52 protein-coding genes (1 of these 52 running past the window's edge) are annotated in these 57,671 nt (G+C 61.5%); 20 read left to right on the forward strand and 32 right to left on the reverse strand.

All coding sequences use genetic code 11. The annotated features are described in order from the left end of the window. Nucleotides 1-555: 555 nt before the first annotated feature. The gene (locus IVA79_RS00005) at nt 556-1,692 is read left to right on the forward strand and encodes an alpha/beta hydrolase (RefSeq protein ID WP_247549297.1); all 1,137 of its coding nucleotides are present in this window, start codon (nt 556-558) and stop codon (nt 1,690-1,692) included. Between the two features lie 52 nt (nt 1,693-1,744). Then, entirely contained in the window at nt 1,745-2,545 is an 801-nt protein-coding gene (locus IVA79_RS00010) for a transglycosylase SLT domain-containing protein (RefSeq protein WP_247549389.1), read from the forward strand. Between the two features lie 10 nt (nt 2,546-2,555). Here IVA79_RS00010 and IVA79_RS00015 read toward each other — a convergent pair whose 3' ends face one another. Further along, nucleotides 2,556-3,410 carry a response regulator transcription factor gene (locus tag IVA79_RS00015; protein WP_247549299.1) on the reverse strand — a complete coding sequence of 285 codons (855 nt, stop codon included), beginning with the start codon at nt 3,408-3,410 and terminating at the stop codon, nt 2,556-2,558. Nucleotides 3,411-3,696: 286 nt separating this feature from the next. Here IVA79_RS00015 and IVA79_RS00020 point away from each other — a divergent pair, with 286 nt between their 5' ends. Next, entirely contained in the window at nt 3,697-4,857 is a 1,161-nt protein-coding gene (locus IVA79_RS00020; protein ID WP_247549301.1) for an acyltransferase, read from the forward strand. Nucleotides 4,858-4,950: 93 nt separating this feature from the next. After that, nucleotides 4,951-5,799 carry an MBL fold metallo-hydrolase gene (locus IVA79_RS00025; protein WP_247549303.1) on the forward strand — a complete coding sequence of 283 codons (849 nt, stop codon included), beginning with the start codon at nt 4,951-4,953 and terminating at the stop codon, nt 5,797-5,799. 27 nt (nt 5,800-5,826) lie between these two features. Here IVA79_RS00025 and IVA79_RS00030 read toward each other — a convergent pair whose 3' ends face one another. Next, nucleotides 5,827-6,702, reverse strand: a complete 876-nt coding sequence (locus IVA79_RS00030) for an aldose 1-epimerase family protein (protein ID WP_247549305.1) — start codon at nt 6,700-6,702, stop codon at nt 5,827-5,829. A 182-nt stretch (nt 6,703-6,884) separates the two neighbouring features. On the opposite strand from IVA79_RS00030, the gene IVA79_RS00035 reads away from it, so the two are divergent. The 7 genes from IVA79_RS00035 to IVA79_RS00065 all read left to right on the forward strand — a co-directional run bounded on the left by IVA79_RS00035 (nt 6,885) and on the right by IVA79_RS00065 (nt 19,198). Beyond that, nucleotides 6,885-7,988 carry a glycosyltransferase family 1 protein gene (locus IVA79_RS00035; RefSeq protein ID WP_247549307.1) on the forward strand — a complete coding sequence of 368 codons (1,104 nt, stop codon included), beginning with the start codon at nt 6,885-6,887 and terminating at the stop codon, nt 7,986-7,988. A gap of 251 nt (nt 7,989-8,239) precedes the next feature. After that, nucleotides 8,240-9,379 carry a glycosyltransferase gene (locus IVA79_RS00040; protein ID WP_247549308.1) on the forward strand — a complete coding sequence of 380 codons (1,140 nt, stop codon included), beginning with the start codon at nt 8,240-8,242 and terminating at the stop codon, nt 9,377-9,379. Then, on the forward strand, nt 9,379-10,716 hold the full coding sequence (locus IVA79_RS00045) for a hypothetical protein (protein WP_247549310.1): 1,338 nt from the start codon (nt 9,379-9,381) through the stop codon (nt 10,714-10,716). The genes IVA79_RS00040 and IVA79_RS00045 overlap by 1 nt, the downstream gene beginning before the upstream one ends. A gap of 33 nt (nt 10,717-10,749) precedes the next feature. After that, nucleotides 10,750-12,024, forward strand: a complete 1,275-nt coding sequence (locus IVA79_RS00050; RefSeq protein WP_247549312.1) for a glycosyltransferase family 4 protein — start codon at nt 10,750-10,752, stop codon at nt 12,022-12,024. Further along, nucleotides 12,021-13,412 (forward strand): hypothetical protein, encoded by a 1,392-nt coding sequence (locus IVA79_RS00055; protein ID WP_247549314.1) that lies wholly within the window; start codon nt 12,021-12,023, stop codon nt 13,410-13,412. Before IVA79_RS00050 ends, IVA79_RS00055 begins: the two co-directional genes overlap by 4 nt. Nucleotides 13,413-13,908: 496 nt before the next feature. Continuing rightward, complete coding sequence (locus IVA79_RS00060) at nt 13,909-17,817, forward strand: RHS repeat protein (protein ID WP_247549315.1); 3,909 nt, start codon at nt 13,909-13,911, stop codon at nt 17,815-17,817. 262 nt (nt 17,818-18,079) lie between these two features. Further along, nucleotides 18,080-19,198 (forward strand): acyltransferase, encoded by a 1,119-nt coding sequence (locus IVA79_RS00065; protein WP_247549317.1) that lies wholly within the window; start codon nt 18,080-18,082, stop codon nt 19,196-19,198. A 25-nt stretch (nt 19,199-19,223) separates the two neighbouring features. Here the strand turns inward: IVA79_RS00065 and IVA79_RS00070 are convergent, their stop codons facing one another. Together IVA79_RS00070 and IVA79_RS00075 are read right to left on the reverse strand one after the other, a co-directional pair. Beyond that, complete coding sequence (locus IVA79_RS00070; protein ID WP_247549319.1) at nt 19,224-20,585, reverse strand: polysaccharide pyruvyl transferase family protein; 1,362 nt, start codon at nt 20,583-20,585, stop codon at nt 19,224-19,226. A gap of 19 nt (nt 20,586-20,604) precedes the next feature. After that, nucleotides 20,605-22,062 (reverse strand): lipopolysaccharide biosynthesis protein, encoded by a 1,458-nt coding sequence (locus tag IVA79_RS00075; RefSeq protein WP_247549321.1) that lies wholly within the window; start codon nt 22,060-22,062, stop codon nt 20,605-20,607. Nucleotides 22,063-22,302: 240 nt separating this feature from the next. Between IVA79_RS00075 and IVA79_RS00080 the strand changes: the two genes are divergently transcribed. Beyond that, the gene (locus IVA79_RS00080) at nt 22,303-23,448 is read left to right on the forward strand and encodes a glycosyltransferase (RefSeq protein WP_247549323.1); all 1,146 of its coding nucleotides are present in this window, start codon (nt 22,303-22,305) and stop codon (nt 23,446-23,448) included. A gap of 16 nt (nt 23,449-23,464) precedes the next feature. Here the strand turns inward: IVA79_RS00080 and IVA79_RS00085 are convergent, their stop codons facing one another. From IVA79_RS00085 to IVA79_RS00100, 4 genes are read right to left on the reverse strand one after another with little or no spacing between them, the layout of a single operon-like run. Further along, entirely contained in the window at nt 23,465-24,553 is a 1,089-nt protein-coding gene (locus IVA79_RS00085; RefSeq protein WP_247549325.1) for an acyltransferase, read from the reverse strand. Further along, nucleotides 24,550-25,656 carry an acyltransferase gene (locus IVA79_RS00090; protein WP_247549326.1) on the reverse strand — a complete coding sequence of 369 codons (1,107 nt, stop codon included), beginning with the start codon at nt 25,654-25,656 and terminating at the stop codon, nt 24,550-24,552. The genes IVA79_RS00085 and IVA79_RS00090 overlap by 4 nt, the downstream gene beginning before the upstream one ends. 9 nt (nt 25,657-25,665) lie before the next feature. Then, nucleotides 25,666-27,003, reverse strand: coding sequence for a hypothetical protein (locus IVA79_RS00095; RefSeq protein WP_247549328.1), 1,338 nt, complete (start codon nt 27,001-27,003; stop codon nt 25,666-25,668). A 7-nt stretch (nt 27,004-27,010) separates the two neighbouring features. Continuing rightward, nucleotides 27,011-28,213 (reverse strand): acyltransferase, encoded by a 1,203-nt coding sequence (locus IVA79_RS00100; protein ID WP_247549330.1) that lies wholly within the window; start codon nt 28,211-28,213, stop codon nt 27,011-27,013. A gap of 691 nt (nt 28,214-28,904) precedes the next feature. On the opposite strand from IVA79_RS00100, the gene IVA79_RS00105 reads away from it, so the two are divergent. From IVA79_RS00105 to IVA79_RS00115, 3 genes are all read left to right on the forward strand, one after another. Continuing rightward, nucleotides 28,905-29,363, forward strand: coding sequence for a hypothetical protein (locus tag IVA79_RS00105; RefSeq protein ID WP_247549332.1), 459 nt, complete (start codon nt 28,905-28,907; stop codon nt 29,361-29,363). 31 nt (nt 29,364-29,394) lie between these two features. Further along, nucleotides 29,395-31,626, forward strand: a complete 2,232-nt coding sequence (locus IVA79_RS00110; RefSeq protein ID WP_247549334.1) for a Wzz/FepE/Etk N-terminal domain-containing protein — start codon at nt 29,395-29,397, stop codon at nt 31,624-31,626. Between the two features lie 391 nt (nt 31,627-32,017). Further along, on the forward strand, nt 32,018-32,305 hold the full coding sequence (locus tag IVA79_RS00115) for a hypothetical protein (RefSeq protein ID WP_247549335.1): 288 nt from the start codon (nt 32,018-32,020) through the stop codon (nt 32,303-32,305). Between the two features lie 42 nt (nt 32,306-32,347). Here the strand turns inward: IVA79_RS00115 and IVA79_RS00120 are convergent, their stop codons facing one another. Next, the gene (locus IVA79_RS00120; protein ID WP_249815826.1) at nt 32,348-33,778 is read right to left on the reverse strand and encodes an undecaprenyl-phosphate glucose phosphotransferase; all 1,431 of its coding nucleotides are present in this window, start codon (nt 33,776-33,778) and stop codon (nt 32,348-32,350) included. A 260-nt stretch (nt 33,779-34,038) separates the two neighbouring features. On the opposite strand from IVA79_RS00120, the gene IVA79_RS00125 reads away from it, so the two are divergent. Then, the gene (locus IVA79_RS00125; protein WP_247549339.1) at nt 34,039-34,218 is read left to right on the forward strand and encodes a hypothetical protein; all 180 of its coding nucleotides are present in this window, start codon (nt 34,039-34,041) and stop codon (nt 34,216-34,218) included. 171 nt (nt 34,219-34,389) lie between these two features. Beyond that, complete coding sequence (locus IVA79_RS00130) at nt 34,390-35,127, forward strand: metallophosphoesterase family protein (protein WP_247549341.1); 738 nt, start codon at nt 34,390-34,392, stop codon at nt 35,125-35,127. Between the two features lie 77 nt (nt 35,128-35,204). On the opposite strand, the gene IVA79_RS00135 is transcribed toward IVA79_RS00130, so the two are convergent. Beyond that, entirely contained in the window at nt 35,205-35,471 is a 267-nt protein-coding gene (locus IVA79_RS00135; protein ID WP_247549343.1) for a hypothetical protein, read from the reverse strand. A 602-nt stretch (nt 35,472-36,073) separates the two neighbouring features. Between IVA79_RS00135 and IVA79_RS00140 the strand changes: the two genes are divergently transcribed. Further along, nucleotides 36,074-36,337, forward strand: coding sequence for a hypothetical protein (locus IVA79_RS00140; protein ID WP_247549345.1), 264 nt, complete (start codon nt 36,074-36,076; stop codon nt 36,335-36,337). A gap of 331 nt (nt 36,338-36,668) precedes the next feature. Here the strand turns inward: IVA79_RS00140 and IVA79_RS00145 are convergent, their stop codons facing one another. The 11 genes from IVA79_RS00145 to IVA79_RS00195 all read right to left on the reverse strand — a co-directional run bounded on the left by IVA79_RS00145 (nt 36,669) and on the right by IVA79_RS00195 (nt 47,827). Further along, nucleotides 36,669-38,573 carry a diguanylate cyclase gene (locus tag IVA79_RS00145; RefSeq protein WP_247549347.1) on the reverse strand — a complete coding sequence of 635 codons (1,905 nt, stop codon included), beginning with the start codon at nt 38,571-38,573 and terminating at the stop codon, nt 36,669-36,671. A gap of 203 nt (nt 38,574-38,776) precedes the next feature. Next, nucleotides 38,777-40,918, reverse strand: coding sequence for a glycosyltransferase (locus IVA79_RS00150; protein ID WP_247549390.1), 2,142 nt, complete (start codon nt 40,916-40,918; stop codon nt 38,777-38,779). 21 nt (nt 40,919-40,939) lie between these two features. After that, nucleotides 40,940-42,220, reverse strand: coding sequence for an HlyD family secretion protein (locus tag IVA79_RS00155; RefSeq protein WP_247549349.1), 1,281 nt, complete (start codon nt 42,218-42,220; stop codon nt 40,940-40,942). Nucleotides 42,221-42,911: 691 nt separating this feature from the next. Continuing rightward, a complete protein-coding gene (locus IVA79_RS00160; RefSeq protein WP_247549351.1) occupies nt 42,912-43,307 on the reverse strand; it encodes a hypothetical protein in 396 nt (131 codons plus the stop codon). Between the two features lie 106 nt (nt 43,308-43,413). Beyond that, entirely contained in the window at nt 43,414-43,605 is a 192-nt protein-coding gene (locus IVA79_RS00165; RefSeq protein ID WP_247549353.1) for a hypothetical protein, read from the reverse strand. Between the two features lie 134 nt (nt 43,606-43,739). Beyond that, on the reverse strand, nt 43,740-44,135 hold the full coding sequence (locus tag IVA79_RS00170; RefSeq protein ID WP_247549355.1) for a type II toxin-antitoxin system VapC family toxin: 396 nt from the start codon (nt 44,133-44,135) through the stop codon (nt 43,740-43,742). Then, entirely contained in the window at nt 44,132-44,386 is a 255-nt protein-coding gene (locus IVA79_RS00175) for a type II toxin-antitoxin system VapB family antitoxin (RefSeq protein WP_247549356.1), read from the reverse strand. The genes IVA79_RS00170 and IVA79_RS00175 overlap by 4 nt, the downstream gene beginning before the upstream one ends. A gap of 10 nt (nt 44,387-44,396) precedes the next feature. Further along, nucleotides 44,397-44,870, reverse strand: a complete 474-nt coding sequence (locus tag IVA79_RS00180; RefSeq protein WP_346658136.1) for a site-specific DNA-methyltransferase — start codon at nt 44,868-44,870, stop codon at nt 44,397-44,399. 167 nt (nt 44,871-45,037) lie between these two features. Next, a complete protein-coding gene (locus tag IVA79_RS00185; RefSeq protein WP_247549358.1) occupies nt 45,038-45,211 on the reverse strand; it encodes a hypothetical protein in 174 nt (57 codons plus the stop codon). 1,184 nt (nt 45,212-46,395) lie between these two features. Then, on the reverse strand, nt 46,396-47,301 hold the full coding sequence (locus IVA79_RS00190) for a ferritin-like domain-containing protein (protein WP_256465536.1): 906 nt from the start codon (nt 47,299-47,301) through the stop codon (nt 46,396-46,398). Nucleotides 47,302-47,644: 343 nt separating this feature from the next. Beyond that, nucleotides 47,645-47,827 carry a hypothetical protein gene (locus IVA79_RS00195; RefSeq protein WP_247549360.1) on the reverse strand — a complete coding sequence of 61 codons (183 nt, stop codon included), beginning with the start codon at nt 47,825-47,827 and terminating at the stop codon, nt 47,645-47,647. 1,057 nt (nt 47,828-48,884) lie between these two features. Between IVA79_RS00195 and IVA79_RS00200 the strand changes: the two genes are divergently transcribed. Beyond that, nucleotides 48,885-49,082, forward strand: a complete 198-nt coding sequence (locus IVA79_RS00200; RefSeq protein ID WP_247549362.1) for a hypothetical protein — start codon at nt 48,885-48,887, stop codon at nt 49,080-49,082. Between the two features lie 335 nt (nt 49,083-49,417). On the opposite strand, the gene IVA79_RS00205 is transcribed toward IVA79_RS00200, so the two are convergent. From IVA79_RS00205 to IVA79_RS00250, 10 genes are all read right to left on the reverse strand, one after another. Further along, nucleotides 49,418-49,837 carry a DUF5681 domain-containing protein gene (locus tag IVA79_RS00205; RefSeq protein ID WP_247549365.1) on the reverse strand — a complete coding sequence of 140 codons (420 nt, stop codon included), beginning with the start codon at nt 49,835-49,837 and terminating at the stop codon, nt 49,418-49,420. A gap of 299 nt (nt 49,838-50,136) precedes the next feature. Then, nucleotides 50,137-50,355: a type II toxin-antitoxin system VapB family antitoxin gene (locus IVA79_RS00210; RefSeq protein ID WP_247549366.1), complete on the reverse strand. Its 219-nt coding sequence runs from the start codon at nt 50,353-50,355 to the stop codon at nt 50,137-50,139. 228 nt (nt 50,356-50,583) lie between these two features. Continuing rightward, complete coding sequence (locus IVA79_RS00215; RefSeq protein ID WP_247549369.1) at nt 50,584-51,156, reverse strand: hypothetical protein; 573 nt, start codon at nt 51,154-51,156, stop codon at nt 50,584-50,586. Beyond that, entirely contained in the window at nt 51,146-51,442 is a 297-nt protein-coding gene (locus IVA79_RS00220; RefSeq protein WP_247549371.1) for a hypothetical protein, read from the reverse strand. The genes IVA79_RS00215 and IVA79_RS00220 overlap by 11 nt, the downstream gene beginning before the upstream one ends. A gap of 431 nt (nt 51,443-51,873) precedes the next feature. Further along, on the reverse strand, nt 51,874-52,302 hold the full coding sequence (locus IVA79_RS00225) for a type II toxin-antitoxin system VapC family toxin (RefSeq protein WP_247549373.1): 429 nt from the start codon (nt 52,300-52,302) through the stop codon (nt 51,874-51,876). Then, on the reverse strand, nt 52,299-52,547 hold the full coding sequence (locus IVA79_RS00230) for a plasmid stabilization protein (protein WP_247549393.1): 249 nt from the start codon (nt 52,545-52,547) through the stop codon (nt 52,299-52,301). The genes IVA79_RS00225 and IVA79_RS00230 overlap by 4 nt, the downstream gene beginning before the upstream one ends. Before the next feature lie 241 nt (nt 52,548-52,788). After that, nucleotides 52,789-54,099: a DNA methyltransferase gene (locus IVA79_RS00235; RefSeq protein ID WP_247549375.1), complete on the reverse strand. Its 1,311-nt coding sequence runs from the start codon at nt 54,097-54,099 to the stop codon at nt 52,789-52,791. A 105-nt stretch (nt 54,100-54,204) separates the two neighbouring features. Further along, nucleotides 54,205-54,717 carry a hypothetical protein gene (locus IVA79_RS00240; RefSeq protein ID WP_247549377.1) on the reverse strand — a complete coding sequence of 171 codons (513 nt, stop codon included), beginning with the start codon at nt 54,715-54,717 and terminating at the stop codon, nt 54,205-54,207. 8 nt (nt 54,718-54,725) lie between these two features. Next, nucleotides 54,726-55,373: a hypothetical protein gene (locus IVA79_RS00245; protein ID WP_247549379.1), complete on the reverse strand. Its 648-nt coding sequence runs from the start codon at nt 55,371-55,373 to the stop codon at nt 54,726-54,728. A gap of 437 nt (nt 55,374-55,810) precedes the next feature. Further along, complete coding sequence (locus IVA79_RS00250) at nt 55,811-56,326, reverse strand: hypothetical protein (RefSeq protein WP_247549380.1); 516 nt, start codon at nt 56,324-56,326, stop codon at nt 55,811-55,813. Between the two features lie 179 nt (nt 56,327-56,505). On the opposite strand from IVA79_RS00250, the gene IVA79_RS00255 reads away from it, so the two are divergent. Next, nucleotides 56,506-56,751: a helix-turn-helix transcriptional regulator gene (locus IVA79_RS00255; protein WP_247549382.1), complete on the forward strand. Its 246-nt coding sequence runs from the start codon at nt 56,506-56,508 to the stop codon at nt 56,749-56,751. 190 nt (nt 56,752-56,941) lie between these two features. On the opposite strand, the gene mdoH is transcribed toward IVA79_RS00255, so the two are convergent. Then, a protein-coding gene (gene mdoH / locus IVA79_RS00260) for a glucans biosynthesis glucosyltransferase MdoH (protein ID WP_247549384.1) crosses the window boundary here: on the reverse strand, nt 56,942-57,671 show its final stretch. Its footprint extends 1,394 nt past the window's final position; 730 of the gene's 2,124 nt are visible here — the last part of the coding sequence; the start codon falls outside the window, past its right edge — the gene reads right to left on this strand; it ends in the stop codon at nt 56,942-56,944.

A 57,671-nucleotide genomic window follows, 5' to 3' on the forward strand; every position in this document is an offset into this window, starting at 1 on the left:
GCCGTGATCTCCCGGGAGCCGAACTTTCCTTCTGGCCTCCCTCGCCCCGCGAATTGGATGATGCAGTCTGCCCGGTTGGGCTCGCTCGCATCTTCGCTGAGACTTGACCGTGGCAACGACGGTCAGGACCACACGGTTTTGCCGTACGCACGGCCCGCCATGTCGCCCGCAGTCTTTCCAGCCCTGTCGACGAAGCCGGAAACTTACAGGCGAGACGAACCTGACAGCGCCGTTCGTCTGCACGAAGCCTCGGGCTCACAGGGACTACCCGCCCTGCCCGCACCTCTCATGCCGACGCTGCCGCGTCCACCGCAAGCCCGGCTCGCGATCAAGACGACACAAGATCGCCCCTCTTGGATGAGCCGGGATGAGCGACACATACGACAAAACCGAATTTCGGTAAAGTGGAATATTTTTGGCAAGAGGGATTGACAGAGGGCGACACAGGCCGGCCCGTCCCGTCATCCTGAGCACGACGGCGATAGCTGCGAGGTCACGGTTCAAGTCAGGAGATCATGCTATGCTTCCCGCCATCGAGGCCCTTCGAATCGTCCCATGGCTCTCCTGCGCAAGCTGCTGCTGCTGATCGCCGGCCTCCTCGTGGCCGGTACGCCGGCGCGCGCCGCGGAATTCTACACCGAGGATCTCCGCATCCCCATGGCTGAGGCCGGACCGCAGGGGCTGGAGGCCTTTCTGGTCCGCCCGGCCGGGACGAAGCGCTATCCGTTGGCGCTGCTCAGCCACGGCTCGCCGCGCAGCTTCGACGACCGCGCGACCATGTCGGCGCATAAGTATTACGGCATCGCGCTCGAATACGCCCGGCGCGGCTTTGCAGCGCTGATCGTGATGCGGCGCGGCTACGGCACCTCGCCCGGCGGACGCGTCGACAGCGTCGGCGGTTGCGCCAAGGCCGCCTACCTGCCCGCGGCCGCGGTCGCGGTTGCCGATTTGCGCGCCGCGATCGATGCGATGGCCCGCCGGGCTGACGTCACGACGTCGGGCATGATCGCGGCCGGCCATTCCGCCGGCGGGCTCGCAACGATCGCGCTCACTGCGCAGGCCCCGCCCGGGCTCGTCGCGGCGATCAACTTCGCCGGCGGCCGCGGCTCGCGCGACGATGACGACGTCTGCAATCCGGATGGGTTGGTGCAGGCCTTCACCGCCTTCGGCAAGACCTCGCGCGTACCGATGCTCTGGGTCTATGCGACCAACGATTCGTATTTCGGCCCCGACCTCGCGCGCCGCCTTCATGACGGATTTCGCATCGGCGGCGGCAACGCGACATTCATCGCGGCACCTTCCTTCGGCGACGATGGCCATTACCTTTATTCGGTAGCAAGCCGACCGCAATGGACGCCCTATCTCGACAGCTTCCTGCGCGAGCGCGCGCTCGTCGGTCGTGACATCCTGAGCCCGCCCGATCCCTTGCCACCACCGCGCCAGCTCAACGAGGCCGCGCGGACCGAGTTCGCGCGCTATCTCGCCAGCATGCTGCCGCACAAGGCTTTCGCAGTGTCGCCGAACGGCGGCTATGGCTGGCGCGCGGGACGCGTCACGACCAACGAGGCCCAGCGTGACTCGCTGGCCGCCTGCATGAAATGGTCGCCGACCTGCACGCTCTATGCGATCGACGACCGGCTGGCTGAACCTGCACTAGCGCCGGCCACCGATCAGAGCGCCCGCGCGCGCTAGTCCCCGCGCGCCGGAGGCCGTTTGTTAACTCCGAAGAACTATGACAGACCCCATGCTGTGGGACCGGGCACGCTTCAATCTCGGCGCCACGTGGAGACACGTGGCGGTCGTCCTGCTGTTGTCGGCCCCGCTTGGCGCGCACGCCGCAGACGGCGACACGGACGGCCCGCGCACGACGTCGGCAGTCTCCAGGGCAGAGCTCGGCGCCGGCGAGACACCATCATCCCGGGCCATGATCCGGAAGATCATCGAGAGGGAAACCGCCAAGACCGATCTACCGGCCGACATCGCCGAAGCCGTCGTCTTCGTCGAAAGCGGCTACAATTCGGCCGTGATCGGCAACGTCGGCGAGATCGGCCTGATGCAGGTGCGGCCCGAGACCGCGGCGGTGCTGGGCTTCCGGGGCACCGAGGCGGAGCTCGCCGAACCCGACATCAACATCCATTATGGGGTGCTTTATCTCAGCCGGGCCTGGCGCCTGGCGGATAGGGATCTCTGCCGCGCCCTCATGAAATACCGGGCGGGCCATGGCGAGGAAGAGATGACGCCGCGGTCGCAGGTCTATTGCAACCGGGCCCGTAATCGTCTTGCCGCCATGAATTCGAGGGCTCTGGACGCCGAGGTCGCGGCCGTTCCGGATCCGGCGCCCCGGCCAACCTCCGCAGCTCAAGCGACGGCTCCGGCAAAACCGGCGAGCCGCCCGAAGATGCCGGTGCAGCCCAAAACGGTCTATGCCCGCTATCGTCAAGGCACCGCGGCCGCCAGCCGCGCCTATTGGGCTGCCCACGAGGCCAGGGTCAGCCAGATCAAGGCGCGCATCGAAGCGCGATGGAAGCGCGTCGCAACGCGTTGAAGAGGATGCGCTACGGCCGCTCGCTAAGCGCGAGCTTGTAGCCGACGCCGGTGACGGTCGCGATCACCGGCGTGCCGCTGCCGACGAGCTTGCGGCGCAGCCGCGCCACCAGCGCATCGACCGTGCGGATGTCGACCTCGGCCTGGCGATTGCTCACGACCTCGATCAGATAGTCGCGGCTGAGCGGCCGTCCGTCGGCGCCGACCAGCGCCGCCAGCAGATCGAATTCGGCGCGGGTCAAGGCTACCGGCTTGCCGTCGCTGCCGAGCAATTCGCGCCGGGTCAGGTCGATGATCCAGTCGCCGAACGCGATCGAATTGTGGTTGCGCGCTGCCTTGCGGTCGAGCGAGCGCCGCCGCAGCACGCTGCGCGCGCGCGCGAGCAGGTCGCGCAGATTGATCGGCTTGGTGACGTAGTGGTCGCCTGCGATCTCGAGGCCGAGGATGCGATCGACGTCGGTGTCGCGGCGCGTCACGAAGATGATGCCCGCATTGCTGGTGGCCTGAATCTCCTTGGCGAGATCGAAGCCGTCGCCGTCGGGCAGCTGCAGGTCGAGAAAGACGAGATCGGTGCGCGCGCGCAGCGCCTGGCGGCATTCCGCGCAGGAGCCGGCGCCGACCACGTCGAAATTGTTCTCGCTGAAATAGCCGACCAGCATGGTCCGCGTCACCGGATCGTCCTCGACGACGATCAGCCGCTCGCGGCCGGCGGGACGCAATTCCTGACGTGCGGAATCAACCACGGTCTTGGATATCCTGTGTGCCTGTGACCCTTGGATGGCCTGCGGCCCGCCTTGGATGGCCTGCGGCCCCCCTTGGAAATTCAAGCCACCGCGCAACGCGCTGTCATGTGAACGGACATTCACGACTTGTTCGAGCCCCCGAAATGCCTGCCGGAATACTAGGCGCGTTGTGATGCGCAAACAATATTGGTCATGGTCTTCAACTATTAAGTATGAATTGGCCCACAATTCTCACTCCGCGCATCAGCGCAGCATGCCCCCCGGGGGCCTTTGCGCCTGCGGAGGCCAGTCCCGAACATTCGGCCTCGGACTCAACCGCCGGTTAACGTAAAAAAAGCCTTCGGCTTCGGAAAGCCCGGTCGCGTCTCTATTGTCCCGCCTGCACAATGAGAACCACGGAGCAGGCGTGATGCAGGGGCAGGCCCGGTTGGCTGCCGGTCGAATCGAGCAAGGCACGGCGCCGTTCGGCCGTGCACACACGCTCGATGTCCTGCGCGGCCTTGCCATTGCAGGGGTGATGGCAATCCACGTCTCGCAGGCATTTCCGTCGAACATCCACGCCGTCGATTTCGCCTTCATGTGCGGCTGGACCGGCGTCAACGTGTTCTATTTCGTCAGCGCCATGACGATGTGCCTGATGTGGACACAGCGCAGCGGGGAAACGAATCCGACCGGCAAATTCTACATCCGCCGTGCCTTGCGCATCGCGCCGCTGTTCTGGCTCGCGATCCCGGTCTACCTCGCCATCAACGGCACCGGGCCGAGCGACAATGCGCCGGGTGGCATCGGGCCGGTTCAGGTGATCCTGACCGCGACCTTCCTGCACGGCTTCTGGCCGGACAGCGTCAACAGCGTGGTGCCGGGCGACTGGTCGATCGCGGCGGAGATGACCTTCTATCTCGTCTTCCCGCTTCTGATCACCGCGTTCGGATCGCGCCGCCATCTCTATCTCGCATTGGCGATCGCGCTGCATCTCGTCAATGTCTGCCTGTTCAAGCCGTGGGCCTTCGCGCTGTTCTCGGCCTATTACGGCCCCGGTCACGAGGCATTCGTCTGGACTACGCTGCACATCAGCTTCCTGAACCAGCTTCCGGTCTTCCTGATCGGGTGCGCGCTGTTCTTCTCGCTACGCGACGGTTTTGCCAGGTCCGACGCCGCGATCTACGCCGTCTTCATCGCGATGTCCTTTGCCGCCGACCGCGCAACCGGCTCGCATGAATTCAACTATCTGATGATCAATCTCGTGCTCGGCGCGCTGGTGGTCGGCTGCATCAAGCTTGCCGTCCGCTTGCAGCCGCTCGAGGCGCTCGGCCGCAACTCCTATTCGATGTATCTGTCGCACTTCGCGGTGATCTACGGCCTGCGCCAGCTCTGGCCGCTGGCGGACGCGCTGGTCTCGCTGCTGATCGCCTATGTCGTCACCGCCGCGCTGAGCTATCTCGTCGCGCGCGCGACATGGCACCTGGTCGAACGGCACGCGCAGAACCTGGCGCATCGCCTGACGTCAGCGGCACCGGACCGATCAAGCCTCCGGCCGACCATTGCCGCTACTGTGGCCGGCATACGCTGAACGCGCCAGCTCCGTGCCTGCCGGCCCGATGCGGCTTGCTTCATTGCCGCTTTCATATCTACTGTGAAGACTCCTCACGCTGGAGTGGACACGATGGAGGTCATACTGCTCGGCACCGGCGGCCCGCGCCCGGATCCGCGCCGCATGGCGACGACCACGCTGATCAGGCTCGGCGACGAGAATATCCTGTTCGATGCCGGCCGCGGCGTCGTGGTGCAGCTCAGCAAGGCCGGCGTTCCGCTCGGCGCCATCAACACGGTCTTTCTCACGCACCATCACTTCGACCACATCGGCGACCTCTACGACGTGATGCTGAATTCATGGATGTCCGGGCGCAAGGACGAGCTGCGCATCTACGGACCGCCGGATACCGAGCGACTCGTTCACACGTTGGTCACGCAGGTCTACGACAAGGACATCGCCTGGCGGGATCAGGGCGAGCCGAGCTTCGGCGGCTGGAAACCCGTCGCCGCAACGGACATCGTACCGGGTCCCATTCTCGACACCGGGCGCTGGAAGATCAGCGCCGAGCTGGTCTCGCATGGCGATGGCCTCGACATGCCGCCGGCTTTCCTCGCGCGATGGATGTGTCTCGGCTACCGCTTCGAAGCGGAGGGCAAGGTCATTGCAATTTCGGGCGACACCGTCCCCTGCCCCGGGCTCGAGCGGCTGGCACAGGGAGCCGACCTGCTGGTTCAGTGCTGCTTCCTCGCGACGCCGGAGATCAACAACGAGCACCTACGCCGCCTTGCGAAATTCACCATCGCCTGCGGCGATACCGTCGGCAAGGTCGCGGCCAAGGCCGGCGTCAAGAAGCTCGCGCTGACCCATCACCGGCCGCGCACCGACGATGCCATGCTGAACGCGCTGCTCGCGGATGTCAGGCAGGACTATGCGGGTCCCGTCGTGCTCGGCGAGGATCTCACGCGGATCGAGGTTTGAGGGCCATCGATCAGCTCGCTTTCGGTCTCAGGACGATCCGACCTCGATCCGGAACGACAGTTGCTCTTCCGCGCCTGCTGCGATGTGCATCAGGCCCGGCTTGTCGCTGAACTCGCCATCGAATCCGGCGGGACTGGCATAACCGCGCCAGGGCTCGATGCAGAGGAACGGCGCGCCGGATGGTTTCGACCAGACGCCGAGTTCGCGAAAGCCGCGCCAGGACATTTTGAGCCAGGGACCGGTGGACGCGGCATAGCGGACCGCGTTGCTCTCGATCCGGTCGAAAATGACGGCGTCGTCGGTGAACAGGGATTCGGACAAGGGGAGCACGGCACCTTTGACCGGGCTGGGCTCCATTGCCGGGCGCAGCAACCCGCCATCAAGACGGCGGACAGGAGACGACTCCGCCCCGGCGAAGGTCAGCGCGTAGCTCTCCTTGGCAAGTTCCGACTGAAGCGGCCAGTTGAACGCGGGATGACCACCGATCGAAGCCGGCAATGTCTCCTTGCCGGTGTTGGCGATTACGAGCGTCAGATCGAGGCCAGCATCGTCGAGCATATAGATTGCGGTCAGCCGAAACGCGAACGCATAGAGCTCACGCGTCGTCTCGCTGTCTTCGAGCACCAGCGCGCAGCGGCGCTCGCCGCGTTCTGTCCACGCAAAGCGGCTGTCGCGCGCAAAGCCGTGCTGGGTCATCCGATATGTCCTGCCCCGGTGCCGCAATTCGTCCCTGGGCAGGCGCCCGACGATCGGAAACAGCAACGGCGCATGGCGCGGCCATTCCGGCCCCGCCTGCCAGACGAATTCGGTGACGCCATCCTTCAGCGAGCACAGCTCGGCGCCCTGCGCCTTGATGGTCGCGGTGAGGGAGCCGCTGCGGAGGGAGTGGGTGTCATCGCTCATGCGCGAGATCTATACCGCGACCTCATATGCAGCAAGGCGGCGCCAGCCATGCAGCCGGCGCCTCAGCGCCCTGCAGAGCTGCGTCATATTTCTGTACCTAACGGTTGCTCCTGTGCGGGTCGTCCGCCGCCCGCTTGTTCGGAAACGCGGCCCGGATCCTCACGAACAATTCTGGTAGCCAATTGAAATTCTTCATCAACGGCCGCTTTCTGTCGCAAAAGCTCACCGGCGTGCAGCGTTATGCCGCCGAAATCGTCAAGGCGATCGACGCGCAGCTGGCGTCGGAGCAAGCGCCCGCCTCGCTGCGGAACGCAGACTGGCAGTTGCTGACGCCCGTGAATGCAAGTGAAGAGCTTCAGCTCGAGCGAATCAAGATTCGCACCGTCGGCCGCTTGCGCGGGCACGCCTGGGATCAAGTCGAGCTGGCGCGCGCCGCTGCGGGCGGCCGCTTGATCAGTCTCGCCAATGCCGGCCCCGTGTTCCATCGCGACCACATTGTCGTGATCCACGACGCACAGGTGTTTCGCAGGCCTGACTTCTTCAACTGGCGCTATCTGGCAGTTCACCGCACGATGGGCCGGCTGCTCGCCCGACATGCAAGCATCGCAACCGTATCGGGCTTTTCGCGCAAAGAGCTTGCCGAGGTGCTGAATCTGTCGGCAACGGAGATCCCGGTCTTCCCCAACAGCGCAGAACATTTCGCCAGGACGAAGCCGGATCCCGACATCATTGCCAGACTTGGGGTTCAGCCGCAGAAATTCTTCCTCTATGTTGGCTCGCGCACCAAGAACAAGAATCTCTCCGTCGCGATCCGTGCCGTCCAGCTGCTCGACCGGGCCGATGTTCCGCTGGTCATCGTCGGCGGCGACAACAGCAAGGTCTTTCAGGACAATTCTGGCGACGGGGCTTCCGGCCTGCTGCTGGCCGGACGTCTGACGGACGGCGAGATCGCAGCGCTCTATGCGCAGGCATCGGCTTTCGTGTTTCCTTCGCTCTATGAAGGGTTCGGCGTGCCGCCGCTCGAAGCCATGCTGTTCGGTTGTCCGGTTATCGCTTCGACGGCCGATGCCGTCGTGGAGACATGCGGCAACGCCGCTGCGTATTTTGACGCCAATGATGCCGAAGCGTTGAAGCAGCTCATGCTCGAAAGATTGGCAACCGGCGCCATCTCTGATCAGGAACGCATGCGGCAGCAGGATCGCGTTGCATTCTATTCGTGGAAGAAATCGGCGAAGGCTCTGCTCGATCATCTCGCAGGGCCGGCCAACGTCGCCAGCGCTGCTTGAAATTCGACGCAATTCGCCTTTCGCGCGCAATGGTTCTTGCACAAACCTTTTGCAACTCGCTGCGCGTTTTGTGGTTCCATGAAACTTTTTGTTTTTTCTAAACAGCACAAGCGCAAAGAGCTTGGCGCAACATCACCACATCGTTGCCCCATTATCGCTACGTATTCGAGGAACTGTATCTCGCACTAGCGAACACAGAACAGGGATGCACGATGTCCGGCTCTCCGACGCAGCCTTATGCGAGGCAAACGATGAAAGTGCTGCACATCGCCGAGACGATTCGGGGCGGGATTGCGAGCTACCTGAATGAGTTGCATCCGCAGCAGCAGGCAAGTTTCGGCGCGGAGAACGTGCACTATGTCGTGCCCTCGGATCATCGCCGCGATCTTCCCGCAGTCGATGACGGCCAGATTACGACGTTCGAACGATCCGGCCGCGGCGTCGCGGGACTGTTCCAGATGTTTCGCGCGAGCATGCAGGCACTGGACGCCTTCAAGCCGGACGTGGTGCATCTGCATTCCTCGTTTGCAGGCCTCGTGCTCCGCCCCGCGCTTGCGGCCCGCTCCGGCGGTCCGCGCGTGGTTTATTGCCCGCACGGCTGGGCATTTACGCGCGAGACCGGCCGCCTCAGTCACGTGGTGACAAAGGCGGCAGAAAACCTTCTGGCTCGGACGTCGGACCGAATCATCTGCATCTCCGGCGACGAGTTCAACGAAGCGGTCCGCGCGGGAATTCCGGCCGACCGCCTTACCCTCGTTCATAACGGCATCTCGAAGACGCGCTCGCCGCAGCCGGTCGCGGCGGACTGGACCTCCAAGAAGGTCAAAGTCCTGTTCATCGGACGCCTGGACCGTCAGAAGGGATTCGATCTCCTGATCGAAGCGGCGCGCACGCTGGAAGATGTGCTGGATGTCCGCATGATCGGCGCCTCCGTCGTCAACAAGTACGAAGGCCCAAGCGTCCCGTCCAACGTGTCGCTGCTGGGCTGGCTCGATCGCCCGACCATCGAGACCCAGCTCGAGGCCGCCGACCTCGTCGTGATCCCGTCACGCTGGGAGGCCTTTGGCCTCGTTGCCCTGGAAGCGATGCGTGCGGCCAAACCCATCCTGGCATTCCGCAGTGGCGCGTTGCCCGAGATCGTCGTCGACGGCGTGACCGGCGTGCTTTGCGAGCCGGTGGCCGTTCAGCCGCTCGTCGATGGTTTCCGGCGGGCGCTCGATTTCGATCTCAAGGTGCTGGGGCAGCGCGGCTACGCCCGGTTCAAGCAGCTTTATGACGTTCAGAAGACGCATGGACAGCTGCAACAGGTCTATGCCGAGCTGCTGCATGACGAGCGGACGCCGGTCGAGGCGAAGGCGGCCCTGCAATCGGATCTCTCCAAGAATTTCTGATGGCTGCACCGCTCCCACGCACCTTGGTTCGCGACAGCCTTCGCCTCGCGAGCTTCATCGCATCCATTTTCCTGCCGATTTCCGTCTGCGCACAGCAGGCTCACCCGCTCGATGCCCGATTCCTGCTGGGTGTCGGCACCCATCAGGGGCTGGGCGGCCCGGTCAGCACGCGCGGTTACGTGCCTTCGGAGAACGTTGCCCAGATCAAGCAACTCGGCCTCAACGCTTTCCGCGACGATTTTCCCTGGTCCGATTTCGAGGTCGGAGGACGCCGGATGGGGTTCACGCCCAGGCTCGGCAGGCTCGAGGCACAAGTCAGATCCGGCGTCGCGCGCCCTCTCCTCATCCTTGCGTTCGGCCATCATCTGGTTCCGAACTCCTCGCCACCGACGACCGATGAAGCGCGACAGCGGTTTGCCGACTATGCCGCTGCGGCCGCGCAATCTGTCGTGGCGCAGCATCCGCTCTTCGAGCTCTGGAACGAATGGAATCTGGCGGCAAAGAAGGATGCCGCGTTCTCGCCGGAAAACTATCTGGCGCTCGCGCAAGTCACGCGGCCGGCGGTCAAGCGAGTTGCGCCCAATGCGCCTTTCCTGGTCGGAGCTCTCGGCGACGATCCGGGCTGGACATGGACCGAGAAGATGCTGCGGACCGGCATCCTTCAATATGCGGACGGCGCTTCGATCCATCTCTACAATTTCTGCATGGGCCCGAGCAAACGCACCGCGGCCGAAATCATCGACCGAGTCACCGCGTTTCACCGTCTCGTCGGCCAGGCGAGCGGCAATCCCGATTTTCCCGTCTACGTCACCGAGACCGGCTGGACCACGGCGACCAACAAATGCGGCGTCAGCGAGCAGGCCCAGGCCGACAATACGGCGCAGCTCATCCTGTGGGCATCGACCGCGACGCGCTGGCTCAAGGGCATGTGGCTCTACGAGCTCAAGGACAGTGGAAAGAATCCATCGGAGCTGGAGGACAATTTCGGACTCTATCGTTTCGACAATTCGCCAAAGCCGGTCGCCTGTGCCGCCCAGGGCGCCTGGGCCTTCGTTCGCGCCAGCCTGAGCGCCGAACGACGCGAGCTCGCCAGCGGCGTCGTGTCGATCAATGCATCGACGGCTTCCGGCGGCAGAGTTGCGGTCTGGTCCGAGGTTCCGGACCGACGCTACGAAATCCGGCTCAAGGGCGATCAACCAGGCGCAAGCTTTGCGACGCCGTGCGACCGGACGGCAAAGCCTGCGTCCGGGGTCTGGATCCCCGTCTCGAGCACACCGGTCCTGATTGCAGCCAATGACAGTGCCGTTCCCGCCCTGGAGATAAGGCCGGCGCGGTAGACGCGAATTTTTTGCAGACATGAGGTTGACGCGATGAAAGTTCTTTTGACGTCCACGCTTTATCCGACGCCTCAGGCCCCAAAGATCGTCGGCGGCGCAGAGATCTTCGCGCGGCGTTTCGCCGAAGGCCTGGTGCAGCGCGGTGACGAGGTGGAAGTGATCCGGGCCGCGTCCTCGCCCGCGCAGGCGCGCGAAAGCTGCAACGGCATCAACGTCTATTCCGCGCCGGTGCAGAACATCTATATGCCCTTCACCGAGCAGAAGAACGTCGCGCTGCGCAGCATCTGGCATGCCGTCGACGACTGGCAGATGCAGGCCCCCCTGATCGCGGAGCGCATCCGGGCTTTCAAACCGGACGTGTTGCACTCCAACAATTTGTCGGGCCTCACCACCGCGATCTGGCGCGTTGCCGCCCAGCTCGGCGTTCCCGTGCTCCATACGCTTCACGATTATTATCTGACCTGCCCGCGCTGCTCGCGCTTCGAGAACGGACGGTCTTGCGAGCACACCTGCACGAGCTGCGGAATTCTGACCTTTCATCGCAAGCGTGCCACGCACTGGCTCAGCGCCGTGGTCGGCGTGAGCGAGCGCGTCCTGTCCATTCACACCGACATGGGCATGTTCGCGGAGACGCCGATCCGTACCGTGATCCGCAACGCCTCCACCGAGCCGCCGCGTGCGCCCTATCCCCGCCCGGTCTGCACCACGGAAGTGACGTTCGGTTTCATCGGTCGCCTCACGGAGGAGAAAGGCATCGACAATCTGATGCGGGCGCTGGCCCTGGTGCCCCCGGATCGCATCCGCATGATGATCGCCGGCCGTGTCAGCGACGAGGAGCAACGGCGCCTCAGGGCGCTCGCGCCGGATGCGCGGATCGAGTTCATGGGCTTCGTGGTGCCGGACGATTTCTACAAGCAAGTCGATGTGGTGATCGCCCCGTCGATCTGGCACGACCCTGGCCCGCTCGTCGTCGCCGACGCCAAAGCGGCGGGCAGGCCGCTGCTCGGAACGCGCTTTGGCGGAATGCCCGAGGTCATCGAGCACGGCGTCACGGGCTGGCTGACCGAAGCCGATCCGCAATCCCTGGCCAAGAGCATGCTTGCGGTCGCGGCCGATCCGCACAAGATCGACGAGATCAGCCGGCGCCTCATCGCCGATACCAACAAGTGGATATTTGCCGACGTGCTGTCTTCATACAAGAACCTGTATGAACAATTGCGCGAGCAGCGGATGTCGCACTTGCGCGCAGCCACGACCGAAGCGCCCCAGGGACCGGTCGTCGGCAAGGAGCGCCTCATTCCGCGATGACACGCCTCCTCGCCATGGCGGGCTACGTCTACCAGAGCGCCGCGGCGATCATCCTGATCTTCGCGGTCAGTCATCTGTTGCCCGCAGCCGACTACACCAGCTTTTCCCTCGCGCTGGCCTCGAGCCAATTGCTCTGCGTCCTGATGTTCGAGTGGCTGCAGCTCGCCGGACTGCGCTTTCTGGCCGCAGCCGGGGAGAACGAGGCGGCCCGGCTGAGGTGGTCGCTGTTTGCAGCAGGCCTCTCGAGTGCGGGCGCGCTGGTCGTGGTCGGGAGCTGCGCATCCATGGCCAGCGCGCTTCCGGCAGGAATCATCGCGTTGGGTCTCGGCATCTCCGTGCTTCAGGGCTTGACCGATCTCTACTTCCTGTCGGTCCGGCTGTCCGACCGGCTGGGCATCGCGTCCTCGCTTCTTGCGCTGCGTGCCACCGCGCTCCTGACAGGCGCCGCCGCGGGAGGAGCGATGTCAGGGACAGCCGAAGCTGCGCTGCTCGGGATTGCGTCGGGTCACGTGCTGGGCCTCGTCGCCGGCCTTCTCTCGTATCGCACGCCGCTGGAACGCGCCTCGTTGCAGACGATGCTGACCGACTGGAAGACGTTCGCCCGCTACGGCATGCTCGCGGCGGGCGCATCCGTCATCCATTTGTCGGTGCCGGTGCTGCTCCGTGTCATCATCATCGGCCGGCTGGGCGCAACGGGGGCAGGCGCAGGATTTTCGATCGCGCTCGACCTGCTGCAGCGTCCGTTCTGGGTCCTCAACGCCGCAATCCACACCGTGAGCTATCCCGAATTGATCAAGGACTTCGAGCGCGGGACCGTCATGAAGTCGGTTCAATCGGCGCGGCGGATGTTCGAATTCATGATCTGCACGACCCTCGTGCTGCTCGGCGGCCTGGTCGGCTTCATTCCGGATGCAGCCCGTATCCTGGTGCCGCAAGAGAGCCTCGATGGCTTCCTGGCGACGGCGCCGACGGTCGCCGCCTTCTATTTCCTGCATACGCATCTGCAGGCGACCATCGCGGTGGTTCCGCACCTGGAAAAGCTCGCGACCAGGCTCGTGGTCGTCGCGGCCGGCCAGCTCGCGATCGTCGCAGCCGCCGCGCTGATCGCGGTATGGGCCGGACTGTCGCCGCGACAGGCAGTCGGCTGCGCTTCGCTCGCCACCCTCGCAACGATCCTGGTCGCGCTCGGTCCGACCCTGCGGTTCGAGGCATTCCCGCGCTGGTCGTTGGTCGTGCAGGCCTTGGTGGCCGCAATCCTGATCGGATCGCTGGGCTCGATGCCGACGGAGCCCGCGACCTGGCTCGCCGGCAAGATCGTGATCGCCGCGATTGCAACGGCCGTCATCGGATGGCGCGGCGACTTTCTGATGCTGGCCCGCCGCAGCTAATTGGTCGCCGGGTTCCGATGCGGAACCAGCTGGCCGGGTTCAACCTCAGCAGCGGGCGCCTGCATCATCCCTGGGCATCTACAACCCTCGCACGCAAATCCAGGACCTTAACCGCCAATCGAAGCGGCATCTGCGAACTTGCCGTGCAAAAAGCGAATGTGCCGCAAGACGGGACGAGACAAAAGGACGCTCCGAATGACGGTCAAGTGCCGCGGCTGCCGTTTCGAACAGCCGTTGTATGAATTCAGTTCGCGCAGTGTGCGCGCACATTCAGCAGTGCAAATCGAGAAAATCTTGAAAGCGCCTTCCTCACGCCATCCTGCACCGGCATCGCATCAATATTCTGCTACGACGCGAGTCGAGCTGTTCCCGCACAAGGAACCTCATTTCACTCGCGATTTGTAGCTTCCATTTTTATCTGAAATTCACACTCGACAGAGAAGCTTGAACGCAAATCCTGCGAGCAATTTTGCTCGCGCTGAAACTCGAGTGTGCAATGTCAGACCAGACCATCCTCTCCGCCAGCGGCTTCATCAACTCCATTGGCGTCAACACGCACGCCGGCTTCGGGTGGACCGGCTACAACAATCTCGCACTGATGGCCGATGACCTCGAGTATCTCGGCGTCACCCATCTCCGCGACGCGATGGGGACCAGCCCGGCTGCGCAACCCGTCGTCGACGGTCTGGCTGCTGCCGGCTACAAGTTCGACTTCCTGGTGTCGTCCGCCCTGCCCCAGACGGGCACGACCGGGCTGCAGAACTACATCGCCTCGCTCCAGAAATTCGCGGCGAGCCACCCGGGCAGCATCAGCGCCATCGAGGGTCTCAACGAGGCCAATCATCAGCCCTTCAGCTACAACGGCAGTTCGAGTCTCACTGCCGCGGCTCAGTTCCAGAGTGCGCTCTATCAGGCCGTCAACGCCAACGCCACGCTCGGCAGCATCCCCGTCTACAATCTGTCATTGGCCTACAACGATCCGCAGGGCTACAGCCAGCTCGGCGACATGTCGGGCTCGGTCGACTACGCCAACGCCCATGCCTATGTCAGCACCGGCCTGACAACCGGCAGCTCGATTGCGGCGACGCTGAGCGCCGTCATGACCGCAGCGCCCGGCAAGCCGGTCGTCATCACGGAAACCGGCTACACCACGCAAGCCAACACCCAATATCTCGGCGTCAACGAGACGGTGCAGGCCAAATCAATCCTGAACACGCTGGTCGACGCCTACAAGGCCGGCGTCAGCGCGACTTATCTCTACGAGCTGTTCGACCGCGACTCGTCCGCCGGCAATACCAATCCCGAAGCCAATTTCGGACTGTTCAATTCCGACGGGACACCGAAGCTCGCCGCCACCGCCATTCACAACCTGACGACCATTCTGGCCGACGACGGCAAGGGCAGCCTGCAGCCGACTGATCCATTGAACTATACCCTGAGCAACATGCCAGCATCGGGCAACAGCATGGTGCTCGGCAAGAGCAACGGCGCTTACGAGCTCGTCGTGTGGGCGGAGCCGAAGCTCTGGAACGATTCCACCGATACCGAGGTGTCCAATAGTGCCCAGACAGTCACGGTGAATCTCGGCGCGGTCCATCATTCGGTGAAAGTGTATGACACGCTGACGGGAACCACCGCGATCGCCAGCTACACCGACGTCAGCACGATCACCATCCCGGTCAGCGATCACCCGCTGATCATCGAGATCGACGCGCCTCCGACCACCTCGACTCCGCCGGACTCCCGGACCAGCATCACGGGCACCGCTGCCGCGATCGTGCCGCAGCTGTCCGACCTGAGCGAGTCGACGGCGCTGCAGACCATCACGCTGACCGACTCCCACGTGCTGCCGGTGGCCTCGAAGGCGACCATGGACTACATCATCGCCCATTACGGCAGCGCTCTCTCCAAGATCCAGGGCGGCTACTCGTTCTCGGTGACGAACTCGGCCGCGACCTGGAGCAGCACGAAGACCTATAACGCCAGCGGCACGCTTCTGTCGAAGTCGGATACCGGCCTCAATTCGAGCGGGCAGCCGACCTCGACCACCGTCGCCTACACCGACGGCTCCAAGGACCTGATCAGCTACACCGGCGGCGTGCAGACAAAATTCGTGCACATCGGCACCGACGCAACCAGGACCACCGACACCTACAACACGGCCGGCACCCTTCTGAGCGAAGTCGTCCAGAAGTCCGACGGCTATTACTCCACCACCCTCTATACCAACGGCGTGAAGACGGCCGCCTACGTCAAGAATGCCGACGGTTCACAGGACAACTATACCTACGGCATCACGGGCAAGAGCTTCACCACCCAGGTTCAGCATCTCGATGCCTCCGGGAAGGTCACCTCGGTGACCCGCAGCCATGCCGACGGCTCGCTGGATTCGACGCAAGTCTACAACAGCGACGGCAGCAGCGTGATCACCACCTATAGCGCCACCGGCGTCAAGCTGGTCGAGACGGCCTATCATGCCGATCACAGCAAGGATGTCTGGACCTACAACATCACGGGCCAGAACTACACGAGCGAGCACGACGTCTACAACGCAAACGGCTTCCTCACCAGCCTGACGCGCCTGCACAGCGACGGCAGTCTCGCCTTCAAGCTGATCCAGACGACCGACGGCACCAAGACGACCGATTGGTACAATGCCGCCGGCAGCCTCACCAGCGAGGTCGTGCAGAAGGCGGACGGCACCACTTCGACCACGACCTACAGCAATGGCGTCAAGACCAATACCTATGTGAAGAATGCCGACGGCAGCCAGGACAATTACGCCTTTGGCATCACCGGCAAGAGCTACACCACACAGATCCAGCACGTCGATCCCTCAGGCAAGATCACGGCCGTGACCCGCAAGCATGCCGACGGCACGCTCGACTATACGCAGGTCATCAACGCCGACGGCAGCAGCGTCATCACCAATTACGATGCCACAGGAACGCGGATCAAGGAAGCCGACTTCCACGCTGACGGCAGCAAGGACGTCTTCCTCTTCAACATCACCGGCCAGAACTACACGACCGAGCACGACATCTACGATGCGACCGGCTTCCTCACCACGCTGATTCGCAAGCACGCCGACGGCAGCATGGCGTTCAAACTGGTGCAGAGCGCCGATGGGACCAAGACCACAGACTGGTACGACGCCAACGGCGTCCTCACCAGCGAGGTGCTCCAGAAGTCGAGCGGCTACAGCGCGACCACGGTGTACACCAACGGCGTGAAGACCGCGGCCTACATCACCAATGCCGACATGAGTCACGACAACTACAGCTACAACATCACCGGCCAGAGCTACACCACGCAGTACCAGCACCTCGATCCATCCGGCCAGACCACCGAGGTCACCCGCTGGCATGCGGACAACACGCTCGACTATACCCAGGTCGTCAACAGCGACGGCAGCAGCGTGGTCACCAACTACGATGCGGCCGGCGTCAAGAAGACGCAAACCGACTACCACGCCGACGGGTCGAAGGACGTCTTCCAGTTCAACATCGTCGGCCAGACCTATACGAACGAGCACGACAGCTACGATTCGACCGGCTTCCTCACCGACATCGTTCGCACCCACGCCGACAACAGCCTGGCCTTCACGCTGGAGCAGAGCGCCGACGGCACCAAGACCTCTGACTGGTACGACGCCAACGGCGTCATCACCAGCGAAGTGACGACCAAGAGCGATGGTTACAGCTCCACGACCGTCTATACCGGCGGTGTGAAGTCCGCTGCCTATATCAAGAATGCAGATGGCACGTCGGACAACTGGAACTACAACATCACCGGGCAGTCCTACACCACCCAGCATCAACACCTCGATGCCTCGGGCAAGATGGTGGAGCTCACCCGGACCCACGCCGACGGCACTTTGGACTATACCCAGGTCATCCACGACGACGGCAGCAAGCTGACCGACATCTACAGCAGTGCCGGCACCAAGACCCAGGAGATCGCCAACAACGTCGACGGCTCGAAGGACGTCTTCCTGTTCAACTTCAACGGACAGACCGGCACCACGCAGCACGAGAACTACAATTCCGCCAGCGCCCTTCAGTTCGTCGACCAGACCAAGACCGACGGCACCCACAACGTCACGGCCGTCGCCGGCGGCATCACGATCCAGGGCGGGGCCGGAAACGACGTGTTCTCGGCGGCACCCAACTCAACGACGGTGGCTTATGATCACGGCCAGGACCAGATCCTCAATTTCCAGTCCGGCGACGGCACAACTCACGACGTGGTCCAGATCTCGAAGCTGCTCGCCGCGGACTACAGTCACCTCCAGATCACGCAATCCGGCACGAACGCGCTCATCACGTTCTCGGCCAATGATTCGATCCTGCTGAAGAACGTCTATGTCTCCAGCCTGACGAGCCACGACTTCACGTTCGTCTGAGCACGAAATACTGCCCAGACGCGCGCCACGTTGCCGGGGCCGGGACCATGCAGAGGTCCCGGCCCCATTCTCTTGTCGGGCGCCTGCCTCATCGATGAGCAGAGGGCTGACTGCCATCCGCTATTGGATGGGCCCCATGAATTCTGACGGAGAATTCTGACGGACTGCCGCGATTGCGCCGCGTCGGCCAACGCGCTCAGCGAACTTGCGTCACAATTCGCCTCTAGAAGAAAGATGAACCGCGCAAGGACTCCGAGGCCCGATGGAAGCCAGTGAAGCAAGACGTTTTGTCGTTCTCGACTTCTACCGCTTCGTCGCCGCGCTCGGGGTCTTCATTTTCCACCTGAAGCTGATCGACCCGGGCATCTCGCCGGCCTGGAACGGGTCCTATGGCCTGTTCGTGGACATGTTCTTCATCCTGTCCGGCTTCGTGATCTCCTACTCCTATCCGTCCGACGCGCGTGGCATGCGCGCCTATTCCCGCTTCATGATCCGCCGCATCGCGCGGATCTATCCGTTGCACCTTTTGAGCCTTCTCATCTTCGTGGTGCTCATCGGCGTCGGCCTGGAGCGTACGGCGCGGTCGACCGCGCTGGACTTCCTGTATAACCTCCTGCTGCTGCAGGCCTGGGGCGTCACCGATCACCTCAGCTTCAACTCGCCGTCCTGGTCGATCAGCGCGGAATTCTTCTGCTATCTGATCTTCCCGCTCCTGATGCTGTTCGCGCGCAAGCTGAATCCCCTGGCGCTGGCTGCAATCGTCGCGGCGCTCTATCTGGTCCTGGCGCACGGCCATTTGCCGATCTGGCAGGAACGCTCGCAGATGTACGGGGCCAATTACGATTACGGCATGCTCCGCGCGCTGCCGAGCTTCCTGAACGGCATCCTGCTCGCGATCCTGTTCCGGATGTCGCAGCCCTACCGGCAGAAGCGGGTGGTGTTCGCGGGCATCGCCATGTTCGGCATCTCCGTGCTCGTCCTCAACGTCTTCGCCAAGCCGGACCTTGCCATTCTGCTGTTCTCCTGCGCCATTCTGCTCACCGCAGTCGGCGAAAGCGCCTTCACCGAGTTCCCCGGCGCCCGCCTGCTCGGACGGCTCGGCAACACCTCATATGCGATCTACATGCTGCACGACGCCGTTCTGATTGCCGCGTTCAAACCGTTGTGGGGCTGGCTTGGACTGCGCCCGGAGCAGTTCGGCCTGTTCGCCCTCGCCTGCTGCGTGGTGCTGACGATCATCGCAGACCGCACCTACGCCTATTTCGAGAATCCGGCGCGCCGCCTCGTCAACGGCCTGGCCGACACTGCCTCCCGCAAGGTCCGGCCGGTGACGGCCGAGACGCCCATGAGTTTCGAGAACACGGAGCGGGCGGTCAACTGACGCCCTCCGGAAAACCTCCGAGGGCTCAGGCGACTTTGCCGCCAGCTTCCGGCACGATCCGCATCGCGCCATCGTCCAGCAACGGAGCGACGTTGGCGCGCGATAATTCCATGACATCAGGCAGCACCTGACGGACCTGCTCGCCGGCGGCCTCGTATGCCCCGAGAAAGTGCAGCAGAAACGCCTCGAAGCTGTCCCCGACAAGGAACTGGGCCGGCGAGAGCAACAGCGTCTCGCTGATGCCGAAATGCGCGAACAGGCCCTGGAACTTGTCCTGGTAGGTGATCGCCGCCACCGGCGTGCCCTGCCCGAGCGCGGCGATCGCCAGGTGCATGCGGCCGGTGATCACGCCGTCGACCAGCCCGACGACGGCCTTGATCTCGCCCGCCGACAGAACTTGATCGACATGATGCACGTGCTCCCCAAGCGCGGGCTGAAGCCGGGCGGCCAGCGGCCGCAGGCAATTGTCGTCGGCAATTCCAGGGCGGTAATCATGCGCCAGCAGCAACCAGCTTGCATTGTGCTGCCGCGACAGGCGCGCCATGGCATGCGCCGCAAGCTCTATCATCCGCTCCAGCTTGCCCGGCTCCGGCTTCTTGAACAGCATCGGATGGATGTTGAAGACGAAAACCTTGCGGCCCTGCGCGCGCTGCCGTGCGACCGAGGCCGCGATCTGTTTCACTGCCGCAGTGTCGGGGCGCGGCGTCAGCATGAACGCAGAGTCGGCGACGAGACGCGCGCGTTTGCGGGCGAAATCGTCGAAACGCTTGAGCGATATCGCATCGCGCAGGTTCAGGACCACGCCCGGATCGAGCAGCCGGAATACTTCGCGCAGCGCCTTCGCCGGACGGGAGTTGAAACTGAAGCCGAGCACGCTGACCTTGGCGCCAAATCCCGCCATCAGGTCGGCAACGAGCAGCATGCGCGCCGCATCCACCGGCGAATAGTAGCCGTCCAGCACGTCGGCCCCCAGCACGACGCCGAAATCCGGACGAGTGATCGAAAGCTCCTGCGCGACCGTCTCGTAGGAAAACGGCTGTCTCCAGATCTCGAGCGGCTTGAAGCCCATCGCGCGAACGTCCGCGCTCGCCGCGCTGGTGGCGGTGACGATGTAGGTTTCGAGGTCGGGATAGACCCGTTTCAGCTCGCCGACGGTGGCTTCGATCATCGCCTCGTCGCCACGTGACTGATGAATGCTCCAGGGGTCCGACGGCAACAGGACGAGGCGGCGCGGATCGTTGCGCGGCGGCGCATTGACGCCGACATCCTTCCGCGCGATCTGCCACCTGCGCAGCTCGAGAAGATCGACCGCGAAGGGCGTGTTCTTCGCGCTGTTGAGCCAGCCTCGGAGATGCCTGCGAACGGGCACCGGGATCAATTGCTTCAAATCGTCCTCCTCGTCTTCATCAGGCGGTCGCACCGCGCTTCACGACGAAATCGATCAGCGAGAACAACTGCTTCCGCCAGAACAGCAGAATACTCATCAGATAGGTCGCGCCGAAACAGGACGATAGCAGCCCCATCCGCAAATACGGGTTGATGTCCTGCGTCGCCTCGCGGCACAACACGACCGCGCCGTAGGCCAGCACGATGGCGCAAAGGCAGCCCGCAATCGGACGCAGGAACTGGCTCCAGCTCAGGCCCAGCAGCCGAAGTGCCAGCGCGAATGTCACGGGAGTCACCACGAGCTGCGCGAATGCGAAGATCGTCGCCAGCTGACCAATATCGCGCGAGGGCAGCAGGAACATTGCGGGCACGACCGCGCAGAATTTGAGGATGTTCAGCGCGAATACGTAGTTCGGCTTGCCCAGCGCGCCGAAATAGGCGCTGTTGACGAATTGCACCGTCTGAATAGCGCCAATCAGCATCAGCGGCCTCATCACCGCCTCGCTTCCGCTCCACTTGGCACCGAACAGCAGCAGGGAAAACTCCGGCGCGATCGCCGCAAGCAGCACGAAGATGGGAGAGCCGACCAGCGCGCCGAGACTGACGCTGCGCAAGTAAGCGCCGGCAATACGGTCGCGCTCGTGCGCGATCTTGGACAGCGCGCTTAACGCGACGTCCATGACCGCCTGGGTGAGCAGTTGCATCAGGATGATGTAGACCCGCGCCCCGACCGTGTAGATGCCGAGCGCGGCGACGCCATAGAGCGTCAGGATAATCATGTCGATCGTGCGAACGATGGCGAAATCCAGCAGCCTGTTCAGCACGACATGGACGCTATAGCCGGAGAGCTCGCGAAAGCTTGCCGAATCGTAAGCCCGCATCGGCAGCCATCGCGGCTGGCTCCAGAGCCACAAGCCGCTGATCGCGCTCTGGACGACCACCTGGATCACGAGGCTGAGAGCACCGAATCCGGCATAGGCGCAGGCAATCCCCACGATGCCAGAGATGGCCGTGGCCACCATGGTCCTGACCGCGAGCACGCGGAAATCCATCTGGCGCTTGTAGAGCGCCTCCTGGAACAGGGTCGCGGTGCCGATCGGAAGCGAGAGACTGGCGGCCGTCAACAGCGGCGCCAGCCCTTTCACGTCGAGCCAGCGCTCGATATCCGGCGCAAGGAAGGCGATCAGAACCGCCAGAATCGTCGAGGCTGCAAAGGAGCAGACGAAGGGCAACGTCACATCGGCAGGCTCGAGCGTGCGCCGCTGGATCAACGCGTCGCCGAAGCCGAATTCGGCGATCGAGCTGAGGAGCAGCAGGATGAAGGCGACGAGCGCTGCGAGACCGAAATCCGCAGGATTGAGCAGCCGGGCAAGAACCAGGAACAGGACGAACGACAGCGCCCGGCCGCCCCAATTTTGGGCAAGCGACCAGAACAAGGCAACCACGACCTGATGTTGTTTGCCCTGCGTGGCGTTCATCAACAATTCGACCCAATTCCGACAGATCCAACCACAATCGCAGACTAGACGACATGGCACGATGCTGCCGCGACGTCACCATCTCCGATCACGGCGGAGTACTGATTGCTCGCTACATTACGACGGAGTGATGGCAATCAGATGAGTGCCGTCACGTTTCCCATTTAGAGTGGAAGTGAGTTCAAATCGTGGACTACACTCCAATCAACCTTTGCGAAGTGATGCAAAATGGATGCCTTGATGAATTCGCCTGCTCAGCGTTCTCTCCGCAACTCCAGGCGCTTGCGTGTGGCGATCTACGCACCGCATTTTGCTGAATATTCCTACCGGCTCGCATCGGGTCTGGCACATCATTGCGATGTCCGCCTCGTGCTAAACGCCAAGGACGCGAACCAGCAATGGGAACTGGCCGATATCGCCGTGGCGGCACCGTTCGAGACACGGATCCGCGACCTGAGCCTGCGGCGCGGCGGCGCGATCGGCATTCCCGCGTCCTTCTTCGACATAATATCGTTTCGTCCGGACGTGATTCATTGTCACGAAGTTCCGGAGATCTACACGTCCAAGCTGATCCAGCTGCTCCGCCCGCTCGGCATTCCCCTGGTGCTGACGGTTCACGATGCGATTCCGCATTCGGAAGGCGGCTCCGGCACCTCGCCGCGTGAAGATGCCTGGCGCGGGCGCATGCGCGCAGCCGCATCAGTCGTCACGACGCACGGCGAAAGCTGCATTGCCGATTTCCGGCGCGCCTCGCCCGACTTCAAAGGTGAGACGATCTCTAGCATGCACGGCGTGCTCATGGTTCCGCCAGCCAAGGGCGCGTTCACCGAGCCGGAAGCCGCGCGAATCCTGTTTTTTGGACGGATGTGGGCTTACAAGGGCCTGGACGTCTTCATCGATGCGATCGACATGTTGGCTCAACGCGGCGTGGCGCATGAAGCGATCGTCGCCGGCCGCGGGCCAGAGATGACGCGTCTCGGCGCACGGATGGAGGCAATGCCGACGGTCAAGACGATCAACGCCTATATCTCGCCTGCGGAGACCGGACGGCTGTTTCAATCCGCCACGGTGGTTGCCCTGCCCTATAAGGATGCAACACAGAGCGGCGTGCTTGCCTCCGCTTACGGCAACGCTCGCCCCGTCGTTGCCAGCGCCACCGGCGGTATTCCTGACGTCGTAACGGACGGCGTCAACGGGCTGCTGGTTCCTCCGGGCGACGCCACGGCACTCGCCGACGCACTCGAACGCGTGCTGACCTCGAAACCTCTCGCCGCGACATTGACCGAAGGCGCACGGCAAACCGCGGCTGGCCTTCTGAACTGGGACCGCATCGCCGAGCAGCTCCTCGGGTCCTATCACAGGCTCGCCGGCCGGACCGTGAGCTGACCCAATAGGCGGTCCCTCAAACCGATTGCTCGATCTGCCGCCGAAAGAACATGCCGCGGATCGCGCCGTCCAACAGGCGCCTCAGCCTGACCTCGATCAGCTCATAGCTGATCGCGCTCGCGACCAATGACATCACCAACCCGAGCGCGATGAAGGCGCCCCATAGCAGCCAGCGGTCGACGCCGGCAGCGACCAGCTTCAGGCCGATCACCTGCAGGGGGAACAGCACGAAGGGATGCACGAGATAGAGACTGTAGCTGATCTTGCCGACATATTGCAGGGCCGGCGCGCTCAGAGCCTTGCCGAGGCCCGAGTCCGGAGCGAGCACCATGCCGAACAACAGGAAGCCCGGAATGAGCCCCACGAACGGATGAAACAGCACCAGGCTCGCATACAGGGCGACCCCGCAAGCGAGGCCCGCGAGCAGCCCCACGCGTCCGGGAATGGAGATGCGAAATCCGGTCGCGCTGAACAGCATCCCGATGCAGAAGAACGCGGTGATCGGCCAGTGCATCAGGCAGGCCAGACCCAGCAGGATCAGGGGCGCCGCCAGCAGACGGCCCCCGCCGCGCCACATCGAGAATGTCAGTGCAAACCAGATGTAGAACGCCCACTCATAGGTCAATGTCCAGGCATTCTGCTGGGCAATCGGCAAGCCGAGCGCGTCCTGCAGGAAGAACAGGTTGGCCGCAAAGATTGCGAGATAGCTGGTCAGATCGATGCCGCGGAAGAACTTATAGGCCACGATCGGCCCGATCGCGAACAGCGCAAGATGCAGGGCGACGAACACCGGCATGATGCGCAGGACGCGGTCGAAAAAGAACCGCGACAGCGAACCGTGGCGCACGAGGCTCGCCGGGATCAGGAAGCCGCTGATCATGAAGAACAGCTCGACGCCGTGGCCGCCGACATTGATCACCGACTGCAGCCAGAGCCAAAGCGGCGGCAGGAAGCCGGGATTCGGGATGTCGTACATGCCTGCCTTCGGCATGTCGTAGAAATGGTCCATCAGCACGCTCAGCGCCGCGATGGCACGAAGGCCCTGGACGGAAGGAACGAACGATCCGTCGTAGGCGGCGCCCGGCTGGTGCGGTGCCTTGATCACTCCGCGGCACCCTGGGTGCTGAGGGCAGGCTCGAGAACAACCTTCTTTCGTCGCGCCGAGCGGAACCGCTGTCCAAAGGCAATGCTGGGCATCTCGACGAACGCAAATGTCATCCAGCTGACGAGGACCGACAACGCCAGGATCAAGACCAGGAAGAGCGACCATCCCAGCGGCCCATCGCCGAACCAGACCAGGCGATGGATGAAGACGATCACGAACGGCGACATCAGGTAGACCGAATAGCTGATCACGCCGACGAAGGCCATCGGGCGCCACGCCATTCGCTCGCCGAACACGGCAAAGCCGATGAAGACCAGTGCCGCGCAGACATAAGCCGATCCGATCGAATAGCTGTAGAAGAAATTCTCGTGATACACGCCGCCGAACCGCCGGTCGGACAGGGTGATGGCGAAGATCGCATACAGGAGCGTGCAGACGGCCACATGGGTCCATCGCAGCTTTCCGCCGATGACGGTGTCGCGGATGATCTTGCCCAGGAACATGGCCGACAGGTTGAGCCCGACCTCCATCACCGAGGAGACCGCCCTGTTCTCAACGAAGAGTGCAGCGGTGGTTCCGACCAGCGCGGCCGCAACGACGATCGTCACCGCGGTGAAGCGTCGGTTCAGCAGCCCCATCGCAAAGAGAATGGTGCATCCGACATAGAACAGCAGCTCGATCGCAAGCGTCCAGTAGAAGACCCAGAGGTTCGGGACGTTCACGAAAGTCTGCAACATCGTCACGTTCGCCGCGACCTGGCCCAGCGGATAGACCTTCGACTCCATCAGCTGCATCGTCACGAGCCCGACCACGAGCGAGGTCCAATAGGCCGGATAGAGCCGAAAGAAGCGGCTGATCGTAAAATCGCGCACAGGGGTGGCGCTGTCCGGGAAGCTGAACGGAATGACGAAGCCGCTGACGAAGAAGAACAGCACCACCCCGAACCGGCCGAAGTTCATGTAATAGCCGAACACATCATGGATCGGCCAGTAATAGGCGCCGGTCGGGTGCTTTTCGACGATCACCTCGAAGACATGCTGGACCAGGACCGATAACACGGCAATGCCGCGCAACGTGTCGATGAATGCGAGCCGTTTATGCATTGTTCGTTCTCACCTGCTCCCGCTGGCCGCCGGTATATCCGGGCGGAAGCCTTCCAATGACGGCATCGGCGGCCGCATGACGATTGGCACGGTGTCGCCCGCCCGTGCGGAGGCCGTACGTCGCGAGAACACTTCGCTGAAGCTCAATGCGATGATCAGGAGACCGGACGCCGGGCCATAGTTCAGCACAGTGATCGTGAACAAATTGACGACGAAGAGCAGCGTCAGTTTGTAGACGTCGGTCGCACCGAAAGTCGCCCGAAACACCATCACCATGAATGCCGCGAACGGAAGTCCGAACATCAGGTAGGTGCCGATGTAGAAATTGTCGACCGGCACCCAGAAGTGGGCGAGCGGCGAGAACAGCTTTTGCGGATAGTTGAAGCAGCCCGCCCCGCAGCCGGTCACCAGACCGATCGGCATGAGCTGATTCATGTAGACGAACGGCAACTGCCAGCTGTTGTTGATGCGGTCGACGATGCTGAACAGGGTCGAGTGCGGCACGGCGGCGGTTCCGGAAGCGACCACGATCATGAAGAACGGCACCAGGATCGCCGCAAACGACCACAGCGCGATGGTCCGGATCGCGGGGAAGCGCGACCTCTCCGGCAGCATTCGCACGAACACCAGCAGGAGCAGGTAGAGCACGAGGACGATCATCGTCGTCTTGCTCGTGGTCAGCTTGATGGCATAGATCGCGATGGAACCGAACAGCAGGCACCACGTGGTGCTCATGCGAATGGACGTGATCGCGAACGACACGAGGATGAAGAAGGCCGCCATGGTGTTGTCGGCGGCAAAGCCCATGAGGCGCTGGTCGTCGCCGCCATAGGCCCACCACAACCGGCCGGCCTCGCGTACCGCGCCGAAGGATTCGTATTTGTAGCCCACCCAGGGCATCAGGTAGAATTTCGTTAGGAAAACGCCGATCACCGACAGATAGAAGGTCACCGCGATGACCGACAACAGCTTTCGGTACGAGCCGAGGCTGGAATCGCAGAAGCAGAATCCGACAAATACCGGGAGCATCATCTTGAACGACGAGATCGCAGCGTTCATCGTTCCCATAAAGAAGTAGCCGAGCACAAGCGACAGCATGATCTGGGCCAGCACCAACAGCGCCAGGGTGCTGCGATTGCGCAGGACGCAGTGCACGAAGAACTGGACCAGGCACAGAAGCGCGACACCATCGGGCAGATACCAGAGCGGATCCACGTGATAGATGCTGGTGTAATAGCGGATCACGCCGCCGAAGGCGTCGCGGACCAGATAGACCCCGAGCGCGATCGCCTCGATATTGAGGCTGATCAGCGTGATTCGGGGGCGATGCAGCGCGAGGATCGTCATGTCCGGCTCAGTTCGTCTGCCGCGCAGGCGACGCGGAGAAATCGGGCCGGCTTCCAAGGACGTTCCGCATGAACCTGCCGCCGGGGATTTCGACGTAGCGATAGGTGAAGTGGGACACTGCCAGCACGGCGGCCAACGAGACCACGAGATTCAGCGTGGCCGGCAGACCGGCAAAGACCGAATCGAGAGTGGCGATCCGCCCTGCCCCAACGGCTCGCACAAAATATTCGGCGAGCAGCACGACGAGCGCGTGCACCATATAAATCGAGTAGGAACGTTTCCCGAGCCAGACCAGTGGCTTGGCCACCAGCATCCGCGGCACCAACAGCGCATCCGGAAAGGCCAATAGGCTGCCGAGGAAGATCGCAAACGTCACGGGCGCGAGGAAGGTTGACGCAGGACTGGTCTCCGCCAGGGACACCAGGACGATGCTGGCGATCATGGCGACGAATTGCAGCGCGCCCTGCGTGGTCGGGCTCGGCTTGGCCGGAAGGCGATCGACGATCCTGACCGTGAGCACGCCCAGAAAGAAACTCACGAAGCAGCGCAGGATGCCGAAATCGGTCTGAAGCCCGAGGCTCCTCTTGTCGAGCACGAAGATGATGAAGACAAGACTTCCGACCGCAAGCGCGCCGCAGAGGACGTAGAACCACAACAGGGAGCGCATGCGCTGGGCAAAGAGGACGATCAGGCCGAACACGAGATAGGTATAGAACTCGACACTGATGCTCCAGCTCGGCGCATTCCAGCTGAGATAGTCGATGAACCCCATCGAATGCAGCAGCAGGACGTTGAGAACGAAGGAATAGGCATTGTTCACTTCGAACGCCGCCGGCGCGGCCACAACGACACCCGCCATGACCAGGCTGATGCGCAGGAGGCGAAACAACAGATTTGCCATCAGCATGACGATGTGCAGCGGATAGACCCGCGCCAGCCGCCGCACCATGAACTCGCGCAGCGAGAAGCGCCCGAAGTCGCTCTCGACGTAGCTGAGCGACATCACGATCCCGCTGAGAACAAAGAACAGATCGACCAGCAGCCAGGAGCTTCTGAAGAACGAGCAGTTGATCCACGCATTGTGCGGGAACGCCGCGAGGAACGTCGGCATCAGCAGGAGATGGTGAATCACCACCGATGTCGCGGCGATACCCCGGATGCTGTCGAGCGGCAGGACATGCGCCTTCTCACGATGAACCAACTCCGTCACATCAACATTCCGTAGCTATTGCACCGCAGCAGTGTGTATCAGGACTTGCGCGTGTTCAATCTCTGCGATCGCGGACTCGCATTCGGCGCATGACGATCGACGATAATTTCAACGCTCGCAGTTCATTCGGACATGCGAGCGTCAAGTTCACGCCACTTTTGCCTGGGACCGCCGTGCGCCGGCGCGCAAATCAATTCAGGCGTGATGATTGCGAGTATTTGCGTGCAAAGTGTGCGCGAAATTCGGCGCTGTTGCGATCAAGGCGACCGCAAATCTTTGCATGCTGATGTCGCACTGATATTTTTCGCAGGCGGGAACCAATGACTCGCTGACGACTTGTGTCGGTTTTGCGACGCCTGAGCGCGCAAGCGCCTCATATGTTTTCAAGATGCAACATTCATAGGCGTGAGCGTGCCGATCTCGCAGGCATTGCATATCCTCATTTTGCAACCGATCGAAAATCAGGCAAGACGCCCGTTCTCGCGGCCCACCCTCTCAACTTTTGCGTCGCACAAAAATTGACACAGTTACCTGCCAGGTTTCGCCTGTTCTCCTATTGCAACAGGAGGAGGAAGGGACACGGATGGGCCGCGGACTAACAATTCGTCATGCAAGGCTACGATGGCTGACGATCGTCTTGGCAGCTTCTGCCTTGATGGTGTCGAGCATCGATACCTGCCGGGCTCAGTGCGTGGAATTTTCGGATCGTGCCTCGCAGCTCGAACTCGACACGTTCGTGAAATCGCCCTCCTCGCTTCTCGAGCGCCTGCGCAATGACAAGGAGAAGCTGAGATATCGGCTCGCCACCTATATCGCCACGAACCCATCCGTGTTGCCCTCCGTTCAGACACTGATCTCCGCTTCGACTTCGACCGATCGCTCGTCCATCGGCGCCGCGCTGAGGATCGCGGAAGGGCGGTGCACGTCGACGAAGCCGGAAGCCGCGCGCAAGATCAGGGATTTCTCGCAACGGATCGGTGATCTCAACGTGCAAGCGGGCTATTCCGCCGCGGGAGAGGACGCCTCCGGCGTCCAGGCTCAATCGCAAGACAAGGGCCGGACGCAACCGCCCCGAGGCGGGGCCCTGCTCGACGGTGAATGGAAGACCAAGCTGGCCAACCCGTTCAAGCCCGTCCCCCTTCCGAACTGATCAGCGATCGTCAAAGGACGCGAATTCAAAAATGTACCAGCCCAGAGAACATTTCCAGTCGGGACACAGATTCGGCATCGAATTCGGCGGGGCCGTCCTCAGCTTCGAGCGCGTGGCCGACGTCCTGCGCCGGCAATGGCCGATCATCGCGGCGTGCACCGGAGCTTCGCTGGCCCTGGTGATGGTCTACCTGGTCACGGCGCAGCCGATGTACACGGCGAATGCCCGAATCATGATGGATACCCGCCAGACGCAGGTGCTGGACAAGGACAGCAACGCCAACAGTGCCCTCATCGATACCGGCTACGTCGACAGCCAGGTCGAGGTCATCAATTCGGACGACCTGATTCTCTCGGTCGTCCGTCGCCTGAAGCTGACGGACGATCCGGAATTCAATGGCTCCAATCCAGGCCTGCTGTCCATCGTCCTCGGCAAGGTCATGTCGCTGTTTAGCTCCGGCGAAGCGGCGTCCCAGGAGCGTCTCGAACACGCCGTGGTCGAGCAGGTTCAGAAGAACCTGAGAACAGAACGCGTCCTGACGACGTATGTCTTGTCGATGAACTATCGCTCGCGAAGCCCCGACAAGGCGGCCAAGATCGTCAACGCCATCGCCAATGCCTACCTCGTCGGCGCCCTGGAAGCCAAATATCAGTCCACCAAGCGGGCAACCGAATGGCTCCAGCAGCGCAGCATCGAGCTGAGCGAGCAGGCAACGGCCAGCGATCGCGCCGTGCAAACCTTCAAGGCCGAGCACAACATCGTCGGAACCAGCCGCGGCCTGATGTCCGAGCAGCAATTGTCGGACCTGAACACGCAGCTGGTTCAGGCGCGGGCTGCGACGGCCGAGGCCAAGGCCCGGCTCGATCGGATCACCGCGATTTCGGACCAGGACGTCGCACAATCGACGGTGACCGATGCGCTCAACAACTCGGTCATCACACGCCTGCGCGCCCAATATCTCGACCTCCAGGCCCAATATGCCGACTGGTCGAGGCGCTATGGCAAGCAACATCTTGCGGCGGTCAATCTGGCCAACAAGATGGAAGAGCTGCGCAAGAACATCGCCGACGAGCTGCATCGGATCGGCGACGCCTATCGCAGCGACTATGAAATCGCAAAGAGCCGGGAAGCCTCGCTCGAGAAGAACGTGAAGGAGCTCGTCGCCCAGGCCGGCGATACCGGCCAGGCCGCAGTCAAGCTGCGCGACCTCGAAAGCGCCGCCGACACCTATCGCAACCTCTACAACAACTTCCTCGAGAAGCTGCAAAGCGCGACGCAGAATCAGAGCTTCCCGCTCAGCGAAGCGCGCCTGATCAGCACCGCCACCAAGCCCGATCGCAAGAGCTCGCCGCGTACGGTCTTGGCCATTGTCGGCGGCCTGGTGGGCGGCCTCTGCCTCGGCTTCGGCGTCGCATTTGGACGCGAACTGCTCAGCGACGTCTTGCGGACCCCCGCCGAGGTCGAGGAGGAGCTCGGCGTCAAGTGTCTCGGCGTCCTGCCCGACATTCGTCCGCCAACGACGACCGGCGCGTTGCTTTCGACGTCGGCCAAAACAGGCTCAGCCGATCTGTCCCGCTACGTCGTCGATCATCCATTCTCCCGGTTCGCCGAGACGCTGCGCAACATCAAGGTGTCGATCGATGTTGCGCGACTGACCCGCGAGATCAAGGTGATCGGCATCGTGTCTTCCCTTCCCAAGGAAGGTAAAACCACGGTGGCGGCCAATTTCGCGCAGTTGATCGCCCTCACCGGACATCGCACGGTCCTGATCGACGGCGATCTGCACACGCGCTCGCTGACCCGAGAGCTCGCACCCAACGCCAAGAGCGGGCTGGTGGAGGCCCTCAACGACCCCGCGAGCCTCGGCTATCATGTGCAGCGAAGCAAGGAGACGGGACTGGATTTCCTGCCGTCCGTCGTGGCTTCCCGCATGGTCAATTCGGCCGACGTCATTGGATCGAAGGCGATGGCCGAGCTGCTCAAGGTGCTGAGAGAGCACTACGAGTACATCGTGATCGATCTTGCCCCGGTGATGCCGGTGGCGGACTCCAAGGCCGTCAGCCTCCTGATCGACGCCATGGTCTATGTGATTGAATGGGGACAGACGACACGAAGCGCTCTTCAGGAGTCGGTTTCCGGGTCGGAAGTCCTTCAGAAGAAGTTGCTCGGCGCCGTGCTCAACCGCGCCAACCCGAAGATGCTCAAGCGCATCGAAGCGTACAAGGGCAAGCACCACAACAGCTACTATGTCGAGCATGCCTAGGCGGCTCGGCCTGCGCCCAGCCGAACTGTAACGACCTAAGGCCCGCTGCCATATTGGCAGCGGGCCTTTTCGCGTCTTGCGGAGCTGTCGCTGGAGGCAATCGAATGTGGCTTCGCGCACGAAGCCGGGTATTGCGCTAGGCCCACCGGACTGCCCAGGCCCCCGTATTCGTCCGGAATCCACAACTTGCAGTTATTGCTCTAGCCAAAAGCAAAGATTGACGAAGACGGTGATGGCTAGGACAGTGCGCGGATTGGCCGCCATCCATCGATAAGACGAGACAATCCGATCCTCGACGCCTCAAAATGCTGAAACTTTGGGCATCTTTCTTTTTGGGTTCCCTGAGGCTAACCTCAGCTCATATTTGTAGCTCTTTTCCGGCGGGCTCGGAATGCTGATCGTCCTGACGATTTTGACTATTTGGGTTCTGCTCAACATTCTGTTCGTGTTGATCGTGGTTCCCCCACGCAAGGCGCGTCGTCAGCCGATGGCGACGACGCTTTCACCGGCGCCCATCGCCCCCAGCCAACGAGAAATCGAGCAGGACGAACCCTTCTCGATCCGCCATGTCATCGTCTCGGTCGCGATGGGGGCATTCTTCGTGCTGGTGCCGCCGTTGCTCGCGTTGCGCGATGCGATCATGCGGCTCTTCGGCAGGTCGTCGCGAGATGGAACCTGATCGCTCGAGCCGGCGGTTCCAGATCATCGGGACATCGAGCGGCTAGTAGGCTTCCTGGAACATCACTGCGGATGCGGTGCGGGCCATGATCTTCAGATCGAGCCAGATACTCCAGTTGCTGACGTACCAGACGTCGTACTCGACCCGCTTCTCCATCAGATCGATCGTCGGCGTTTCGCCTCTGAACCCGTTCACCTGCGCCCAGCCGGTCAGGCCCGGCTTCATATGATGCCGGTAGACGTATTTGCTGATGAGCTCGTCATAGTAATTGTCATGGGCCAGCGCGTGCGGACGCGGTCCAACCAGTGACATGTCCCCGCGCAGCACGTTCCAGAGCTGCGGCAGTTCGTCGATGCTGGTCATGCGAAGGAACCGTCCGATTTTTGTGACCCGGGCATCCTTCTTGGTCGCCTGCGTCACCGTCTCGCCATTCTCGCTGACGGTCATGGTTCGGAACTTCCAGATCTCGAACGGCCTGCCGTTAAAGCCGCGGCGCGACTGCCGGAATATGACGTTTCCCGGGGAATCCAGCTTGATCAGCATGGCAACGGTCAGCAGCAGCGGCGTCAGCATCACAAGCGCGAACACGGCCACGCCAACGTCGAGACAGCGCTTTTGCAATCGCTCGAGAATGGTCAGAGGCGGCCGCTGGATTTCAACCGCTACGGTTCCGCTGACCGGCAGGAAGGGACGGGCTACCAGATCGGCGACCGGGTCGTCCGGCAGCAGGCGTATGGGCTGTGGGACGGCACGCAAATATGGCCCCAGCTTGCGGAGCATCGGCAGTTCGTTCCAGTCGATCGCAAGCAGATATTCGTCGACATCAGCCGAGCGCGATTGACGGATCACGTCGCGAATCTGCCGCTCCCATTGGCCGTCATCCCGATCGGCGCCGAGCACGAAATGGCGCATGACATCGAAGCCATTCCTCCGCAAGTCTTTGAAGCGGCTCGAGGTGAAATCGAGCGGCTTGAGGCTGAGCAGGATCACCTTGCGATCGACCAGCCGGCTTCTCGCAAAGCTCGTGCCGAACACCGCCTGCCAGACGAAGCGGAGGCTGATCAAGCCGAGTCCGCCGATCACGGCGAACACGATGACAGTGCCGCGGGACAGATTGTCCGTCGACTTCAGCAGGAAGGCCGCGACGGCGAGGATCGTCAGCGACGTCAGCCAGATAAACACCGCCTTTCGAAGCTGCCACACGACATTGAGCAGGCGGTGCGTGGCGTAGACGTCCCGGAAATAAGCGACCGCGACGAACACAACGCCGACAAACAACCCCGCTCCCACCGAAGCGCCATCCGGGGGCGAAGCAACGGCGGCGCCGTACAGCGACGCTCCGGCGGCATAGCTCAACAAGATCAGCAGAAAGTCGGCAGCCATGACGACGATCTGAAATGGTCTCTGAAGAGAACTGCCGCGCGTCGACGACAGCGCGTGAACGTTTTCAGAACCATAAGTTGCAACAGCCATTCGAACCTCTGTCAATCGAGAGAGTGCCTGACGCTCATCGTGATGCTGAAGACTCGTCACTTCCCCGCACGGAAAGTGTTGGTTGATCGCAGCGAGATTGTGGCGCTGCACGCAAAACTTTTGCGGCGCACGGATGATGCGCGATGTTGAAATACGCAGCGAAATTCGGCGCGCTGAAAATGTCGTCACAGTGATGACATATGAGCGAACGTGTTGCCCTATTTTGAATCAAGTTCCACGTCCTGCGCGATGCCTGGTCGTTGCGTGAGCGCCTCGTCGCTCATCTTTCAGGCGATGCAATCTCCGGTGAAGCGCAGTTGATCACTTGCGAGAATTTCAAGGGATTTCTATCTGCGCGTGCGCCGCAAGAATTCGCCAAGGCATGCATCTTTGCCGCGCCCTTCTGTTCAGCGATGCAATTCTTGCGCACCGACCGTTGACGCTGCCCGTCGATAACAAGGTCGGCAAAAAGTGCCGCCCTTCTTTCGGCGTGATCGCGCCGGAGAACTAGGACGCTCCCTCTCCGAATTCACGTTGTTCGTGTTGGATGGAAGCCCTCCGGTGCCGGCGACTTGGGGAAATTTTTTCCGCAACCCGATCGATTGAGCGCCATGATATCTCTCGCCCGACCACGCCCGCCCATCCCCAAACCGCAATTGCCGGAGGGAGTTCGCATCTATGCGATCTCGGATATTCACGGATGCGCGCATCTGCTCCAGCCTATGTTGCGGGTGATCGACGCCGACGTTGCCCGCAGCCGGCCGCGCTATGCGATCGAGGTCTTCATGGGCGATTACATCGATCGCGGCCCGGATACGCGTGCCACTCTCGACGTCCTGGTCGAACGGAGCCGCCGGGGAAACGCAGTTTTCCTCAAGGGAAACCACGAGGCCTTTCTTGTGAGGGTGTTCGAAGATCCTTCATTGTTCGAGGATTGGATTGCCGTCGGCGGGACCCAGACGTTGATGTCCTACGGGCTCGCCCCACCGGACCTGAAGCGCGACGAGCCGGCATCGATATTGCGCGACTTGATCAGGGCAATGCCCACCGAGCATCTGGAATTCCTGGACAATCTGCGGCTGAGCTTCAGTTGCGGCGACTTCTTCTTCGTTCACGCCGGCGTTCGCCCGGGCGTCCCACTGGCCGAGCAGACGGAGCGCGATCTGCTCTGGATTCGCGAAGAGTTCCTGCAGAGCGAGGAGCAGTTCGGCAAATATATCGTGCATGGACATACGCCGGTCCGCAGTGCCGAATTCCTGGCAAACCGCGTCAACATCGACACCGGCGCCTATGCGACCGGCAACCTCACCCTGATGAGCATTCAGGGCAGCCGCATGCTCGCGGTGTGAGGCGACAACCGCCTGCCACTGACGCGAGACGGCTTCGCAAGGATGCGTCTGGGGTTATCGGCGAGCTCGGGCAAACCCTAGTTGAGCAACGACGGCTGCTCCAGCCGCGCACGCGTCTGCGCCATCCAGTCGCTCCAGGCGCGTTCGTGCTTGATGTAGAGTTCCACCCAGCGTTCGCCGTGCCGGGCCTGACGGACGCGCGCCGCTTCGCCGATCAAGTCGGCGTCCGGCTTGTCCAGCGCCTCGAACTCGACCGTTTCCGAGATCGTCAGGCCAACGAGCACGCGCTGTCCGGCGCCATCCACGATGTAGCGTCGTGGAGCGTCCTTCTTAGGCTCGCTCATGTCATCATGCCCCGTCGTTTCAGTGTGAAGCTGGATGCCGACAGCGAATGAGACGACATCTAAAAAGCTCGCCTGGGGTGGCCGAACGTTGAGGTGGGTTGGGAGGTCTGGTGGGAAGCGTAGGATGCGTGAGCACCTCTTCGTTGGACGCGCCAAGCACGCAGCGCGTATCCAAGGATGAGGCCTGCGCCGAAGATGGAAGCGGAGACAAACGTAGAAGTCATGGAAGTCGCCCTGGATAGTCCTGCTCTCATCAAGAGCGATCAGTGTGTCGACATCATGATTCTTGATCACTCATAGGCGCCGAAAAATTGTTCAAGGTCCGATACTCTCGTGTGCATGAAGCACCCGTGCCGAGCCTGCTGGCTCTGCCACATCTCGCCTCGATCGGCGACGATCACCGAACACTCTGTATAGCGACCACTCTATATAAGAGAGAGGGATGCGCTCCGCGGCTCGGCCGCACATTGGCCGAGCAGATGCGCCTGGCAGACCTCGTCCCACGACCGGGAATTTCGGGCAGATCGGTCGAGCCATGCCCTTGCAACCGTCCCGCGGCCGTCGCATTATTTCGCGTCGCATTTCAGAGGGATTCAAATCCAATGAACTTCCGGACCCTTATTCCATCCATTGCCCTGGCCGCCCTTGGCCTCACCGTCACGGTCTCCGTCGCCCCCGCCGCCGAGCTTGCGGTCGCTCCGTCACACCGGGCGGCCGCCGTCCAAGGCGGGCTTGTGCTGTGGGACGACGTTTACCCACCCGCGGTCTATGGTCCCCAGCTTCGTCCGGTCGAAGAAGTCGCAGCCATGAAGGCGCAGGCACGGCCGGTGTCCCAACGCTGGTGGGGATATTGGTACGTCCGGTAAGTTCAAGAGTGCTTGGCGGAGGCCGAGTCGGGCTGGACTACGACTGCCGCCGCACCGGACCACCGGATGGCGGCAGATTTCTTATCGGATGGAGAAATGAGAGCTCGCGACCGAGGACGTCTCCTGACTTGGGCAGAATTGGGCTCGTTCCGCCAAAGGAGAATATTGAAGAACTGAGAAAGGTCCGGGTCGCGGAAGCAACCGAGACGCTCCTTGACGAGAATATTTGCGGCGGTAGCTAATCCGGCGCTCGAGGCTTTCTGGCCTCAATGTGAGACGGCACGCGGCCCCTCTATTGCGACGACCCTAGCGCATGATTCTTGGCCGGCATTCAAGCCCGTATCGAGCCGGGCCACGCGATTATCTGCCCTGACATCACAAGGCCATTGCGCCCGCTCTCCTTTGCGGCATATAGCGCCCTATCCGCAGCCGCTATCAATGACGCGCAATCGGCCTTGTCCGCAAGCGCCACATGCGTTGCGCCGCCAATGCTAACAGTGACCTGCTTGGACGGCGGGTTGAGCGTGTGCAGGATGCCGAGTTCCTGGATCGCTCGTTGAATTTGCTCGCCGACCAGCTTGCACCCTCCCGCATCAGTATTCGGTAACAGCAAGGCGAATTCCTCACCGCCGTACCGAGCCGCCACGTCCGCCGGCCGTCTTGCCTGTTCCGCCAGCACCCTGGCGATTGAGCGAAGACACGCGTCGCCGGCCTGGTGACCGTACTGATCGTTGAAGCTCTTGAAATGATCGACGTCGATCAGCAACAGCGATAACGGCGCGACGTCGCGTCTGGCCCGATCCCATTCCGCCGCCAGCCGCTCGTCGAAGTGCCTGCGGTTTGCCAATGCCGTCAGGCCATCCGAAATCGCGAGAGCCGAGAGCTTATCCTCCAGATCCTTGCGTTCAGTCATGTCGCGCGAGATCGCCACCACGCCGTTGATATCTCCACTCTGCGGACTCCTGGTGACGCGCAGCGCAGTTTCGATCCAGACCTCGCTTCTTTCGCGATGACGGGTGCGATAGGTAATTCTCGCCTCTTCGGCTTCGCCGTCCATCAACGCGGAGATCGCTTGCTCAACCCGAGCCAAGTCCGCGGGATTGATCCCGGCTAGGGTTGACGTATTCACCAACTCGTTCGGAGCCCAGCCAAGAACCCGAGCGCTAGATGGCGACGCATAGAGAACCTGTCTATCGATCCCGATGCGCATCACCATATCTCCCGACTGCTCTGCGAGGAGGCGAAAATCCGCTTCCTTGGCGACCAGAGCTGCGGCCATCTTTTGCCGCCGGTGCAGCTGATGCACCAGCAAGAGTCCCGCAACCCCCAGCCCTGCTGTCAGCCCCAGGACCGCAGCCGTGCGCCCCAGAGCGGCTCTGCGCCATGGGGCCAAGACGTCGTCTTCGGATTCCGTAGCAACCACGAGAACCGGGTAGCGACTGCTCTGTTGATAAAAGCTCAGACGCCGAACCCCGTCGAGAGGCGACGTGAAGTCGTAGGCGCCCGCGGCGGGCCGCTCGCGGAGGGTCCTAAAAAGCGGGGCGCTGGACAGATCGCGACCTGTGTATCCGTTGTCCGGGCTACGTGCGAGGACAACGCCGTCTGCGGTCGCCAGCGCAACTGAACCATTCCGGCCAATGTCGAACCCGCCATAAAACTGCAGAAAATAGGCAACGTCGATTGTCGTAAGGGCGACGCCGGCAAAACTGCCGTCAGGATGATTGAAGCGCCTTGACGCGGGGATGATCCATTGCCCGGCTGATCGACTCCTCACCGGATGTCCAATGAAGGTTCCCCGGTCAGCTACGACACGATGATGCTGGAAATACTCCCGGTCGCTGTTGTTGAGACCGGCGAATTCCACGGACTCGCTGGTTGCGAGCCAGCGCCCCGTCTCATCGTAGATGAACACTGCCCGGATTCGATTCGCAGCCTTGCGCCGGGAAAGAAAGGCCTGAATCTTGGCAATTGCCGTAGGGCCAGTTCCTTCCAGTTCGAGCTGGCCGACCAGCACATTTAGAACAGTGTCCGTGAGCTCGAAAGTGTCGTCCGCGTGTTGCGTCAGCGATCGGGCCAGATTGGCCATGTCCGTTTCGGAGCTCTTCAGCGTCGCCTGTCGCGAGGACCACTCCCGCCAACCACTGACTGCGACAATCGCCACGCAGGCGACCGCCACAAATACGGATGCCCAGAATGTCAGACGGCCTTGGCGAAATTCGCTGCGGTGATCGGACAAAAGATGTTTCCTCCACCCTGAAACCCAAGACGACTCGGGTTATGACAGGCGTGCCCATTTTCGGTTGAGGTTTGTGGCAGAACATGGAAGGCGGCTCACCGCATCCAGACCCGGCTCGTATCGATCGACAGCTCGCGGACCAGTCGATGAGCACAAGGCCCAATACCGTCAGTTCAGTCGATGACCTTGAGCACCCAAGCCGGCTAAAGCGAGGTTCTGGTGAAACATGTCGGATGCAGGCTCCGAACTCCGGCGAGATGTTCCAAATCGCCGATCCGCGGTTGCGGCCGGATGAGGAAGCTCTCAGCCGGCAAACGCTCAGCCGGCAAAGGCGCCGCGGATTTCTTGCTACCTGTCTCAATCTGAGGCAACGGCGCTGCCATTGACCAGATGCTCTTGAGCATCGTCCTGTTCACCGACCACGCGATAATACTGCTCTCCTTCAGGCGGGCGACGGTAAAGAGCTTGCGGATCAACAGGTCTCGTTCAAGCGACTGCGGCAATTTGAACTGCACCCCGACGAGCTGACCTCTTTGTTGTACGATCATCGCGTCGATCCAGCCCGCCTGCATGATGTGTACGCGCAGCGGTTCTCCGCTGCGTGGACAGGCGATGCCGGAGTCGAGCAGGACGCCAGCGCCGGAAAGGGAGATGTTGCTCATGCGCCCGGAAAGCAGCTCACCGGTCTCAGTATGGATCCGGACTGATTCGTCGACATCGAAGCGTTCCTCGGAACGTCCCATCCGCGCCTGCAGCGAGGTCATGCAGACGAAGAAGAGCACGACGATGTTCACGACCGACCAGAAGGCGACCATCGGCAAAGCGGCCGGATGATCGATGATCCGCCATTCTGGGATGGTATTCAGAACGAGGCCAACAACCGTCAACGCCATCAAGGCCGCCGACGGCCAGAATATCTCCGCGGCATAGCTTGCGCTCCGTGCGGCGGCTCCCTTGGGCGTCACTCTGAACGCATGTCCCTTCGGCTTGACGAGAGTCCCGAGCACGGTCGGTAGAATCTTGAAGCTCTGGATGGTCGCCGACACCTGAGCAGCGAGTGGAAAATGCACGTGTGGCGCGAACCAGGAGATACCGCCGTTGAGCGCCAGGATCGCGGGAAACAAGTAATAGAAGACCGACTCAGGGGTGACGTCGACGACAGGCGCGAGGCCGGTCCACATGAACACGATCGGAACCAACACGACCATGAGCGCCCGCAAGCCCAATGAGAGCCAATGCGTCGGAAAGAAGAGGAGCCGATGCATCAAGCTCAGTCCGGGCCCGAGCGGGCCGTCGGCAAGATACAGGGTCTGGATCGCGCCACGCGCCCAGCGTTGCCGTTGCACAAAAAAGGCACCAAGGCTTTCTGGCGCCAATCCAATTGCCAGCGGTTCGCAAAGATAACGGGTGACGTATCCTTTGCGCAGCAGGACCAACGTCAGCAGGATGTCTTCCGTAATGGACTGGGTCGGCAAGGAATCGCCCACCGCGCGGAGTGCTGCACGGCGGGTGACGGAGTTGGATCCACAACAAAAAGCACCATCCCAGCCGTCGCGCGCGGGCATGATGGAATCGAAGAAGAACCGTTGTTCGTCCGGCAGCCCCCTGTGCAGGCCGAGATTCGCCTGCATCGGGTCCTCATTGTAGAAGGAGTGCGGGATCTGAACGATTCCGATCTTTGGGTCGGCGAAGAAGCCCATTGTACGCATCAGGAAATTGCGCTGCGGCACGAAGTCCGCGTCAAAGATCGCGAAGAACTCGCCATGCGTCATTGTCAGCGCATGATTGATATTGCCTGCTTTCGCATTCAAATTGTCGGAACGGGTGAGATACCCGGCACCCTTGCGCTGGCAGAGTTCCTTGAGCCAGGGCCTGCGACCATCATCCAGGACCCAGACCTGGAAGTTTGGATAGTCCAGACACAGTGCGCCCGTGATCGTCTTTTCCAGCACCTCGAACGGCTCGTCATAGGTTGGGATGAAGACGTCGACCGAGGGCAGCTCATCATCCGGCAGGCCGCGAAGCCGACGTTCGTGCTGATCTGCCTCGCTGCGGCGATCGGTCCTGCGAAGGAAGGTCAGATAGAGAATGAACTGATCCGTGAAGGTCAGGAGTTCAACGAAGAGACAGAACCAGATCCAGCCGACCTGATACCAGGTCCCGCTTGCCGGCAGCACCGTGGTGAAGATACGCCATTCGAGATAGCGGGCAACGACAAGCCAGACCGCAACAAAAATCGCGACACGCGCCCAAAGGCGCGCGGCTGCAAAGGTCGGCGCCAACAGATACATCGCCGCAAAGACACCCAGCATCGGCGCGAACAGCTGAGCGAGAGATAGAGTCATGACCTGCACGGAATTTCTCGCTCACAGGGATGACTGGTTGAGGTCCAGCCGAGCGGTCAGCCATTTCAGCTTCGAGCTGACCAAGCGAAGCAGGCCGTCGGCTCTGCGCTCGAAGCGCACTTCGGCCAACCGACCGATATCGCAGGAGCCGTTGTGGTCGGCCGCCGTCTCGTTGGGCGGTAACGAGATCTCAACGGTGATATTGCCCGGATCAGGCCGCGGCACCCGAGCCGCGAGCAGTCGATCATCGGCGTACGCCGCCGAGCCGCGAACTTGCCGGACCAGGCCGGTCTTCCACTCTCGACTCCCGATCAGGCGGACAGTCGCCGCATCTCCGGCCTTGATCTTCTCGAAATCGCGCTCGGGCAGTTCAACAACGATGAATCGGCGTTCGCAATCCGCAAAATCGAAGACCGATTGCCCTTCCGTGACCATCGAGCCGGGGCTGGCCGCGACCGACCAGACCACATGGGCTGCAGGCAACGATAGATCGTAGTGTTGAAGGCGATCAAGTCGAGCGCGTTCCTCTGCGATTTCTGCGGCCAGCTGTGCGGAACGTGAGCTGTTCTGCAGCAGGTCCGTCTCGAGCTCCTGGCGGCGGAGAACAAGCCGCTCGCGCTGCTGCTGAGAATAGGGCACGTCATTGGCATCGCCACGAAGATAAATGCCCCTCTCGGCCGCCGCCAACTCGGTCTTGAAGCGCTGCAGGCGTTCATCGGCCATCTGGCATCGCGTTGCGGTTGCCTCCTGAGACGCTCGGGCCTCGGCCGAACGGATCTGTGAACTGATGCCGAGCTTAACGAGCCTCTCCATCCGGCCCGCGACATCGTTCCGCTGCCGCGCCTCGGCGAGACAGCCGCCTCTTTCAGCCTCTGTTTCTCCGATCTCGTGGCTCAAGCGCGCCATCGCCCCCAAACGATAGTCCTCGCTGCGCTCGCCGAGCTTGCGATCGAGCTCGGCGATTTCCTGAAGTTGCCGACGGGTGAGCTCTGCGCGTTTGGTGGACATGGCAAGCTGCTGATCGAGGTCCATGAGGTGCCGGCGATCCGACGAACGCGCCTCGACCAGCGACACGAGCCGAGTGCGCTGGAAATATTCACCTTTGCGTGGAAGTTCAGGCGCGAGCTGACCTGCGATCGGTGCAGTCACTCGCATGAGCTCGGCGTTGACGAAGGCGGAGGGAGCTATTCTGTAGGTCACATACGGCAACAGGGCCCATCCGCTCAGAGCGATGATGCCGAGCGCCACGGATCGCCGGACAGTTCGGCTACGAATGAAGCGTTCGACATACAAGCGGGCCACGACTGAATCTCCAATGCGCTTTGGTCGCTACGCCTGCCTCAGCGAAGGCAAGCCAATCGCCGCGGCCCGCCCAGCATTGTCATGAAGTCTGCGCCTGAGGCACTGAGCCATCCGGCAGCATTGCTGCTAGCCGAAATCGGGGTCGTCGCGATCGCAGACTCGTCTTCGCAACCATGAGACGTGTACCTAGGTTTCACCACATTAGGTTAATTTGTGTCAAAACCGGAAGACTACGGCCCGAACAGAGATCGAGATGTGTCGGCGCGCCATTGGCAGCGATCTTCTCCACTTGGACGCGCGATAGCGATTTTCAGGAAAAAGATGAAACGGCCCGCAATCACCTGAAAGCGATCTTCTCGAAGACGGACGCACCGCCAGTCGGAGCAGGGCACGCTCGTTTCTCAGGTGGGGTGAGCGAGCGTCTGCTGAGAAAGGCGCCGCGGGAGCCGATTGTGAGATGACGTTGACCCTGCCGTTCCAGAGCGTTCACTGCAAACGGGGCAACATCAGCACTAGGTAGCGATGCGCGATCATGTGAGGCGCTAACAGGATGCGCGGGGCCGGCAAGACGGTTCGGGCTTTGAAATACCGTCCGTCAAGCAATGTTCGCGCGAAGCGTTTCTGGATGGAGCGATCCCACGATCCAGCTGCCAGCTCGAACGTTCAGGACAAAAAATCGACCGGGATCGACCTACAGCTTCGTCTGCTGAGCAGAGCCAGCGATCATGTGAAAGCGGCGGGCGAGATCGGCCCAAATAGCATCGACCGCTTGGTGCCCGCCCGCGTTCTTCGTTCCCCAATTGCCGGTGTGAGGGACTCCATAGATCTCGGTGGGCCCCAGACGTGTGTGCGCGGAGGGAATGCAGGCCTCCCGCCATGCCAGCCTCGCCAAGCCGAGGGCGGAGCGGACGGAATCGAATGTCTTACCACCAAGGCACAGCGCCATCCGCGGCTCCACGATGTGGAGCTGAGGGAGCGTGTAGGCTACGGCGCAGGCGCGCAGATCCTTGATTGGGACGCTGCTGCTCATCCTGCCCGGCTTAATAAAGACCAGCACGTTGGTGGCATAGGTTTGAGCACAGACCAAGATGCTGCGCCAACAGGCGCTTCAGATTTTGGTTGGTTGCAAGAGAGGCGTCCTGTCCCGTGAGCGCGCGATCGGCACGCTGTTTCGCATCATCGTTGCGCCGGAGCTAATCTTCAGACGCCCAATCCTGCCCAATGATCATGAGGTCTGCATGCAGACGACAGGCCGACTTGGTCCAGGACACGACAAAGTCGAAGTCCCAGCTGCCGCCGTCATACTGATGCAAATGATGATAGCGCCCATCGGCCTCTGCCCGGCGCTTTGCGACCAGCATCGCCATGGCCGCCTGCTTGTCCATTCCATGCCTCCTCGTTGTGCTTTCCGGACTACTTGCGGCACCGCGGGAATCTTGGACTGGTGAGGGCATTGGTTCGCGCCTGCCGATACAGAATGACCGGAACTCCCGGAACAAGTTGGTTCAGGAAGAAATCGTCAGGCGTCAGCGGAAAGGATACCGGTGTGGATGAAATCATCACCCTTGAATAACAAAGGCTCGCCAGTGCTCTTGGCGAGTGCGTAAGCAAAGCAGTCGCCAAAATTTAGTCTGGCAGGATGGCCGCTGCCCTTGCCAAAATCGCGATAGGCCTCGCGCGCGACTTGCGCCTGAGCCCCAGTCACAGCTTCGATCGAAATCTGTGCTTCCTTCATCAGCTCGTCGAAACGACGGCTGGCTATAGGATCGCGGCTGGCATCGATCACGACGGCCGCCTCGACGAAATTCGCAGCGGACATGCGTCGGATCGAATGATTTTCGATCGCAAGTGCGAAGCGCTGTGCCTCGGATTCACCGCGCAGGATGGCAATCAGCGCAGATGTATCGATGATCATCGAGGCAGTCCGCGCTCGTCGTAGAGCAGATCGCCGTGATCGGCCGAGCGGTACGGTTCTTTCAGGCGCTTGGCGCAATCCTGACCGATCTTCAGCAAACGATCGGATAGACCCGCGCCTTGCTCGCGACGAACCCGCTCCAGCCGCTCACGAATAGCATTCGTGACCGCAGCGGTCAGCGTCTCTCCTGTCCGCTGTGCCAGCTCGGTCGCTAGTTCATGCGCCTCGGGATTCTTGATGTTTAAGCTCACATTCCACCTTCTACCAGAACTTATATACCTTTCTACCAATCGATTCAAGCCTACCCGGCGGGACTCTGCTCAAACCTGACTGAAAAGCTTCAGTGAAGCGCCCTACTGAAGAGGATCCGCGCGGCGCTGCTCGATCTCCGCGAAGCTCTCCCCCTGTTATCGCCATGGTCGCCGTCTGCCCCGTGTAAGTCTGCCACCGGCGGATGGCGACATCGACATAGAGCGGATCCAATTCAATCGCGCGCGCCCGCCTCCGGCACTTCTGTGCGGCCATGATGGTCGTGCCGGATCCGGAGAACGGGTCGAGCACGATGTCGCCGCGACGCGAACAATCCTTGATGGCATCGATCACGAGTGCAGTCGGCTTTACCGTCGGGTGCATCTCGAGTTCGGCGTCCCGTCCCGAACGAAAGCTGTTCGCGCCGGCATAGTCCCAGACATTGGTGCGATAGCGGCCGTGCTTGCCGAGCTCGATCGTGTTCACGTGCGGCCCCTGGCAAGGGCGACGCTTCATCGCAATCAGCTATGTCCACGCCTACGACACTCGGACCGGTCTGCCAATGTTCCGTCGATCCGCTCTTACTCCGACACATCCCTAGGTAAGCCAGACACCTTCGCCCATTCGGGAGGCAAGCTATTGCGCCTCCGGAGCTAGCTCACCAGGAAATTGCCATTGTGTAAGGTACCAGTGGCGTTTTGCAGACTGATCTCCATATCGCCTGCTCCGTCGCCATCGATATCGATCTGGAGGGCGTCATTGCCCGGACCGAAATTCAGCAAATGAGCGGACGCCTGGTTACCGCCAAGGAGGTCGGCGCTTTCCACGACTCGATGTGACCTCCTGCCACGCCAATACCCGAGAAGGTAAAGCTGTCGTTGCCTGCGTCGAAACTGTGAATGGTATCCGCAGCACCAGCGGCGGAATCTGCGATGCTGAGGAAGCGGAAGTTGTCATGACCCGCGCTGGCGAAGATCTCATCCGCACAGCAAGAGAAACAACGCGCTGGTCGCCTCATACCTCGCCACCACGCGTTTCCTGGCTCTTCCTCGCATGATGGCTTTTCGGTCGCGGGAGCCAATACTCCACTCCCAGCTCCGCGAACGTTTGCGCATCTCGAGCTCGAAGAACGAGAAGTCGTCCAGGCCCACGGTATTACCTCCTAACGAGCTTGTCGTCATATCGCTGCTTAACGACCTGCCGACACCTTATCTCCCATACGAGCGCAGGAACGCCGCCGTGCAATGGTGAGTCGCGGAAAGCGATATGCCAAAGTCGGCTGGGTGCGCCTCCCCCAAATGGGCTAGGGCTGGAAAAACAGCGCGGGCGAGTCAGCGCTGCGGCTAAACGCGATCTTGGCCCTGAGCCTCGCGCCGAAAAAACTGCCGAGCTAGCGAAACGGCCCGGAGCAGGAAGCATGAGCTCACGTCCTGATAAACCTAATCGGCCTGATAAAAGCGCGCGATTGCGTCGCCGGGGGCACCGTTCGGGGAGAAAATGCCTATATCTAAGCGGCTTACTCGCCGATACCGGAGCGCGGTGGCGACACGAACAGGATCAAGAACAGGAGACGATCAGGGCGGTTACAGGGCTCGAGCAGGGCTGCAGCAGGGAGCGACATGGAGATGCGATAGGTGCATCGCTAGTCAGCTATGGGCCAACAGCCGACCTCAGCGAGCGTGTCGCTGATCTACGCGGCCTTACGGCTGTTACTCGCTTCAGCGAGCCAATCGTGACTTCGTTCGGCGTAGGCGAGCCACCCGAACAACATGACGGCGACAATCAAAGCGATCCAACGATCGTACGCATGCGTGTTTCAGACTGTCGGCACTTGCAAGGTTCAACCCGATGCCACATCACGTTGATGTAGCCGTCGCGTCCGCTGGAAGCGCCTTGTCTTGGGTGCCGATCTTCAGCATGATTACATATCAAGCGAATAAGGTAGGTACGTAAAGTTGCATTCGAGCTCGACCAGCCGCCCAGCAAGGGCGGCCGGTTCGCAAGTGGCGGCCTAGGTAGACTTGAGCACGCCGTTCATTCCATTCGGATAGAACCCGCCTTTGCTGACGCCCTGCTTCTCAGTCAGATAGACGATATGCAGCACCTCCTGCGGTGTGCGACGGAAGGCAATGGCATCAGGTGTAGACGGGACGACGTTGGCCTTGCCGTTCATCCGGATGCCCTGATCCTTGTCTTGACCACCATCAACCTGGTCTCGCGCGTCGGAGATGGCGTTGGCTGTATTCCAGGCCTTTTCGCCCATCAAATAAAGCTGCGAGCGGGCCATGCCCATGTGATACGCCTCGACCGCCAGAATGCCAGCCGCCGCTTCGACGAACTCCTTGCTCTTGATAAGCGGCGCGGCCCCTGCGTAGGCGGTCACGCCCACGTCCTCAAACAACATGCCACCGAGGAGGACGCTCATGTCATCGGCAAACGGGTCAAAGTCGGCTGGGAGACCGGCTGCCTGCGCAGCTGCCTTGAAACCCGCGTCGAAATCGATCGCCGGGCGCGACACCGCCGTCCTGCCAAGCGTCTTGCGATAGAAGCGCACATGGGCAAGCTCGTTTTCCGCCAGTTCCTCGACAAACTCGCGGATCTCCGGCTTCTGGAAGTTGGCTTCGTGTCCACCAACAACCCGCGCCGCTTCTGGACCGGCATCGCTATCGTCGATGCCTCTCCCCGTTGTGGCCCGCAGATAAAACTCAGCTTCCATGTATTCCAGGTTCAGCGCAAACTGAAAGATGTCGTCATCCTTCACTTCAGCGGCATGGATTCCAACGCCTGTGGTCTCTTGATGCTTCGGCTGTGCCTTGTGCTGTGCATAGGCGGCGGGAAGCAGAAGACCGCTCAGCCCCAGAACCGACAGACCGGCAACGGATTGCCGTCGGGAAATACGCGACCGCTCCACGTTCATGGCGAACCTCCTTTTCATGTGATTGTGACGCGTTTTCCGGAGCGGCAAATCGCAGTCCGCTATCGGCCGCTTGGGCTGACGCGTGGTGCATCACAAACGGGAGGAGCTTGCGTCCGTTCCTGCTGTGTGCAGCTTTCGAGCGACTAAAACTTTGAGGCCCATCCCCGAGTTAAATTTTGGGGGCGATCCCCGAGGCAGAGTGGCCCGAACCTCAGCAATGGGTCAAAATGCCCGCCCTGCCTCAATAAGCTGACCTCAACGAGGTACGCCGCCACTTCGCTGATGGGCCAGAAGCGGAAGTTTCGCACGCGCTCGCTACGGTCGGTGCGGGTCTTGTCAGGTCTCAGATGAGGCCGAAAGTGATCGCGATTAAGAAGAACACGACCAGTCCGATGGCGACCATCTTGAAGATGTAAGCGGCCTCAACGTCGTGCCCAATCCATTCGAAGTCCGGCCCCCATAGGACGGTCGCGACGAACCCGAGAACGAAGGTCGTGATCAGCAGGATCACGTAAAGGGTGTTCATATGGATCGACCTTTATCGTCACTGCCACGACCACTCACCCATGACGCCGATAAACCAGCCGGCATTGAAGGCGACAACCAGCATGAGGAGGCAGGTCAATAAAGAGGGTTCGACGTCAGGCACGCCTTGAGCGCGCCAAATTGCGAGCAACCCCAGCGCACAAATTCCCGCGCAAAGAGCAGGCCATATCGCTGCGAACCGCCCCTGACGGGTCCGTGGCAGACGCCTGGCCCGGCGAGATGCCACCAAGGCAGTCAAGGCCAACACGATCAAACAAGCGGTGAGCAAGTACATTCGACGGGATCCCTGGCGCAACCACCGCCATCTCGAAGGCGCTGTCAAACCAATAGCGCGCGTTGATTTCATCAACCTTAAAGCGATAGAGAAAATTGTTAATCGTCCGACGGACCAACCTCTTTGAGCGCATATCGCAAGCACCTACGGGAAGGAGACCGCGCGACGCATTGGCTCAAGTCAGGCATGGGGCGGAAGCGGCCTTAATGGTCTGCAAACCTAGTTCTCGGGCATCTGCCGGCTCAGGGGGTCCTCGTGCTACTTTAGCGGCATGCCGCCTTTCAGCATTCGTTCCACCCCTTATCCTCGGAAGCCGATTGGAGGATGTTGTCTCTCTATGCTCTCGCTTGGCATCCTTTGGGCGGTCCTTGCCTCCACGGCCGCATGGGGGTCATTTCACTTCGCGCAGCGTGATCCACGCTCAACATCTTGGATGAAAATCGCCTTTGCCGGGTCTCTGTTGCTCGTGACAGCAGCAGCACCTCTTTGGCTCCGAGGTGACGTCATAGGAGAGGGTTTGGCAGCTCACCTCCTGCTACTCGCATTCTGGGCAATGATCGGCGTTGGTGCGCCTCTGTGCCTTGGGTCGGTAGCCGGTACACTGGGTGCAATGTACAGGAACCGGCGGCAATAGCGGTTGAGCGTGGGTCCTTCCGTAGCCCGCCGCGCACCGCCATGGTCCGCTACGGGTAAGAGTGGGCATTAGCTAGGGATTGAAGACGACGTTCGGTGGGCAATCCTTGCGTCGGGGAGGATCAGGCTTGTGAATGCGAAGTCTTTTGCGAAGCTTGTTGGGATGGTAGCTCTATCGGTGGTGGTCGCCACATTGCTCCTCGGTGGGAGCAAGGACGCAAACAGTTTTGGCTTTGTCGGTCTCTTAGTGGCAACCTTCTGGGGGATACCGGCAATCGTTGTGATTGCGCTGTACCGTTATGTCGAGAAGCGCGATCATGATCGCTGACCAACAAGGTCTGCCATGGGTCAAAGGCTGCCCTTGGGGGCTCCGATGCCAGCGTTCCGCTCAGCCCTTAGAAGCGGACAGTGCGAGGTCAAAACGGGAAAGCCACTGGCCACGACGGCACGTAAGGACAGCTTAGTTTTGGTCAGTGCTTTGAAGTTCGGCGCCGAACCCGGACTGAGATTGGTCAACTTGCGTCCATCCAGGCTCGCGAGGCCTTATGAGTGCGCGTTGTATAGATTCGGCAGTGACTAGCTGAGCACAAGCAAAAAAGAGGAGTGCGATGATGCACTCCTCTTGTCGCCAACCTGAAAAGCGGCTGTCGGCGTCAGAACCTGTTAGAGCGGATAGTAGTACCTATCTATGCTCTGCTTTAGCAAGCTCAGCGCCCTCTTAAATTCATCCGTTACGTCTTCTGGAAACTGACGCAAACGGTCTTCGCTTTCGACGATAACGCGCAGATTTTCGAGCTGCCGATTGACGTGCTCAAAGACAAATCGATCCTTGCGCTTATAGTACTGCGCCATGGCACGCGGATCGCCGGACACCGCCTTAAAGATCAGCTGCTTGTCTACCGCGACACGCGCAGGGATCATCTCGCGCTTATTACCGACGACGATAGGCACCAATGTCTCATCAGCTTCAAAGAAGTCGCGGCGAACCTGATCATCGCAGATCGGATGCGGCCGCTTCCGCGGGCGTCCCTTTGGATTGCCCGACGTGCCCTTTGGAAACTGTCCCTTGGGATTGCGATTCATATCTCTACTCCTCAAAGATGGATTCAAGGAGGTCACCCAAAATTAGAATGGCGTGGCCTCCGGGTTCACCAAATCCCTACAACCAGAGATTCAGACCCATCAGGCGTCACGCCATCATCTACGCACTACGTGCCGGGTTTGTGCATCACGCAAAGTCCCGAAAAAGGACCCAACCCGGCTCTCGCACGAGGCGAGATCTTTCTACCGCAATTTGTGATTTCGAGCAAGCAAAGGGGCCGATTTGGCGAGCGTGCTAGCCTCATCGTGCAGGATGGCAATGGGCGCAGAGGCATCGGTCATCATCGAGGCAGTCCGCGCTCGTCGTAGAGCAGATCGCCGTGATCGACAGACCCGTGCGGTCCCTTCAAGCGCTTTGCGCAATCTTGGCCGATCGTCAACAGACGGTCCGCGAGGCTTTCTCCTTGCTCGCGGCGGACCCGGTCAAGCCGCTCGCGAATAGCAATAGCGACCGCAACGGTGAGCGACTCCCCGGTCAGCCGCGCCAGCTCGGCCGCCAATTTCGCGCGCCTGCGGGCTCTTAACGTTTAAGCTCATTTCGAACCTCCCGCCGTCATACAGGCGCAAATGATGGTGGCCGCCGTCGGCCTCGGCGCTTGGCAATCAGCATCGCCATGGTGGTCTCTCTGTCCATTCCCTACCGCCCCGCCGATAGCCCATATGCTTCTGATTCTTTGTTGTCTGGAGGACCTGCGGACCGCGAGCATATTGGGCGATAGGGGCATCGGTCACGTCCGCCGATACAGAATGATTGGAACGCCCGGAACAAGTTGGTTCAGGAAGTCGAAGTCGCCGACATTCCCTGTCAATACGCTGGCACCGATGCTCAGCGCCTGAAGGTGGATGAGCGCATCGTTGAGGTATTTCCGCTCATGACCAGCACCCTTCGGCGCGCCGCTGAGACGAACGAGCTCGCCCGCAAGGATTCCCGCTTCGCCCCACATCGCGGTATCCGGAGCTTGCAAGCGATGCGGCGGAATGTCTTCAATCACACCCTGTAACGTTTGCAGAACTCCACTCGTTGAGGCGTGAGCCGGATCGAGCCGTCCGAACACATGCGTTAGTTCGGCAAGGCAGACGGCCGAGTGGTGACAGGCGCGATATGTCAGCAATCGATCGACGGCGTCCGGGGTGCGTGCCTGCAAGACGTCGAGATAAACGCTGGTATCGAGCATCAGCGCGCCGCCGACCAGCGGTTCGTCGGATGCCCAGGCAAGTTCGGAATCGGGTCGTCGCGTTAATCGCTCCAAGCGCTTGTGCGGCTTCAGCCTCCGCAACGCTCCCTGGAGATCAAATCGCAAGATCGATATCTGCCGGGATGCTTCCCTTGCGCCGGACAAGGCGCGCCCCGAAATCGTCTTCGAGCGCCAAACGCGACAAGGCGAGCTCTAGGAGTTCGGTATCGGAAGACACGTGAGCCCGCTTCTTTGCCGCTTCGATTAGGCCTGCGGGCACCCGGCCAGACAAGCGCGTGTCCTTGGCCTCGCCGAGCAGCCCGACGGCGCGCGCCTGCTCGAGCACGAGCCGATTGCGCTTAAGCGCAATCTGCTCCTCGGTCTCTGTCAACGTGTGGGTCCGCACAACCATGGCTCCTCCAGTGTTGAACAAACTATAACGATTGTTCAACACATTCGCAACGCCGGAAATGAGGGGTTGCGCTCGGCGCCACCGCCCACGGGCTCACGGCTACAGCATCACCCGGGCTCGACCCCGCCCCCGGCGCGCAATGTTACATCCACGTCGATTCCAAAACCTGCCAGCGCTAATCTGACCGCCGACCGGAGAAGTCGCGATCTCCTCGGTCCGCCCTACTGCAAAGTGTCGGCGCGGCGTGCTCGATCTCGGCAAAGGTCTCGCCCGTTATCGCCATAGTCGCGGCCTGTCCGGTGCACGTCTGCCGGCGGCGGACGGAGACATCGACATAGGGCGGGTCCATCTCGAAGCCGGCCGGTTGGTTTCGGATACAGTTCTCGCCGCTGGCCCAGGGCATCCACACGAATCCGGGCGGATGCTCCATTTTATCGAGCGCCCTTCCGCCACGGATCGATCACGTTGATCCCACAATCTACAAAGTCACCAACATTTCTGGTCGCGAGCGACGCGCCCCGCGAGACGGCAATCGCCGCAATCTGAGCATCCGACTGCGAGATTGGCCGACCGGCGAGCCGGCGAGCAGCAGCAATCCGGGCATATGCTGCTGCCGCAGAGCTGTCGAAAGGCAGAATGCGACCCGCAAAATCTTCGGCGAGCATCGCTTCGGCCTGAGCGATCAATTGCCGCTGGCGACGGCTTGCGGGCAGCAGCGCCAATCCGTAGCGAAGTTCGGCTTCGGTGATCGACGAAATGAATATGCTGGCGGCTGGGACGGCGCTCATCCAACGTTCGACCGCGGCCGAGGGAGCCGGTCGCATGAACTCCGATATCACGTTGGTATCGAGGACGATCATCCGCCGAAGTCCGGCGGCTCCCGCATCGGTTCACGTAGGATTTCGGGCAGCTCCAAGCCGCCCAAAGGGGCAAAGCGCGCGCGAATGGTGGCTGCAAGGTTTTCCGGACGCCTGGGCTGCTGGTTCAAGGCAGCGCGCAGAATATCCCGAGCTTCTTCTTCCATGGAGCGACCGTGGACGGCCGCTTGTATGCGCAGGCGCGATTTAAGCGGCTCATCGAGATTGCGAATGGTGATACTGGCCAAGACGTCCACCCTTGCTATCAATGATTTCAAATTAATCAATGATTTCATGCATGGCAAGCCCCCGGGTGGATACCCGCCCACTCGTGCCCTTCCGGCTGACAATTCTCGTATAGGCGACGATTTGACTGTCCCCCTCCCCCTCTAGGGCCCTCCAGGGCCCTCTAGGGCATGCACGTAACTTCCCGAGTCCTAATCATTGACTTTGCCTCGGGAGCGCAGACCGGCTCTCGCGGAACGAGGCCTACTGAAGGGGGTCAGCACGACGCTGCTCAACCTCCGCGAAGGTCTCGCCTGTCAAAACCATGGTCGCAGCCTGCCCCGTGTAGGACTGCCAGCGCCGGATGGCTACGTCGACATACAGCGGATCCAATTCGATCGCGCGCGCCCGCCTCCGGCACTTCTGCGCCGCCATGATGGTCGTGCCGGATCCGGAGAACGGGTCGAGCACAATGTCGCCGCGACGCGAGCAGTCCTTGATGGCGTCGATCACGAGGGCAGTCGGCTTTACGGTCGGGTGCATCTCGAGTTCGGCGTCCCGGCCCGAACGAAAGCTGTTCGCGCCGGCATAGTCCCAAACATTGGTGCGATAGCGGCCGTGCTTACCGAGTTCGATCGTGTTCAGGTGCGGCCCGTGCCCCACCTTGTAGACGAAAACCAGCTCGTGCTTGGAGCGGTAGAACGAGCCCATGCCGCCGTTACTCTTGTTCCAGACGCACAAATTCTTCAGCTCCGAATAGACGCCGCCGGCCGCCTTCAGCACCTCGTCCATGTGCCGCCAATCCATGCAGATGAAATGGATGGCACCGTCCAGACTCACCTGCGCCATATTGCCGAACACAACAGCCAGGAAGCCCGCGAACTCGACCGAGCTCATCTCGCCCGAGGCCATCTTGAATTCGCGGTGCTTGACCGCGCCGAGCCCGCTGACATGTCCGTCAATCGGAACGTTGTAGGGCGGGTCGGTGAACACCAGACGCGCCTGCTCGCCATCCATCAGATCGGAGAAGGAAGCAGCATCGCAGGCATCGCCGCACAGCAGCCGATGCTCCCCGAGAATCCAGAGGTCGCCGAGCCGCGAAACCGGCTCAGCCCCAACGGCCGGAACAAGGTCGCTGCGATCCGGCTTCTCGCGGCTCGCTTCGCCGTCGACCAACAGATCGATCTCGGCGGTCTCGAAACCGGTCACTTCCACATCGAAATTGATCTCGGCGCCCATCAGGTCCCGCCAGAGCACGCGCAACTGATCCATATCCCAATCGGAATTCAGAGCGATCTTATTGTCCGACAGCGAGAACGCGATCTTCTGCTCGGGCGTCAAATGGCCGACCCGCAACACCGGCACCTGCTCCAATCCCGCCAAACGCGCGCCCTCGACCCGGCCATGGCCGACCAGGATCATGCCGTTCTCATCGGCCACCACGATACTGTTGAAACCGAACTCGCGGATCGAGGCCGCGATCTGATGCAGCTGCTTGCGGGGATGCCGCCTGGCATTGGCGGGGTTCGGCTTTAATTCGGCAATTGGCAGATGTTCAACGCGGAAATCACTCATGAGACCTCTCCAGCAGACAGGTCCTAGCTATACCAACATCTATGCCTATACTTCAAATATTCTTTCTTGGTAGATGGTTGAGATCGCGCCATTTAGTTAATCCGCTCACCCCTTGATCGTGATCTCGACATCTTCGGGCCGCACGCCAAAGGTGGCCGCCAACGCTTTCTTCGCCTCGGCGATGGTCAGCCCCCCTCGCGCCTCATCAGAGCCGGTTGGCCCGTCGGGCACCGGTTGAAACTTCAGCCGCTTGAGCTGGATCCCGAGCTGCTTCAGCCCGGCATAGGCGACCGGGTTGCGCAGCTCCTTGCGCCAGACATCCTTAATGGCAATGTCGGCGAACTCAGAGATTCCGATGCGAAAGCGAGACTGGCCCCGCGAGTTCTCGGAGGCCTCAAGCGGCGCGAGCGACGAGATCCGGCCGACCAGGAACGCGGTCCGAGCCGGAATGCCCTCGGCCTTGTTGTCCCAGTCCTGCCGCCTGCAGCAAACAAGGTAGGGGCAGCGCTCGACGTTCTTGGGATTGAGGACCCAACCTCGGGATCCAGCCCGAGCCAGGATCTCTTGCCGCGTCTCGGAAGTAAAGACGACCACGGCGGCGTCATCGGTCTTGGTCATCTTCAGCCTCAATCCAAATCGGGGTGGCCGGCCGCGGGCTTATCAGCAGCTCCGTGGGCGATCATAAGCTCGATTCCGGCCTTCTGCAGCACCCGACTCGGAGTCAAGCGCCCATAGGCACCCCGCTCGTTGCGTGCGCCGTGCACCAGCAGAAGCAGCTTGTCTGCGAGCTCTAGAGGATCACGCAGCTTTGCAGTCCGACATAATCCGACCACCCGCCGCCGCTCCGCCTGCCAATATTCTTCAATCAACCTCAGCAGCGGGGGATGCTGCGTGCGCGGCTCGAACAATTCCGCTGCCGTGCGTGAAAGTAAAACCCGGGGCTCCATCATGTAACCAATCTGATCCTCTTCGTAGGCAAGCCACTCCCGCAGCTGTCCCTCAGGATCGTTGGGATACGCCGCGGCGAGACCGCGCCAATATTCTTCACACTCCGCAATCAAGGACGTGATGAATCGACCCGCCAATGGATCACCATGGCCGAAATACTTGACGAAGGTGTCCATGTTCGTATGCGCCTCATGCGCGATCAAGCTTGGGGTAGCCCTGATCCCGAGCAGCCGAAATAGCTGATCGGCAGCTTCGATCAAACGCTCCTTGGCGGGCTTTTCGAACTGGGAAGCAGGCGGCTGTATCTTTTTGGGAGGCTGGTGCATCAAATTGGCTCCTTGGTAATGTATTTGCCAATTATAGCATAACTTGTGCCAATTCTCCTGTATCGGGCCGGCATCGATAACGACGCGCGTTTGGGCGGCCAGCGGGCGAAAAAAGCCACGCACGCCGTTGAGCCGCGCTCTAAGCTGTTGTTTTCACTTTATATTCCTCACCTCACAAACGATGGTCGCACCGCAAGAGCTCCCCTGAGGTACGATTTAAAGGATTCCGGACCTGTCGGAGTGCGGGGAGCAGACAAATCTCCTCCACGGCCTTCCCTGGGGCTTGGCGAGGCTATCGATTTTTTGAACCTGTTCGCCCGCGCGATGGGCGGCAGGGGCCATAGGCCTGAACTCAAGGTTTAGGCGTGCAACGAGAGAACGAGCCGCCTTGCCAACCACAGTTCGGACGGCAGGCCACTCGCTTCTCTTGCGCAGAGCTATCCGAACAGCCTGAGGAGCAACTCATCCGCGCTATCGACCTCCTCGAAGCAGGACTTGCCGAGATCACGGTGCATGGGACGTTCGAGCTTCTGCCCGTTGCTGTCCCCCCGCGTATGCCGGCTGACCTTCGAGCCCAGATCCGGCAGCCGTGCTCCCGGCTGGCCACCGAACCAGAAGTAGCGCTCGACGGCCAGCGTGCGCTGGTCGACCTCGAGCCAAACGACGCAGCCGCTGGGCTTCTCGAGCAACCGGGTGCTGACGGTCACGTGCCGGACGCTGGAGCCGGAAAACGTCGACTTCAGCTGGACGTGCCGGAGGATACCGTTGGCCTCCAGCACGATGTCGTAGCCGCCCCTATCGACCTCGCTCTTGAGTACCTCGATGTCGTGGCGGCCCTGCTGCCAGCGCGCGGCCATGAGCTTTCCGAGAAGCAGATGAAAGAGCGCCTGCTCCCGGATGCTAGAGGCGCGGGAGTGAGATGTAAGCAGATCCTGATGCAATTCAGCGAGCACTGTGAAACTCCTTGAGTCAGTCATACCCCGCCATTGCGCTCCGCTGGCCGCACAAGTCCAGCACAACCGCGCGCCTCCCCAGCCAGCTTCGCACACCAGAGTTAATATGATCCTGTTTTGGGATAATCCCGATCTGGGATCAGATTGGCTGCCGCCGAATCGCAAGCGCCCCGGCGGCCATGGAAAAGTCCCTCAAATCCGCCGAATACACCCGCCTCGTCGCCCTTCTTGTCGCAACGCGACAGAAGGCCGGCGTCCGCCAACACGCGCTCGCCAAGAAGCTGCGCAAGCCGCAATCCTTTGTTGCCAAGTACGAGGGCGGCGAACGCCGCCTGGATATCATCGAGTTCATCGCCATCGCCGAGGCACTTGGCGCCGATCCGCTGAAACTTCTGCGGCGGTTCATGCGCGGAAGACAGCAATAGCTGCCGCGGGGCAGGTGCTGCTCCGATCGCGCCTAGCTTGGCTCGCGTAAGCTGGATGTCCAAGGGGGTATTGATGTTCCCGAGTCGACGCCGAGGTCCGAACGACCCGGTGGTGGAAGCGGAATAACGCAGAAGTGGGCTACTTTCTATCCTGGTTCGAGCCCAGGCCGGGTCTCCAAGCGAGGCGTATTCATCGCTTCTGCAGCACCGCCGACAGCACCGGACCATCGTTCAGGATCGAAAAAACCTCCCGGGACGACAGATGCGCGGCGGCCTCCTCGAAAGTATCGCTCGCATCGACCTTAGCGCGGCCGACGGCCAAGCTCGCGTCGATCGTGTCGGGCCGGGCGGCGCGAGGAGGCGGCAGCTGCGCTAGGTGGAAGTTCAAGAGCGCGGCGTCTTCGCGCAACTCCGCCAAGGCGGGTTTGACCCCTGCATCGGCCGACGCGCTCAATTCGTTTGCTCGACGCAGGACCGGAGGCGGCTTTGCTTCTTCGGGCGTGGCGAACAATTTCCCGGACGCGGGACTGGCGGTCAGCGCGCCTATGGGAACGGCGAACAGCAGCCCCACGACGACCGGCGACATCCAGAGCAGAAGGGGCAATGAAACGGCGTACGCGCTTGCGGCCATAGCAACGCCGCACGCGGTCGGGATGCCGTATTTCCGGTAGAGCTCGCGGCGCGCCACCGTGCCGTCGTCACGCCTTTGCGTCTGCCACCCCGCATCGCGGCCGGCGAGGATCTCGATGACCGCGATCGACTGGAAGATCATCATCACGGGCGCCATCAACGCGGATACGACGATCTCTGCGAGAACTCCGGCCAAGGCTCGGAATGCGCCGCCGAATTGGTGTCGCATCGACCGCCACGTCCAGAGCAGGACCAGGCTGAGCAGCTTCGGCAACAGCAGCAGACCCATG

The organism is Bradyrhizobium sp. 138 (assembly GCF_023074075.1).
Taxonomy (GTDB): Bacteria; Pseudomonadota; Alphaproteobacteria; order Rhizobiales; family Xanthobacteraceae; genus Bradyrhizobium.

What these genes read in the sequence shown, in the direction of transcription:
- IVA79_RS00005 (WP_247549297.1), top strand. Translation starts at nt 556, where the DNA reads ATGGCTCTCCTGCGCAAGCTGCTGCTGCTGATCGCCGGCCTCCTCGTG.
- IVA79_RS00010 (WP_247549389.1), top strand. Translation starts at nt 1,745, where the DNA reads ATGCTGTGGGACCGGGCACGCTTCAATCTCGGCGCCACGTGGAGACAC.
- IVA79_RS00020 (WP_247549301.1), top strand. Translation starts at nt 3,697, where the DNA reads ATGCAGGGGCAGGCCCGGTTGGCTGCCGGTCGAATCGAGCAAGGCACG.
- IVA79_RS00025 (WP_247549303.1), top strand. Translation starts at nt 4,951, where the DNA reads ATGGAGGTCATACTGCTCGGCACCGGCGGCCCGCGCCCGGATCCGCGC.
- IVA79_RS00030 (WP_247549305.1), bottom strand. Translation starts at nt 6,702, where the DNA reads ATGAGCGATGACACCCACTCCCTCCGCAGCGGCTCCCTCACCGCGACC.
- IVA79_RS00040 (WP_247549308.1), top strand. Translation starts at nt 8,240, where the DNA reads ATGAAAGTGCTGCACATCGCCGAGACGATTCGGGGCGGGATTGCGAGC.
- IVA79_RS00045 (WP_247549310.1), top strand. Translation starts at nt 9,379, where the DNA reads ATGGCTGCACCGCTCCCACGCACCTTGGTTCGCGACAGCCTTCGCCTC.
- IVA79_RS00050 (WP_247549312.1), top strand. Translation starts at nt 10,750, where the DNA reads ATGAAAGTTCTTTTGACGTCCACGCTTTATCCGACGCCTCAGGCCCCA.
- IVA79_RS00055 (WP_247549314.1), top strand. Translation starts at nt 12,021, where the DNA reads ATGACACGCCTCCTCGCCATGGCGGGCTACGTCTACCAGAGCGCCGCG.
- IVA79_RS00060 (WP_247549315.1), top strand. Translation starts at nt 13,909, where the DNA reads ATGTCAGACCAGACCATCCTCTCCGCCAGCGGCTTCATCAACTCCATT.
- IVA79_RS00065 (WP_247549317.1), top strand. Translation starts at nt 18,080, where the DNA reads ATGGAAGCCAGTGAAGCAAGACGTTTTGTCGTTCTCGACTTCTACCGC.
- IVA79_RS00075 (WP_247549321.1), bottom strand. Translation starts at nt 22,062, where the DNA reads ATGAACGCCACGCAGGGCAAACAACATCAGGTCGTGGTTGCCTTGTTC.
- IVA79_RS00080 (WP_247549323.1), top strand. Translation starts at nt 22,303, where the DNA reads ATGAATTCGCCTGCTCAGCGTTCTCTCCGCAACTCCAGGCGCTTGCGT.
- IVA79_RS00090 (WP_247549326.1), bottom strand. Translation starts at nt 25,656, where the DNA reads ATGCATAAACGGCTCGCATTCATCGACACGTTGCGCGGCATTGCCGTG.
- IVA79_RS00095 (WP_247549328.1), bottom strand. Translation starts at nt 27,003, where the DNA reads ATGACGATCCTCGCGCTGCATCGCCCCCGAATCACGCTGATCAGCCTC.
- IVA79_RS00110 (WP_247549334.1), top strand. Translation starts at nt 29,395, where the DNA reads ATGTACCAGCCCAGAGAACATTTCCAGTCGGGACACAGATTCGGCATC.
- IVA79_RS00115 (WP_247549335.1), top strand. Translation starts at nt 32,018, where the DNA reads ATGCTGATCGTCCTGACGATTTTGACTATTTGGGTTCTGCTCAACATT.
- IVA79_RS00120 (WP_249815826.1), bottom strand. Translation starts at nt 33,778, where the DNA reads ATGGCTGTTGCAACTTATGGTTCTGAAAACGTTCACGCGCTGTCGTCG.
- IVA79_RS00130 (WP_247549341.1), top strand. Translation starts at nt 34,390, where the DNA reads ATGATATCTCTCGCCCGACCACGCCCGCCCATCCCCAAACCGCAATTG.
- IVA79_RS00135 (WP_247549343.1), bottom strand. Translation starts at nt 35,471, where the DNA reads ATGAGCGAGCCTAAGAAGGACGCTCCACGACGCTACATCGTGGATGGC.
- IVA79_RS00140 (WP_247549345.1), top strand. Translation starts at nt 36,074, where the DNA reads ATGAACTTCCGGACCCTTATTCCATCCATTGCCCTGGCCGCCCTTGGC.
- IVA79_RS00150 (WP_247549390.1), bottom strand. Translation starts at nt 40,918, where the DNA reads ATGACTCTATCTCTCGCTCAGCTGTTCGCGCCGATGCTGGGTGTCTTT.
- IVA79_RS00165 (WP_247549353.1), bottom strand. Translation starts at nt 43,605, where the DNA reads ATGGACAAGCAGGCGGCCATGGCGATGCTGGTCGCAAAGCGCCGGGCA.
- IVA79_RS00170 (WP_247549355.1), bottom strand. Translation starts at nt 44,135, where the DNA reads ATGATCATCGATACATCTGCGCTGATTGCCATCCTGCGCGGTGAATCC.
- IVA79_RS00190 (WP_256465536.1), bottom strand. Translation starts at nt 47,301, where the DNA reads ATGAACGTGGAGCGGTCGCGTATTTCCCGACGGCAATCCGTTGCCGGT.
- IVA79_RS00195 (WP_247549360.1), bottom strand. Translation starts at nt 47,827, where the DNA reads ATGAACACCCTTTACGTGATCCTGCTGATCACGACCTTCGTTCTCGGG.
- IVA79_RS00205 (WP_247549365.1), bottom strand. Translation starts at nt 49,837, where the DNA reads ATGAATCGCAATCCCAAGGGACAGTTTCCAAAGGGCACGTCGGGCAAT.
- IVA79_RS00220 (WP_247549371.1), bottom strand. Translation starts at nt 51,442, where the DNA reads ATGGTTGTGCGGACCCACACGTTGACAGAGACCGAGGAGCAGATTGCG.
- IVA79_RS00225 (WP_247549373.1), bottom strand. Translation starts at nt 52,302, where the DNA reads ATGATCGTCCTCGATACCAACGTGATATCGGAGTTCATGCGACCGGCT.
- IVA79_RS00235 (WP_247549375.1), bottom strand. Translation starts at nt 54,099, where the DNA reads ATGAGTGATTTCCGCGTTGAACATCTGCCAATTGCCGAATTAAAGCCG.
- IVA79_RS00240 (WP_247549377.1), bottom strand. Translation starts at nt 54,717, where the DNA reads ATGACCAAGACCGATGACGCCGCCGTGGTCGTCTTTACTTCCGAGACG.
- IVA79_RS00245 (WP_247549379.1), bottom strand. Translation starts at nt 55,373, where the DNA reads ATGCACCAGCCTCCCAAAAAGATACAGCCGCCTGCTTCCCAGTTCGAA.
- IVA79_RS00255 (WP_247549382.1), top strand. Translation starts at nt 56,506, where the DNA reads ATGGAAAAGTCCCTCAAATCCGCCGAATACACCCGCCTCGTCGCCCTT.